The 56,518-nt window shown below is 53.4% G+C and carries 59 protein-coding genes and 7 pseudogenes (1 of these 66 cut by a window edge); 11 read left to right on the forward strand and 55 right to left on the reverse strand.

Annotated features, from left to right (window positions below; genetic code table 11):
- The 5 genes and pseudogenes from DAI21_RS23565 to DAI21_RS23015 all read right to left on the reverse strand — a co-directional run.
- A pseudogene (locus tag DAI21_RS23565) lies at positions 1 to 573 on the reverse strand (conjugative transfer relaxase/helicase TraI domain-containing protein); the annotation flags it as partial.
- Between the two features lie 41 nt (positions 574 to 614).
- Complete coding sequence (locus DAI21_RS22260) at positions 615 to 947, reverse strand: hypothetical protein (RefSeq protein ID WP_107704308.1); 333 nt, start codon at positions 945 to 947, stop codon at positions 615 to 617.
- Positions 948 to 1,142: 195 nt separating this feature from the next.
- Positions 1,143 to 1,541, reverse strand: coding sequence for a hypothetical protein (locus tag DAI21_RS23010; protein ID WP_159075450.1), 399 nt, complete (start codon positions 1,539 to 1,541; stop codon positions 1,143 to 1,145).
- Positions 1,542 to 1,623: 82 nt separating this feature from the next.
- Positions 1,624 to 1,746, reverse strand: a complete 123-nt coding sequence (locus DAI21_RS23410; protein ID WP_107704309.1) for a hypothetical protein — start codon at positions 1,744 to 1,746, stop codon at positions 1,624 to 1,626.
- 45 nt (positions 1,747 to 1,791) lie between these two features.
- A complete protein-coding gene (locus DAI21_RS23015) occupies positions 1,792 to 2,175 on the reverse strand; it encodes an AAA family ATPase (RefSeq protein ID WP_159075451.1) in 384 nt (127 codons plus the stop codon).
- Between the two features lie 33 nt (positions 2,176 to 2,208).
- On the opposite strand from DAI21_RS23015, the gene DAI21_RS23020 reads away from it, so the two are divergent.
- Positions 2,209 to 2,508 carry a hypothetical protein gene (locus tag DAI21_RS23020; protein WP_159075452.1) on the forward strand — a complete coding sequence of 100 codons (300 nt, stop codon included), beginning with the start codon at positions 2,209 to 2,211 and terminating at the stop codon, positions 2,506 to 2,508.
- A gap of 138 nt (positions 2,509 to 2,646) precedes the next feature.
- On the opposite strand, the gene mobF is transcribed toward DAI21_RS23020, so the two are convergent.
- From mobF to traW, 12 genes and pseudogenes are all read right to left on the reverse strand, one after another.
- Complete coding sequence (gene mobF, locus DAI21_RS22275; protein ID WP_159075453.1) at positions 2,647 to 4,932, reverse strand: MobF family relaxase; 2,286 nt, start codon at positions 4,930 to 4,932, stop codon at positions 2,647 to 2,649.
- Positions 4,917 to 7,096, reverse strand: a pseudogene (gene traD, locus DAI21_RS22280) (type IV conjugative transfer system coupling protein TraD). The gene mobF and the pseudogene traD overlap by 16 nt, the downstream one beginning before the upstream one ends.
- Positions 7,097 to 7,185: 89 nt before the next feature.
- Positions 7,186 to 7,872: a hypothetical protein gene (locus DAI21_RS22285; protein ID WP_107704311.1), complete on the reverse strand. Its 687-nt coding sequence runs from the start codon at positions 7,870 to 7,872 to the stop codon at positions 7,186 to 7,188.
- Positions 7,872 to 10,715, reverse strand: a complete 2,844-nt coding sequence (gene traG / locus DAI21_RS22290; RefSeq protein ID WP_107704312.1) for a conjugal transfer mating-pair stabilization protein TraG — start codon at positions 10,713 to 10,715, stop codon at positions 7,872 to 7,874. The genes DAI21_RS22285 and traG overlap by 1 nt, the downstream gene beginning before the upstream one ends.
- Positions 10,715 to 12,073, reverse strand: a complete 1,359-nt coding sequence (gene traH, locus DAI21_RS22295) for a conjugal transfer pilus assembly protein TraH (protein ID WP_370447055.1) — start codon at positions 12,071 to 12,073, stop codon at positions 10,715 to 10,717. Before traH ends, traG begins: the two co-directional genes overlap by 1 nt.
- Positions 12,066 to 12,554, reverse strand: a complete 489-nt coding sequence (locus tag DAI21_RS22300; RefSeq protein ID WP_107704314.1) for a hypothetical protein — start codon at positions 12,552 to 12,554, stop codon at positions 12,066 to 12,068. Before DAI21_RS22300 ends, traH begins: the two co-directional genes overlap by 8 nt.
- 10 nt (positions 12,555 to 12,564) lie before the next feature.
- Complete coding sequence (gene trbB / locus DAI21_RS22305; protein ID WP_107704315.1) at positions 12,565 to 13,137, reverse strand: type-F conjugative transfer system pilin assembly thiol-disulfide isomerase TrbB; 573 nt, start codon at positions 13,135 to 13,137, stop codon at positions 12,565 to 12,567.
- Between the two features lie 10 nt (positions 13,138 to 13,147).
- Positions 13,148 to 13,942: a type-F conjugative transfer system pilin assembly protein TraF gene (gene traF, locus DAI21_RS22310; protein ID WP_234419537.1), complete on the reverse strand. Its 795-nt coding sequence runs from the start codon at positions 13,940 to 13,942 to the stop codon at positions 13,148 to 13,150.
- Positions 13,939 to 15,798, reverse strand: coding sequence for a type-F conjugative transfer system mating-pair stabilization protein TraN (gene traN / locus DAI21_RS22315; protein WP_234419538.1), 1,860 nt, complete (start codon positions 15,796 to 15,798; stop codon positions 13,939 to 13,941). Before traN ends, traF begins: the two co-directional genes overlap by 4 nt.
- The gene (trbC, locus tag DAI21_RS22320) at positions 15,791 to 16,393 is read right to left on the reverse strand and encodes a type-F conjugative transfer system pilin assembly protein TrbC (RefSeq protein ID WP_107704316.1); all 603 of its coding nucleotides are present in this window, start codon (positions 16,391 to 16,393) and stop codon (positions 15,791 to 15,793) included. Before trbC ends, traN begins: the two co-directional genes overlap by 8 nt.
- A 12-nt stretch (positions 16,394 to 16,405) precedes the next feature.
- On the reverse strand, positions 16,406 to 17,365 hold the full coding sequence (traU, locus tag DAI21_RS22325) for a conjugal transfer pilus assembly protein TraU (protein ID WP_234419547.1): 960 nt from the start codon (positions 17,363 to 17,365) through the stop codon (positions 16,406 to 16,408).
- 29 nt (positions 17,366 to 17,394) lie between these two features.
- Complete coding sequence (traW, locus tag DAI21_RS22330) at positions 17,395 to 18,030, reverse strand: type-F conjugative transfer system protein TraW (RefSeq protein ID WP_107704318.1); 636 nt, start codon at positions 18,028 to 18,030, stop codon at positions 17,395 to 17,397.
- A 97-nt stretch (positions 18,031 to 18,127) separates the two neighbouring features.
- On the opposite strand from traW, the gene DAI21_RS22335 reads away from it, so the two are divergent.
- On the forward strand, positions 18,128 to 18,367 hold the full coding sequence (locus DAI21_RS22335) for a type II toxin-antitoxin system CcdA family antitoxin (RefSeq protein ID WP_107704319.1): 240 nt from the start codon (positions 18,128 to 18,130) through the stop codon (positions 18,365 to 18,367).
- A complete protein-coding gene (locus DAI21_RS22340) occupies positions 18,367 to 18,678 on the forward strand; it encodes a CcdB family protein (RefSeq protein WP_107704320.1) in 312 nt (103 codons plus the stop codon). Before DAI21_RS22335 ends, DAI21_RS22340 begins: the two co-directional genes overlap by 1 nt.
- Here the strand turns inward: DAI21_RS22340 and trbI are convergent.
- From trbI to traM, 13 genes are all read right to left on the reverse strand, one after another.
- Complete coding sequence (gene trbI / locus DAI21_RS22345) at positions 18,675 to 19,109, reverse strand: type-F conjugative transfer system protein TrbI (protein ID WP_107704403.1); 435 nt, start codon at positions 19,107 to 19,109, stop codon at positions 18,675 to 18,677. The genes DAI21_RS22340 and trbI overlap by 4 nt on opposite strands.
- A gap of 29 nt (positions 19,110 to 19,138) precedes the next feature.
- A complete protein-coding gene (gene traC / locus DAI21_RS22350; protein WP_107704321.1) occupies positions 19,139 to 21,733 on the reverse strand; it encodes a type IV secretion system protein TraC in 2,595 nt (864 codons plus the stop codon).
- Positions 21,734 to 21,741: 8 nt separating this feature from the next.
- Positions 21,742 to 22,233: a type IV conjugative transfer system lipoprotein TraV gene (gene traV / locus DAI21_RS22355; RefSeq protein WP_107704322.1), complete on the reverse strand. Its 492-nt coding sequence runs from the start codon at positions 22,231 to 22,233 to the stop codon at positions 21,742 to 21,744.
- 21 nt (positions 22,234 to 22,254) lie between these two features.
- Positions 22,255 to 22,716 carry a hypothetical protein gene (locus DAI21_RS22360; protein WP_107704323.1) on the reverse strand — a complete coding sequence of 154 codons (462 nt, stop codon included), beginning with the start codon at positions 22,714 to 22,716 and terminating at the stop codon, positions 22,255 to 22,257.
- On the reverse strand, positions 22,713 to 22,982 hold the full coding sequence (locus DAI21_RS22365) for a TraR/DksA C4-type zinc finger protein (protein ID WP_107704324.1): 270 nt from the start codon (positions 22,980 to 22,982) through the stop codon (positions 22,713 to 22,715). The genes DAI21_RS22360 and DAI21_RS22365 overlap by 4 nt, the downstream gene beginning before the upstream one ends.
- A gap of 111 nt (positions 22,983 to 23,093) precedes the next feature.
- Positions 23,094 to 24,461, reverse strand: coding sequence for an F-type conjugal transfer pilus assembly protein TraB (gene traB, locus DAI21_RS22370; protein WP_107704325.1), 1,368 nt, complete (start codon positions 24,459 to 24,461; stop codon positions 23,094 to 23,096).
- Positions 24,461 to 25,195, reverse strand: a complete 735-nt coding sequence (gene traK / locus DAI21_RS22375; RefSeq protein ID WP_107704326.1) for a type-F conjugative transfer system secretin TraK — start codon at positions 25,193 to 25,195, stop codon at positions 24,461 to 24,463. Before traK ends, traB begins: the two co-directional genes overlap by 1 nt.
- Positions 25,185 to 25,748, reverse strand: a complete 564-nt coding sequence (traE, locus tag DAI21_RS22380) for a type IV conjugative transfer system protein TraE (RefSeq protein WP_107704327.1) — start codon at positions 25,746 to 25,748, stop codon at positions 25,185 to 25,187. The genes traK and traE overlap by 11 nt, the downstream gene beginning before the upstream one ends.
- 14 nt (positions 25,749 to 25,762) lie before the next feature.
- Complete coding sequence (gene traL / locus DAI21_RS22385; RefSeq protein WP_107704404.1) at positions 25,763 to 26,068, reverse strand: type IV conjugative transfer system protein TraL; 306 nt, start codon at positions 26,066 to 26,068, stop codon at positions 25,763 to 25,765.
- 3 nt (positions 26,069 to 26,071) lie between these two features.
- Positions 26,072 to 26,413, reverse strand: coding sequence for a type IV conjugative transfer system pilin TraA (gene traA / locus DAI21_RS22390; protein WP_107704328.1), 342 nt, complete (start codon positions 26,411 to 26,413; stop codon positions 26,072 to 26,074).
- 117 nt (positions 26,414 to 26,530) lie between these two features.
- Positions 26,531 to 26,716, reverse strand: coding sequence for a TraY domain-containing protein (locus tag DAI21_RS22395; RefSeq protein ID WP_107704329.1), 186 nt, complete (start codon positions 26,714 to 26,716; stop codon positions 26,531 to 26,533).
- A gap of 218 nt (positions 26,717 to 26,934) precedes the next feature.
- Entirely contained in the window at positions 26,935 to 27,186 is a 252-nt protein-coding gene (locus DAI21_RS22400) for a hypothetical protein (RefSeq protein WP_107704330.1), read from the reverse strand.
- 400 nt (positions 27,187 to 27,586) lie between these two features.
- A complete protein-coding gene (gene traM / locus DAI21_RS22405) occupies positions 27,587 to 27,964 on the reverse strand; it encodes a conjugal transfer relaxosome DNA-binding protein TraM (RefSeq protein ID WP_107704331.1) in 378 nt (125 codons plus the stop codon).
- A 486-nt stretch (positions 27,965 to 28,450) separates the two neighbouring features.
- Between traM and DAI21_RS22410 the strand changes: the two genes are divergently transcribed.
- Positions 28,451 to 28,903 carry a transglycosylase SLT domain-containing protein gene (locus tag DAI21_RS22410; protein ID WP_107704405.1) on the forward strand — a complete coding sequence of 151 codons (453 nt, stop codon included), beginning with the start codon at positions 28,451 to 28,453 and terminating at the stop codon, positions 28,901 to 28,903.
- 44 nt (positions 28,904 to 28,947) lie between these two features.
- On the opposite strand, the gene DAI21_RS23570 is transcribed toward DAI21_RS22410, so the two are convergent.
- From DAI21_RS23570 to DAI21_RS23360, 8 genes and pseudogenes are all read right to left on the reverse strand, one after another.
- Complete coding sequence (locus tag DAI21_RS23570; protein ID WP_107704332.1) at positions 28,948 to 29,217, reverse strand: DUF5983 family protein; 270 nt, start codon at positions 29,215 to 29,217, stop codon at positions 28,948 to 28,950.
- 74 nt (positions 29,218 to 29,291) lie between these two features.
- Complete coding sequence (locus DAI21_RS22420; protein ID WP_234419539.1) at positions 29,292 to 30,056, reverse strand: antirestriction protein; 765 nt, start codon at positions 30,054 to 30,056, stop codon at positions 29,292 to 29,294.
- Between the two features lie 722 nt (positions 30,057 to 30,778).
- Positions 30,779 to 31,609, reverse strand: a complete 831-nt coding sequence (locus DAI21_RS22425) for an N-6 DNA methylase (RefSeq protein ID WP_107704333.1) — start codon at positions 31,607 to 31,609, stop codon at positions 30,779 to 30,781.
- A 44-nt stretch (positions 31,610 to 31,653) separates the two neighbouring features.
- Entirely contained in the window at positions 31,654 to 31,923 is a 270-nt protein-coding gene (locus tag DAI21_RS22430; protein WP_370447052.1) for a hypothetical protein, read from the reverse strand.
- An 82-nt stretch (positions 31,924 to 32,005) separates the two neighbouring features.
- Positions 32,006 to 32,362, reverse strand: coding sequence for a hypothetical protein (locus DAI21_RS22435; protein ID WP_107704335.1), 357 nt, complete (start codon positions 32,360 to 32,362; stop codon positions 32,006 to 32,008).
- A gap of 56 nt (positions 32,363 to 32,418) precedes the next feature.
- A complete protein-coding gene (locus DAI21_RS22440) occupies positions 32,419 to 32,817 on the reverse strand; it encodes an ammonia monooxygenase (protein WP_107704336.1) in 399 nt (132 codons plus the stop codon).
- A 712-nt stretch (positions 32,818 to 33,529) separates the two neighbouring features.
- Positions 33,530 to 33,649: a type I toxin-antitoxin system Hok family toxin gene (locus DAI21_RS22450; RefSeq protein ID WP_304598450.1), complete on the reverse strand. Its 120-nt coding sequence runs from the start codon at positions 33,647 to 33,649 to the stop codon at positions 33,530 to 33,532.
- Positions 33,597 to 33,803 (reverse strand): annotated as a pseudogene (locus DAI21_RS23360) (DUF5431 family protein); the annotation flags it as partial. The pseudogene DAI21_RS23360 and the gene DAI21_RS22450, both read right to left, overlap by 53 nt.
- A gap of 325 nt (positions 33,804 to 34,128) precedes the next feature.
- Here DAI21_RS23360 and DAI21_RS22455 point away from each other — a divergent pair.
- Entirely contained in the window at positions 34,129 to 35,679 is a 1,551-nt protein-coding gene (locus DAI21_RS22455; RefSeq protein ID WP_234419541.1) for an MFS transporter, read from the forward strand.
- A 143-nt stretch (positions 35,680 to 35,822) separates the two neighbouring features.
- On the opposite strand, the gene DAI21_RS22460 is transcribed toward DAI21_RS22455, so the two are convergent.
- From DAI21_RS22460 to DAI21_RS22520, 12 genes and pseudogenes are all read right to left on the reverse strand, one after another.
- The gene (locus DAI21_RS22460; protein ID WP_107704339.1) at positions 35,823 to 36,575 is read right to left on the reverse strand and encodes a plasmid SOS inhibition protein A; all 753 of its coding nucleotides are present in this window, start codon (positions 36,573 to 36,575) and stop codon (positions 35,823 to 35,825) included.
- Positions 36,572 to 37,012, reverse strand: a complete 441-nt coding sequence (gene psiB / locus DAI21_RS22465) for a conjugation system SOS inhibitor PsiB (protein WP_107704340.1) — start codon at positions 37,010 to 37,012, stop codon at positions 36,572 to 36,574. The genes DAI21_RS22460 and psiB overlap by 4 nt, the downstream gene beginning before the upstream one ends.
- A 42-nt stretch (positions 37,013 to 37,054) precedes the next feature.
- Complete coding sequence (locus tag DAI21_RS22470; RefSeq protein WP_107704341.1) at positions 37,055 to 39,043, reverse strand: ParB/RepB/Spo0J family partition protein; 1,989 nt, start codon at positions 39,041 to 39,043, stop codon at positions 37,055 to 37,057.
- 68 nt (positions 39,044 to 39,111) lie between these two features.
- The gene (locus DAI21_RS22475) at positions 39,112 to 39,354 is read right to left on the reverse strand and encodes a DUF905 domain-containing protein (RefSeq protein WP_370447053.1); all 243 of its coding nucleotides are present in this window, start codon (positions 39,352 to 39,354) and stop codon (positions 39,112 to 39,114) included.
- 644 nt (positions 39,355 to 39,998) lie between these two features.
- Positions 39,999 to 40,253: a DNA polymerase III subunit theta gene (locus DAI21_RS22480; RefSeq protein WP_107704409.1), complete on the reverse strand. Its 255-nt coding sequence runs from the start codon at positions 40,251 to 40,253 to the stop codon at positions 39,999 to 40,001.
- A 180-nt stretch (positions 40,254 to 40,433) separates the two neighbouring features.
- The gene (locus tag DAI21_RS22485) at positions 40,434 to 40,625 is read right to left on the reverse strand and encodes a hypothetical protein (protein ID WP_107704342.1); all 192 of its coding nucleotides are present in this window, start codon (positions 40,623 to 40,625) and stop codon (positions 40,434 to 40,436) included.
- Between the two features lie 41 nt (positions 40,626 to 40,666).
- Positions 40,667 to 41,167: an antirestriction protein ArdA gene (locus DAI21_RS22490; RefSeq protein WP_199908260.1), complete on the reverse strand. Its 501-nt coding sequence runs from the start codon at positions 41,165 to 41,167 to the stop codon at positions 40,667 to 40,669.
- A gap of 400 nt (positions 41,168 to 41,567) precedes the next feature.
- Entirely contained in the window at positions 41,568 to 42,347 is a 780-nt protein-coding gene (locus DAI21_RS22495) for a hypothetical protein (protein ID WP_107704344.1), read from the reverse strand.
- A gap of 743 nt (positions 42,348 to 43,090) precedes the next feature.
- Positions 43,091 to 43,258: pseudogene (locus DAI21_RS22505) on the reverse strand (VasL domain-containing protein); the annotation flags it as partial.
- A gap of 59 nt (positions 43,259 to 43,317) precedes the next feature.
- The gene (locus tag DAI21_RS22510; RefSeq protein ID WP_234419548.1) at positions 43,318 to 43,554 is read right to left on the reverse strand and encodes a type II toxin-antitoxin system RelE/ParE family toxin; all 237 of its coding nucleotides are present in this window, start codon (positions 43,552 to 43,554) and stop codon (positions 43,318 to 43,320) included.
- Between the two features lie 50 nt (positions 43,555 to 43,604).
- Positions 43,605 to 43,832, reverse strand: coding sequence for a type II toxin-antitoxin system RelB/DinJ family antitoxin (locus DAI21_RS22515; RefSeq protein WP_107704345.1), 228 nt, complete (start codon positions 43,830 to 43,832; stop codon positions 43,605 to 43,607).
- A gap of 178 nt (positions 43,833 to 44,010) precedes the next feature.
- On the reverse strand, positions 44,011 to 44,913 hold the full coding sequence (locus tag DAI21_RS22520; protein ID WP_107704346.1) for a LysR family transcriptional regulator: 903 nt from the start codon (positions 44,911 to 44,913) through the stop codon (positions 44,011 to 44,013).
- A 137-nt stretch (positions 44,914 to 45,050) separates the two neighbouring features.
- Here DAI21_RS22520 and DAI21_RS22525 point away from each other — a divergent pair, with 137 nt between their 5' ends.
- The 6 genes and pseudogenes from DAI21_RS22525 to DAI21_RS22545 all read left to right on the forward strand — a co-directional run bounded on the left by DAI21_RS22525 (position 45,051) and on the right by DAI21_RS22545 (position 49,616).
- Positions 45,051 to 45,797: an SDR family oxidoreductase gene (locus DAI21_RS22525; RefSeq protein WP_107704347.1), complete on the forward strand. Its 747-nt coding sequence runs from the start codon at positions 45,051 to 45,053 to the stop codon at positions 45,795 to 45,797.
- Between the two features lie 79 nt (positions 45,798 to 45,876).
- Positions 45,877 to 46,551 (forward strand): glutathione S-transferase family protein, encoded by a 675-nt coding sequence (locus DAI21_RS22530; RefSeq protein ID WP_048762623.1) that lies wholly within the window; start codon positions 45,877 to 45,879, stop codon positions 46,549 to 46,551.
- Positions 46,552 to 46,795: 244 nt separating this feature from the next.
- Positions 46,796 to 47,584 carry a phosphotransferase family protein gene (locus tag DAI21_RS22535; protein ID WP_014882898.1) on the forward strand — a complete coding sequence of 263 codons (789 nt, stop codon included), beginning with the start codon at positions 46,796 to 46,798 and terminating at the stop codon, positions 47,582 to 47,584.
- A 221-nt stretch (positions 47,585 to 47,805) separates the two neighbouring features.
- Positions 47,806 to 48,096: pseudogene (locus DAI21_RS23120) on the forward strand (SOS response-associated peptidase family protein); the annotation flags it as partial.
- Positions 48,088 to 48,345 (forward strand): annotated as a pseudogene (locus DAI21_RS23125) (S24 family peptidase); the annotation flags it as partial. The pseudogenes DAI21_RS23120 and DAI21_RS23125, both read left to right, overlap by 9 nt.
- Positions 48,345 to 49,616: a Y-family DNA polymerase gene (locus DAI21_RS22545; protein WP_107704349.1), complete on the forward strand. Its 1,272-nt coding sequence runs from the start codon at positions 48,345 to 48,347 to the stop codon at positions 49,614 to 49,616. The pseudogene DAI21_RS23125 and the gene DAI21_RS22545, both read left to right, overlap by 1 nt.
- 1,279 nt (positions 49,617 to 50,895) lie before the next feature.
- Here DAI21_RS22545 and DAI21_RS22555 read toward each other — a convergent pair.
- From DAI21_RS22555 to DAI21_RS22575, 5 genes and pseudogenes are all read right to left on the reverse strand, one after another.
- Entirely contained in the window at positions 50,896 to 51,867 is a 972-nt protein-coding gene (locus tag DAI21_RS22555; RefSeq protein WP_107704351.1) for a ParB/RepB/Spo0J family plasmid partition protein, read from the reverse strand.
- Positions 51,867 to 53,033: a plasmid-partitioning protein SopA gene (gene sopA, locus DAI21_RS22560; RefSeq protein WP_107704352.1), complete on the reverse strand. Its 1,167-nt coding sequence runs from the start codon at positions 53,031 to 53,033 to the stop codon at positions 51,867 to 51,869. The genes DAI21_RS22555 and sopA overlap by 1 nt, the downstream gene beginning before the upstream one ends.
- Before the next feature lie 675 nt (positions 53,034 to 53,708).
- A complete protein-coding gene (locus tag DAI21_RS22565; protein ID WP_370447054.1) occupies positions 53,709 to 54,581 on the reverse strand; it encodes a RepB family plasmid replication initiator protein in 873 nt (290 codons plus the stop codon).
- A 667-nt stretch (positions 54,582 to 55,248) separates the two neighbouring features.
- Positions 55,249 to 56,027 (reverse strand): annotated as a pseudogene (locus DAI21_RS22570) (site-specific integrase).
- Positions 56,028 to 56,031: 4 nt separating this feature from the next.
- Positions 56,032 to 56,518: the 3' portion of a hypothetical protein gene (locus DAI21_RS22575; RefSeq protein ID WP_107704353.1), read on the reverse strand. It continues 56 nt past the right edge of the window; 487 of the gene's 543 nt are visible here — the last part of the coding sequence; its start codon lies off the right edge, out of view — the gene reads right to left on this strand; the stop codon is at positions 56,032 to 56,034.

Here is a 56,518-nt window from a genome sequence, read left to right on the forward strand (position 1 = left end):
TCTGAAATACGGCATGGTCTGAATCTGTGTTACCCGTCACATTCCTCTCAGGGAAAAGGGGAAGCGGCTCCTCTTCCGTGACCGGTGGCACCACGGGCTCACTCTCCTCAACCCGCCCTCCCGTCAGACGCTGCGCATTCAGCAGCGACTCATCGCCTTCCAGGCGAATGATCACCCCGCTCTCCGGGTTCTCACGCGCCAGTTGCAGCGCCTGTGCAAAGTCGTCCGCCTGCAGCGTTTCGCCGTTCCGGCTGGACTGCAGACCCGCAAACCGCGCGTCTTCTGCCCCCATCAGCCGGTGCTCATCGCCCAGCTGCAGACGACGGCCCTCGTCGCTCAGGCGAATTTCCGTCAGCAGCACGCCACGCTCCTTGCCGTACTGGTTCCAGACGGCAGTGCCATGTGTGGCACAGGGTATTTCTTCCCGGGCGCAATAAAGCTGGCCATCGTCTCTCCCGCCAGCTGTGCGGTATTCAGTACCTGACGACCGAGGCCGGTTTTCTCCAGTGACACCGCGTTCTCAAGCAGCCAGCTGGCTGTACCTGCTCTAACATCACCCTGCTGATGCAGCATGTCATATGCTGTCAGGCGCTTCTCTGCACCTTCAATCCGCTTCACCCAGCCGCCGTATCGTCGGTATAGGTCTGCATATGCGTCACCGCGCGTGACAATGTCACGTACCAGGACTCCATCGAGGCCATCATCTTGCGTCCGCCCTCGATGCCGGCGAGACCGATAACGAGCTTAGCGCTGGCACCCTGAGAGCCGTTGACCGTGACGGCATAGGCCAGGTCAATATGCCGGTCGGCATCCTCTCCACAGCCGATACAGCAGTTTTTCCTGCCCGTCGCGCCCAAAGCGGATACCCCCTTCTCGGCGAACCCCGCCACCGTCCAGACATCGTTGGCCACGTAGCCCCGGTCCGTGTCGGTGCGGTTGAACAACACCTTATCCCCTCGCTGACGGCAAGCGTTCGGGTTTCATAGACGGAAATGTCCTGTGCGGTGTTCTCCTGGTGAAATCATGATTTCATGACCGTCCGGTCGCGAAAATACACAAATACCGCTCTTCGTATCGGCACCGGTGATGGTGTAGTACTGCTGGTTAAGCATTGCCGTCTTGCCGTATACTGCGCAAAACCGTCAGCCGAGCGCAGCGTATTGTCCGGTACCGCACGGGAGACAGCACGGACAGATGACGCTCTCCTGCCCGATATCACCGTCTTCCCGGCGGGCCTGGTGGATACCTTCATTATGGCGCGGCGGTCGGCGTTCAGCGGCGCACAACCAGCGTCTGCTCCTGAGCGTCACGGGTACGTCCGCGCCAGTCCGCGATAATGGCGTCAATGGCACTGGCGGGTGCATTCTTATCGTCTCCGCGGCTTCGGCAGATATCTCTTTTACCGTTCCGTCTTCAGGCTTTTCACGCTTAAACTCCATCACTGACTGCTCAGGCACCCAGGCGCCGGTCTTTCGCGGCACCATTGCCGGAGAGACGGCCTCCACACGTTCAAGGGACTCAGTGACCCTGCCGGCAATCACGCTCTCGACTGCAGGGCGCAGCTCGGGGTCTGGCGAACAATCTCCTGCATGATAGCCACGTCGGCGGCGCTGCGCTGCTGCATCAGGCGGAACGGCGTGCCGCCGCAATCGGCTGCAGCTGCGCTTCATCCCCGCTCGATACCATACGACCGTGACTGGCGGCGACAACCTGATGCAGTTCGGCCATGTCACGGTTGCCAATCATCGAGCTTTCATCGTGAGGAACAGGGTGTTGCTGAAATCGGGCTTCTCATCGCTGAGCAGCGCCTGTCGGTGTTCGCTGAGAAAGCTGGCCAGCGTCTGCGCCGGAACGCCCGCATCGCGCATCTCTTTCACGGCGCGGTGGTCGGGCCCAGGCCGATAACGAACGGGCGCTTGTCCTCCGTAGCGTACCAATCGCCCTCATCACCGCCCTATACTGGGTGGTCTTACCCACGCCCGCATAGCCCTGCACGCCCAGGAAACGGTCCTTACTTTCCAGTATCAGCTTCGTCGCCGCCGTCTGCCCCTGCGTCAGCCCCTTCAGCACACCGGCAGGCACCGCTTCCATCAGCGGTGATACAGCATCTTTCCCCTCCGCAATGGTCCGGATAATGGTTTTCTCCATCTCATACGCCACGCGCGGAACCAGCACATCGGTACCGGCGCCGACACCACTGGCAGGTGAATGAGGTCCCCGCTTTCCGTCTGGCGCTGTATTTCCGCGCTGACGTCCGCAAACGGTACGCCCGATGACAAAGCACGTGACAGCAGGTCCACGCGGGACATCTGGATTTTACCGTTCTGCGCCAGCGGCACGGCCAGGCTGACAGCCTGTTCAGCCGGCGACATCAGCTGCTCGCGTCGGGCCTCTACCGCACCGGATAAGTCTGCAGCATCAACAGAATCCATGACCCGTTCGCTCGCCAGGCGCACGACCGGACTGGCCAGCACGCGCTTCTCTGCCCGCGACCGCTCAAGGGAGTAAAGACATGAATATCGCTGCCGCTGCGCGACAGCCGGGTGAGTGAATCTGCCGTCAGCCGCTGTCCGGGCAGCAGGGCCAGCACCTGACGGTCGGCGCTCACGCTGCTGCCCACGCTCTCCACATAGTCGTGTGACAGCTTCAGCGCGCGGGAAGTGTCCAGCTCCACGCTGCGCTCGCCGGACTGCAGAACCAGTTTGCCCTCGTCGGTGACTGCACGGTATAACGCTCACCGGCTTTAATACTGCCCTTCGCTTCGCGCCCCAGGGTACGCAGCTCATCCCCCTGCGCCACATCGAGGGTTTTCGCCCTGAACAGGCTCCAGCTGCCATCCAGTTTGCTGATTTTCTGCACCAGACGCTCACCGGCCTCAGAAACCAGCACCAGGGAGTTGGTTTTGTCCGCCACGCGGTCGATGCTGTAGCGGGTCATCTCACGCTTCTCACTGCTCCACTGCTCCATCACCATGCCCGGGCGGTAGTTATCGCGCTGGCGGCGGGTTTTGCTGTCCAGCCATACCGGCTCAATAACGCTGAGCTTCGTATCCACCGCACCAATCTCACCGGCATCGCGGCGCGCTTCCCGGATGGCGTCGGTCAGCGTCTTCTGCTCCACGGGACCGTCAACCTGCGCCACCACGTCCCGGCCATTCCGCCCGGCCTCCACATACAGCCGGGCCACCTCACCGAAACGCGTCCGTTTATCCGGCTCGCTGACCAGCGTCACTTCCGGCTGCTTACCGCCGTAGAAGCGGTACTGCGGCACGTCACTCTCCTTCAGTACGGACAGGGCATTGCCGGTACCGGCGCGGTTCTGCGCGTCCATAAACACCACCTGCGCGTTCGCGGCCTGCCCTTTTTCCAGCACCAGAAGCGTCTCTTTCAGCGTCAGCTTTTCGGCCTGCTCGACAATCAGCGTGCTGTGCGCCGGAATTACCGTATCCGCGTTCAGGCCCGTGCGGTGCATCAGGCGCCCTTCCAGCAACGCATCCTGTTCCAGAAACGCACCGCTGCGCCGGTCAGAGGCCAGCACTATCACCTCACGCCCCTGCTCACGCGCCATCTGCGCCACGTCGGCGATGCGCTCACGCTGCGCAAGGGCGCCGCCCTTTCCGGACATCAGCGCCAGCGGGCTGCGGTCCTGCCCCAGCACCGAAACCGCATCGCCGGCAATATCCGTACGCGCCACGCTGCGGTCGGGAAATACTTCCGTGCGCTGCTCGCGCACCATCGTCTGCGCCAGCTGCTGCACGCTGAGTTCATTGAGGAGATGAATATCGGAGGTGAATATGCCCTTTTCACGGTCAAGGGGGATAAGGCGCTGCTGTTCGATGGCCTGATCAATACCCGCGCGCGCCTGCTCAAACACGCCAGGCAAAGACGGTAGCCGGTTAACTGTGCCGGACAGCAGCTCTGACATGGTGAACTGAACCTTTTTGTCCGACAGCGCCGAAACGGCCTCGCTCACGGCGAGGGCCACATCAGAGTCCCGTTCCGGCACCTCCGTGACTACTCCAGGTTGTCCGGCACTTACAGCGGCGTGGGCTACATAATCCTTCATATCAAAATCCCGCTTTTGCAGGCGGGTTTCCCAGCTCTTAACCAGTAGCTCCGCGTCAGCCCAGCTTTTTGGCTTACGGGTATCCAGCGCCGCCAAGTCCAGCGATTTAGCAGAAGCGTCCGGACCGGCTGCCTCCCGAATAGCCGTACTGCGGGAGGAAAACTCCTCCGTAGGGACATCCTTCAGGTCCCATAATCCATGGGGCCCCGCCTCTACCGTCTCGTAGCCCATCTGTGAAATATCATCGCGAAGAACGGTACGGTAAATATTACCAATCGCTATTTTGTTGCCATAAACGGCCTCACTGAACCCGGTTTTGAGCTTCGGGTCGCTCGCCAGTGACCGCCATTTCCCCTCTGTGAAGGTGGCATTCAGCACCAGGGCGTGCGTGTGGATTTGCGGCTCAAGATCTCTTGATGTGTCATGGTTAAACAGGGCCGCCACCATCGTTCCGGTGGAGACAGTCTCTGTCTTTCCGTTCTCCGTAAGGCGCGCCGTCACCAGACTTTCTACTTCCCGCATGGTGATTTCCACCGCGCGGTTATGTGCATCCAGCAGCTTCTTGTCACCCCCAATCAGAATGGCCATCGAGACGCCCTTTGGCGCAGAGAACGTCAGATCGTAGCCTGCCCGGTGCGTATTTTTATCACCGGACATGCGTGTCAGATCGGAGCCGTCCGGGAGTTTTCCCGCCATGACTGCATCCAGCGTGGTGGCATCCACGCGGCCTTCAAGACCGAGCTTCTCCGCCCCTTTCCCCAGCCAGCGGTCGTCCAGCGCACCGCTGACATAGTAGTTATCCTCTTTGCCGTAATACCCGGCATCGCCCTTAATCGGTGAAACAGACAACATCAGACGTACTCCCATTCTTTATCGCCGTGCTCCTGAGGGTGGTTGATATTCACCTCCTCACGACGAACCTGCTCCTGTGTGTTGCCGGTCTGCTGCGCCCACGCTTCATAGGCGGCAAAATCAATGATTTCACCGTCTTCGCTCATGCCTGCCGGCACAGGGTGTTCCTGCTCCAGCTCCTGCTGGGTTCCGCCACCCGCGCCCCCTGTCACAGCAGAGGCAGTAACGGTCGATTCATCAGACTGGCTCGCAGAGGTTGCCGCAGCAGTCACGGCCACCGCAGGCTTCACGTCAGGTACGGGGACAGCGGGTTCAGCAGGCAGGCTGGTCGCCTCTGTAACGGCCGCAGGTGTTTCACCCGGGCTGAACAGGGCATCCATCTGGCGGCGGTGTGCGTCATCGCGGGTGTCGATCTCGGTTTCGATGTCCTGATCGAGACTGGTTTTCAGATCGCGCATCAGCAGTGCCTCAGCCCGTTTTGGCATGCCCTGGTACTTCATGTTCAGGCGCACCACGGGATAGTCGCCAGGCAGCGTGACGAAGCACTCCAGATCGTTGAGCGACTGCACGTCGGAGTAGCTGACGATGTTGATACGCTCTTCATCCTTGCCAAACGAGATACCGTCACGCACCTGCTCATGACCGAAGCTGGTCTGCTCACTGAAGGTTTTGCGGCGGGTTTCACCAATATCCTCTTCCACGAACTTCGCCACCTTCGCGGACGGCGAGCGGAAGAAAAACTTGGTGTTCAGCAGGTCGAACATTCCTTCCGCCGCTTTGGGACCGTAGGTCTCTTCCAGCTGTGCATAGGACTGGAAGCCCAGCACAAAGCAGCCGCCGAACTTACGCGCTTCCGCGATGATGCGCGGCAGGGTGGGAAGCTTGTGCAGCGAGGGGAGTTCGTCATAGAAAAACCAGACACGACGCTCGCGGTTCTCCCCATCGCCAGCAGACTGGTTGCCGCGATGCTGAGCCACATTGAGATCAGCGGTTTAAGGGATTCGTGGTGCTCTTCATCTGAGGTGATAAACAGCCAGCCGTTGTTGCTCTTGTCCGCCTGCCCCTTCATCCAGTCCCGGATAGTGAATTTTTCTCGCCCCGGTTTATCGATGCCCTGCAGATAGCGCAGCGATTTCACATAGTTGGTGAGCACGCTTCGGATTGAGATGGCGGTCTTCTCGATTTTGCCGTCAACGAGCGTGGATGCCGGCGTTCCGGCCAGGTGCGCGCGCAGCTTATCGAGCGTGATGGCCAGCATGGTGCGCAGAAAGGAGTTGTAGGAACGGTCTTTGTCGCCGCGCATACGTTCGGCACCTTCAGCAAAGATGGTGCGGGCACTGCCCTGCCAGAACGGATCTTCCCCGGAACTGGAGGGTATCAGCGTGGAACTGACGTTCTCAAGCTCAGGCAGCGTGCGGCATTCCTCCCACATGTCCCAGTTGGGGCAGCGCTCGTCGAGAGCGTTGAGGACCTTGTCGCGGCTTTCATCGTAGAAGTCTTCAATGAAGGTGCAGCCCTTGTCGTAGATGATGACCAGGTCGCCGCGCTCGCGCAGGCGGCGCAGGATTTTGCGCATCAGCGTCGATTTACCGGAGCCGACGGTTCCGTGCATGGCGAAGTTCTGGATTTCCGCATCCTTCTTTAGCGCCAGGGCATCAATGCGAATATCGGACGCTTCACCGCGCTTTTTCATCAGCCGGGTCACGTCTTTCGGGTCGTCATTCAGAACGCGGCCGCCGATGACCTCATCCTCACTTTGTTTTCGCCCGGTCTGGCCGAGATACCAGTAAATAGCGAATGTTACCAAAAAGGCGACAAATAGCGTGGCACAGCCTGCAATCGCCAGTTCCTGCTTCAGCAGCTGGCCGCAATAGGTGGTATAAGCATCACTCAGTACCTGGTCGGGCGTATAACGAAATGAATCCTTGTAATACCGGATGGTGAAAACCTCTTTCGTGCCGGAGTTTTTCATGAACGGTGAAATCAGCTTTGCTGCAAAATAGATAATACCGTTCATCAGGTTCTGCAGTGAAATACGAATAAATAAAATGGCCATCATCAGCAGGGCGCTGAACATAATGACGTAATACGAAATGATATTATTTATCTGCAGGAACATTTTCAGGCGCATAAAAGACACCTGTCCACCCTGCGTTAAATCGCGTGGATTGAAGCTCATAGAAGACCTGTATAAATTCTGAATCAGAAACAACCACCAGTGTGACAGGGCTACATTGCATAGCCCTGTTTAAATTAACTCAACGAATTCTATGAATTGTTGTGGTAATCAAAATCGCTAAACTGGTTTGTGTGGTGGTCATAATTCACAAAAGATGTATCGCCGAAACCATAAACATTACCACCAACATCAATTGCATCGTTAGCCATTGGGAGTCCTGACGCAGGATTAGCCCCTGGAGAACTGTCAATAATGCTATTCGCATGATGATCGCTTTGTGGCCAGTACAGATCGTTACTCATCTGGTCATAGTTCGAATCAGCATAAGCTGCAGCCATCTGGCCATTCACATGGTTGATCTCAGCACACAAACCTGACCGTGAGACTGAGCCTCCATACTGCCATTTAGACTTGTCTGTAAACGACAGCACAAACGGGATTGCCATTATCGCATCGAGGCACACCACATAAAAAAGCAGTAAGAATATCGCATCCATTGTGCGTGAAGCTGTCAATGACATAGCAATACCGAGCGCAACAGCACATATATAGATGAAAACAATTACTATAAAACCACCTTTCCCAACAATCACAAGACTTTTTTCTTTACGTCTTCTTTTTAATACTAGCGCTAACACCAATACCACTAACTGCAAAAGAAAGAGAGGAAACATGAAATATGCATGTATATCAACATATACAACCGCAGAAAAAACAGCTGCAACCATCAAACTAATCACTCTAAAACCCAGTAAGTCGTGATTGGTAATCGCCATCAATTCTTATCCTTTTTAAATAGAGAGGGTGTATCCTCTACTGATTTATGCGGAATAAGCATATCTTTATCGAACAAACTTTGCCTTTCAGTTTCTGCAATCATCCCTTGCTCCTGCGCTTTGCTGGCATTTCCATGATTATCTTTCAGATTATCACGCCCTTTCTCAACCGTTCCTTTACTGGTATCAATATATTCGCCGTTTTCCGATATTTTTTCATCGACATCACTTAATTGCTTATTAACGCGATCCTGAGAGTCCTGCCTGATATTTGCGGCTTCCCCTTTATCACCAATAACACGGCTGTTATTGTCAAAAGTTTCCTGAACGGAAGGATTATTACCGGATGACACCCCTGGCATATTCTGCCCGATAGCGGCTTTATTTGAGCGGTACTGCTGTTCCAGCTGCGGTAAGACTCTTTCCTGCATGAACTCATGAACAAGCTGCTCACGCTCTGCGGCAACGTCCGGTGAACCGGTATCACTGAGTACAGCCTGCGCCCTGCCCGGTGCTTTCTGCGTGACATATCCGGTGAACATTTGGTCATAGTTCTGATCGAACTGAGCACGATGGTCTTTCGCGTACGTCGCCATCTCGCTGTACTCGCGCGCGCGCGTTTCACTGTTCTGCCAGGACTCAAACTCTTTGCTGGTTTCGCTGAGTGCCGCACCAAGCTGCTCGCTGAGATTATTGATGCCGGTGTCATTATGTGAAGCAGACAGCTTAGCCGCACTGGATTCAACGATATCGCGGGACTGGCGGAAGTCCTCAACCATCTGCGCATTTTTGTCATGGCTGTGGTCATGACGCTGCGAATTAGACTGGTTCGTTCCGTGAGAGGACTGTGTTGCGCCCGTAAACTCCAGTCCGGTATGCGCCTCTGCACTCGCACCCAGCCATTTTGGTGTGCCTACTGACCCTTTAACGCCTGCATTTGCCGCACCGCGACTGGATTTATCCATCAGTTCGTTATAGGCCGCAGACTTACTCAGGTTGTTTGCCTCGGCGTAGCGGTCGACAACCGACATCATCTTGCTGGCACCGCGTGTCATATTAGTCGTCTGCCCGGAATCGCCACTGCTTACCACCGAGTCGGTATGACCATGCTGCGAAGCAAACTGCTGCAGCTGGCTCCAGCTGGCCTCCTTGCCCTTCTGGTAGCCCGCCTGATGATGTGCCGACTGCGCGTACTGCTCGCGCGCACTGGCATTCCAGCCGGCAATTGTGGACTCCGCACCGCCGATATGGACCGCCAGTTTCGACATCCCCTCGCTGGTATTCATCACGATACCGAGGTCTTTCGTTCTGGTGAGAACGGCCCCGTTATCCAGCTGATGGCTGATATGGCCATCGCGGTGGCTGTAGTTGGTGTCCCACTTATTCCCCTGCACGTTGTCGGTCTGCATGTTATTGAAGGCGTACGTGCCGTCAACCGTCTGCGCGGACGACTGCGTGGCCGCGCCCTGCAGCGTCTGCCCCAGGTAGTTCCCCGCCTGCGACATCACCTGACCCAGCCCCTTCACCATACCCCATGCAATAAACGGAATGGAGATAGCCAGCCAGCCCGCCGTGGTCCCGATGTCCGAGTAGGTGTTCTGCACCTGGTCCATGGTCGAAAGCACCACCGGCGTGCCGCCGAGCTTATCCTTCAGGTAGAAGTTCATGGCGTGGTTCAGAATGGCAAACAGAACAGGCCACATCTGCAGGTAGGCAATGGTGTAGATATAGCCTCTCAGTACCTGCCATGATAAAGAGCTGACGACGGCCAGAATCACCAGGACCGGGAAGAGCGCAATCGTCATTCCCAGCAACACCGTGTGCATGATGGGCAGTGTGTGTGTCGCAATGCTGGCGCTCGTTGACTGCGACATGCGCATTTTGGCGAGCGACATCTCGCTGGAAATGTTGAGCATCCCCGCCGTGTTGCCGCTGTCCACCGCGTAGCTGTTTAATCCGTGGCGAATCCCGTTCATCACCACGTTGCGGCGGATAATCTCTGTTGAGCTGGCTGACGTGTTATGGAACCAGTTGTAGCTGTCGCTCAGCATTTCAGTAAAAATGGCGGCATTGCCATTATTTCCGCCGAACACCTGGTTTGTGAAGCCGTGCAGCCAGGAAGAGGCCTGCTTCATAAACGAGTTCGCATCCCTGCCGTTCAGGTCGCCGCTGTTGTTCTTCAGCCAGGCCGCCGCCGCTTCGCAGGTCATAAAGTTACGGTCGGCATCGTACAGACCACGAAGCGGACTCGGGTTGCTGAAGATAAGCGCATACGGGTCGTTTGCGCGCATCAGGTCGCCCATTGTGTACTTATGGTTCAGCTGGATATCCGCCACCACGCAGTTTTTCACGTAGTCTGTGAAAATACGCTGCGCCTCCGGCTCGGTGAACATGAAGTTGGTGCTGCCAACGGCCAGCGCGGCCCCGAACATCATTCCCGTTTTTGAGTAGGTCAGCGAATCCGGGCGCGCAAAGATGGTGTCATACACCTGGGTCATCCCCGCCCCGACGCGGGTCAGCAGGCTCGCCGGCACGGCAATGCCGGCTGGCACATTATCAATCTGGTAAATCGCCGACGGCTCGGACAGATCAATGACCTGCACATCCTCCTTAACGCCAATCAGAACGCTCACGACGAAGACGTAAAAAGCCGCCCACTTCATCAGCTCCATCAGGTCCTTGTTTTTGATGTACGCCAGCGCCGCCACCAGAATGGAAAACAGCGTGCCCATTGCCAGCAGATAGTCCGACGCGGAACTGTTGAAGAACATCGCCACGCCGTTGAACACGTCCTGGAACCAGCCGCCACCGGCGATGGTGTAGACCTCAATCACGTTTGCCATCAGTTAACTCTCCCGAACTGATAGTTGCCCATATACCGGTCGGTCATCTGGGAAGACACCTGCTGGCGCAGGAACTGAATTTGATTCTGGGCGCTGATAAGTGCGCTCTCTTTCACCTGCACGTCCATACGCAGCGTATTAAGGGCGTTGTTCGCATCACGCAGGCTGCTCCGTAACAGCGACATGCTTTCGCCCGGATAGTCCTTCCCTGCCAGCTGCGCGTTAACCTGCTTGAGGATGCCGTCCATGTACTGCAGGTAAATATCGCAGGCAATGTAGTCCGCCAGCTGATCGAACAGGCTGCGGGTTACGGAGAGAGAAGACTGGTCGATAATCCAGGTCAGAATGGGAATGGAGGTACTGTTGATGAACTTACGCTCTGCCTCCGTTAAAGCCGTGTCGGTGATGGCTTTATCCTGAATCTCCTCCAGCGTTTTACGCGTCATGCTGACCAGTGAACTGGACTCGGTAATCGTCAGTTTGTTAATGGATGGTGCCAGGCATTTGTTCGCGTTATCACACACGTAGACGTTCGCCGTGCCGCCGTTCATCATGGCGTTAAGCACCGCCTTGTCATTGGAAATCAGGCTCGGCAGGACACGCATGGTCCCTTTATTATCAAACGTCACCGTCCCGCTGACGCTCATGGCGAACTGCCGGAGTTCCTGGTTGTTACTCAGGGCGCTGTTTTCCATCGCCGCCCACATCAGGTTGATATCTTTCAGCACCTGGTCGGCCTCGCTGCCGGTCGCCTTATTTGTGACGCTGTCGTAGCTCCCACCGGTGGTACAGCCCTGACGCGACGCCGCCCAGTCGGAGAAGATGTTGTTCTGCCCCGCGACGGTCTGGCATACCGCCTGCTGCGACTCGCTCCACATGGACGCCAGCCCGCCGACGATACCCTGCGCCGCCTGGCAACTGGACATATTGAACTGGTTCATGTCCGAGGCCAGCTTCTGCACGTAGTCTTTGGCCGCCGCCAGCTCCGGCACGGTGGTCTTGAGCGCTATCTCGAACATGTAGCCCGGCGAGTTGGCCATGATTTGCTTCATAAAGGCGATGAACTGGTCGGCGTTGATGAACGACAGCGCCCCCAGATATACGTCGATGCCGCCGCAGCCGGAAGAGATGCTCGGCAGGCTGATGGACACCATCTGGATATTCTTCACGCCGGTGCGGCTGTAGAACGACCCGCCCGTCATATAGCGTGCGGCCTGCCCTTGCCAGGACTTTGCAGAGGTGGCGTTCGAGGAGTAGGTCATGTCGTTGAAGAAGGACTTCATATCGCTTTCGACGCTGGCGAGAACCGGCGTGGCCAGCCCCAGAAGGAAGCTGGCTGCAAGAAGGTTTTTACGCAGCATTGCTCCCCCCCGCCTTCCCTTTAAAAAGGCTGCGACCGGCACAGAAACAACGCTCATGGACTCTCTTCCCGCCAGCAATAAGCAGGCTCACCGCAAGCAATACCAGTGCGACACTGTCCAGGAATGATGTTGCAAGCTGAACGACCATGAGTGCCGTATCGTGCTTTGACACGGGTATGCACGACCATTTGATGAGCCAGGCAAACAGTATGCTGGTAAAACCAGCAATGACACCACAAAGTCCAAAAACGACAGGAACGGGTGAGCCGTCTTTAACATTCTGGTTGCTGTAAACGTATCCGGTCAGCGTCACCTCCCCAGACTCGGGGAAAGCAACAGTGATGCTGTCAGCGGTTACGTGGCTGACGGAGCAGCCCGTCGCCTCAATGTACCGAATGACATCGTCCCGACAGATATTGTCCATGCCATAAGACTTCACATAATTACGAACGGCTGCTTCAATTTTTTCACGGTTCACGGGGATATCCTTATGCTTTGGGAATGCGGCTTGAAGAAGGTTTATGACGATCGAGCGCCAGCCTGAAGACCTCATCAAGACGCGAGGCAAACGTCATCTCATCCGCGAACTGCTGCAGCAGCGGGTACGTTTCCATCGTGTGGACATTGGTCAGAAAGGTGGTCGGGGTGGCCAGCGGCAGTCCGGACTGGAAGTATTCCAGGATCACATCCGGCGTCGCTGCGAGCACATTCGTGAACGCCATATCTCCCTTACCGTCCATGCTGAACGGGAAGACCGGCAACCCCGTGCGATCGGAGAAGCCCTTCAGTACCGGATCGAACTTCTGGCTGTACTCGCAGCTGGACTGCATGAACAGCACGACCGTCCAGTCCGCCAGATTGACGGTGCGACCGTCGCTCAGGCGGTGAGGGATGGTTTTCGGTGCTGACGTGACGGGTTGTGCATCAGCAGAATCGCGGGCGGCTCTGGCAGCGGCCTTCGCCGCATCCAGCGCGCGGATTTCATCTATCGTGCTTTGTCCGGCGAACGAACAGGCCGACACGGCCAGCAGTGTGCCGGCTATCAGAATTTTTGCGTTCATAAGGGGTTACTCAGTAATCGGGTTTGAAATCGGTGAGGACGTTGACCACCTGGCGGTCGAGATCATCGTGGGCCATAAAGCCCCAGGCCAGCGGCTGCCACTGGCGCGTTTTCGGGTCCACCAGGAAGGTGGCCGGGAAGAACTTCACGTTCATGGCTTCCGCCTGACCGTTGTCCACAAAGCTGCTGGTCAGCTGCTCGCTGAGTTTGCCGTCAACGGAGACGCCGGTGACGGAGATACCCCGCTCCTCGCAGTACGTTTTGATGACGCCCGCCATCAGGCTGTCCACGGCATTCCCGCCACGGTAGAAGAACATCACACCGTAGCGTTCGGCCACGTGGCTGACCGCCAGCGTCTCCTTCTCTTTCGTCATCGACTGCTGAGCGGCAGACGTACCGTTATAGTGGCTGCGCACCAGGTTGTAGTTCAGTTCAGGGAACTGCAGCAGCGCCTTCTTGCCGCTCTGCGTGAAGCCGGTCGCCTGATTTACCCAGTACTCTTTCATCACCGCGTAGCGACGGTAGTTCTCTGGTGACGGGTAGAGAATGGCGTTATCCAGCGCCTCCTGAGTCGCCTTCTGCAGCAGGGCTTTTTGCTCAGATGCGCTCAGGGGCACAGGCTGTGGTGCCGGAGCCTGCATCGCCGGAAGCGCGTCGTCATCGTCATCGATATCCGCCGGGTCCTTGTACCAGTGCCAGCCCTCTTCCAGCGCGTGACGGGGACTGATAGCCACATCCGGAGATGCCGCTACGCCCGTGGCAGTGGTGATACCGAGCGCGAGGGTCAGAAGCCGTAAACGCATCATTTACCCGCCTCCGCCATTTTGTCGGCAATCATCTGCTTCGCTTTTTCCAGCAGTTCGCTGTCTTCCGGAATGGTGGTGCCGTCCTCCAGGTCGCTGTAGAAGTTCGCAAAGTTCAGCGTGTCGAAATTAATGGACTGCAGCTCATCGATGGTGATGCCGCGACAGTTGGGGGAAGACGCGCTCCCGAAGCCAATACCAAGCTGCCCCTTACGGCCCTGGTCCTGCACAATCTGGGCAAGCTTACTGTCAAACTGACAGTAGCTCTCTTTCTTCTCAAGGCACACACCCAGCGCCTTGTGCGCACAGTACGTACCGATTTTAACCGTGAGCTTCTTCGACTTGGCCTGACCCAGCGCCTTCTCCTCCGAGCTGCAGCTGGCCAGCCCGACGTCGTTACCCCAGCCGGAGTCCTTGCAGCAGTTGCTGAACCCGGCCATCGCCTTGCGACAGCTCTGCGACGAGCCGGTGAACGCGCGTACGTCGGCTTCATTAAACTCCGCGATGTCTTCCCCTGCCGATGCAACTGCGGCCAGCGTGGACACCGCTTTGGCGAACATATTGTTGGTCCCGGTCTCGCCCTGCGCACAGCTGCCGTCGGTGCAGAAGAACTCGCCGCCACACATCATGCCGGTCCCGGAGACTTTGTTTTCACAGGAGAAGGTGGCCATCTCGGACAGGCAGACACCCGCCAGCGATTCAAGGCAGGTTGTACCGTTGACAGTGCAGGCGCTGTTGCTCATGTATTCACTGCAGGTGCCGTTATCGGCCTCCTGAGAGACATAGGTGTCCTGATACTGCCAGCAGGCGCTGTAGACGCTGTGCTCTTTACCGTTCACCACAACGGTTTTGTTGCCGCCCTCTTCGGTACAGACGCTGCCCTGCAGCACTTCTTCCTGCTTGTCAAACGGGCAGGATTCCGACCAGACCACTTCCGGCACCCACTCTTTGCCCGTCACGCGCATCTGCAGGACAATGGTCATGTTCGCTTTGGTCCCGCCTTTCAGCCAGTCAACGGTCTTTTTGGCATATTCACGACATCGTCCCTGATTTGCGGGCAGGCAGGCACCGGAGATTAATGAGCCAGACGGAGAGGCCCCGCCTTCCGTCAGGCTGGCCCCCACGGCGCCGGGTAACGTCATGGTGTGCGTCTTCCCCAGCAGAGTTTTAGCTATCCCCCAGAAATTAAAGTCATAAAGATTTGCCGAATCATTAACGTTGAAGGTATAGGTCGCACTCAGGACAGTGCCCGTTGCAGGCGCCTTAAATGTGAACGTCAGCCCCTTATTGCCATCATAAACAGGCGTGAAGTCGCTGTTCGGTACCGTATAGGTTTCTGTGACCAGCGTGTCTTTCCAGCTCCCCCCGATGGTTGCCGTGCGGGTACAGTACAGTCGCGCCGCAGGCGAACGATTACACTGGTGCGTGCTGATTTCTGTGAACGTCGCATTCTGCTCCTGGCAGTCATCGAATGACGGGTCAATAACGTTTTCCGCATTGTCCTGCATGTCTGTGCCAGCCGTAATAAACGGCGCGTCGAGCGAAGGCTTGTTATCCACTGGCGTGTTGAGGATGGACTCAGTGATGGCCTGCCCGACTTCTGACGTGTTCAGTTCATTCATACCCGGGCTGGTCAGGTCAATGCCCGGAGACGTCACCCCGCCGTAGTAGCCCGTTTCGGGTGGGCTGGCGGTATAGCCCGGAATGGTCTCTTCCGGCCTGAAGTTTTTAATCGCATCCGTGCCGGTGCCCTGCTGGCCTTTTCCGAACGACATACCTTCACTGAACGCATCCGCTGCGGCATAGCCTGCAAATACAAGAGTCATTCCCGCCATAACATTCATCCATGGTTTAGCCATGGGCAACCTCCCTGTTCAGCACGCTTTCCGCGAATCCCGCACAGTCACCGCTTTCAGCGACCTTTTTCAGCGCCTCGCGCAGGGTGATGTCGCCCTGTACGCGGTCAGTCGTTGTGCCACATTTCACAACAAGAGTCGGTACCGAGGTAATGCCGTAACGCCGAAACGAGACCGGGTCAATCTGCATGCCGCCCGTATTGGTCTCTTTGACCAGCTGCGCGATACGCGTACCCGTCTGGCGCATATCGCCGTTGACCATGCCCCGGAGCGATACCGTCACGCCCAGGCCTGCCGCATCTTTCACCCGATCGCGCAGGTCCTCTTCCGGCATCGAGAACGAGACAAACATCATGACAACAGGCGCGCTGTCGTCCGGCTTCGCCTGCTGCTGTCGCTTCATCGAGGCGATATAGTCCGCATCCTGTCCGGACAGCGCCGGTGGTCGGGCAAAATCAGGCGCACTGAGCACGAGGTGGCGCTCGCGGTCCATCTGCAGCATGTCGTTGAAAAAGGCTTTGTTATCGCCTCCGGCATCGGCAAATGCCGACACCGAACCGGCCAGCGCGATGGCCGGAAGCAGGGAAAGTAGCTTCATTAGAATGGTCCTTCAGAGGAAAACGCAGTTCCGTTTACGCCAGAACAGGTAGCCGAAGTTACGGCGATCGTTAGGTAGGTTACGTCCGGTCTCCCAGCGCATGACGCTGCGGCCAACCGGATGACACTGGCCCGCGTCAGGATATTTGTTCACCATCTGATAGCGCCAGCGCTCTTTCGGGATAATCGGGGACGGATATTCAAAGCAGACAGCCGTATCCACCCCGATGGAGTTCATAATCAGGCCCTCACGGTGCAGTTTGAACGCCATACGTTCGGCGACCAGCAGCGTGGACTGCAACGGGCTGTACTCGTTGGAGGTGTAACCTGTAAACGGATACATGCTGCCCTGAGAGCCGGCACACCAGAACAGAACATCCAGTGGTTTATGCACCAGACTGGCAGCAGCGTCTGCAGCGCAGGCGGCCTGTGCTATCGGATTATTGAACAGCACCGCTTCCGGGTTGATGATGACGCTGAGACTGCTGTCGTTCCACATCGGGTCAAGCTCGGACAGGTAGGCAATATCCAGATCCCCCCCCTGAAGACAACCAGCAGACGTAATAATGTTCAGCCAGTACGTCAGCGGGTATTTGTACCAGTGAACATGATAGAACGCCCCAGGTTCATCACCATCTTCCTGCGTACCCTTACCGGTTCCGACACTGCCCACGCCCAGGTTAAAACCACCCAGATTCACCATGCAGTAGGGCGAGCGGGTCACATCCGCGAGCGCCATCGGCTCCCAGTAGCCCATCGCCATCCCCACGCGATAGAACACGCCCATGGGGCATATCTGAATAGGGCTGGACGGATTCACGGTGTCAGGCTGTGCGCCGGATGCGACCGCCACACTGCCGATGGTCACAGGGAAAATGCACTCCCAGCAGATATCGGTGATCGGATTAACAAAATTACCCTCACATTCGAGAGCGTTCGCTGATACAGATGAAGACCAGAGCAGCCCCGACATTGCCAGACACAAAACAGAAAACAGCTTTTTCATCGCTGCTCCTCCAGAGCAAAGGTATCGACGCGTAACGAACGCTTGTCTTCACCCAGCGTGACGCGCGCAGGAACTGCATTAAGTTCAAAACGCCGCGACATTGTTCCTTTCTGATCAAAGAAAATGCGCTCACCCAGCGCTTTTGTGGCTTCCCGGATATCCCCGTTGACCAGAATGACGCGGTACACCACCGTGTCCGGCTTCTGGCGCTTTATCCAGGCCAGATGGTCGGGGTTATCACCGTCAATGAAATAGAGCGTCTGGTTAAACGGAACTGTGTCCAGCGGGTTCACCACGTCGCCCTTGTGCGCAAAGATGCGCCCCTGATGGTCAGCCAGATCTTCTGCGACCGTCATCGACGGATTGATATAGTGGGTGCGGTTTTCCCGTGCAATCGTCAGCCCCGCAACCGGATCGGGCCGCAGGGACTTTTCGATGACCTGCTTCTTATACGCCTCCTGCTGCGTATCCAGCTCGCCACTGTCTTTCATGGCCTGCAGACGGGTATTGATGGTGGTGAGCATGTCCTGTTCAGCGATGGGGTAAAGCTCCCCCCAGGTTCCGAGGTCCTCTGATAAAACCTGGAAACTGGCAATCAACGCGAGCAAAAACAAAGTGCCTCTGGCTGGCATTTGGACTCCTTTTCATCTTAATTTGCATTACATCGCCAGATATCACACCATTAGTGTGTAAAAATGAACACACTTCCGTTGTCACTCAGGAGGAATCATGCAACGTCAGCTATCAACAGCAAAGAAAAGAACAAACGTCACAATCAATGCAGGCCTGTTTGATGAAGCAAAAGAAAGCGGGATAAACCTTTCAGCATTACTTGAAGCAGCACTTCAGGAGAAACTGAAACAATCCCGAAGAGAACGCTATCTGAAGGAAAACCAGGCTGCTTTTGCCTCACACAATGCTTTTATCGAAAAAGCTGGACTGTTTTCTGACGACGAGGGTGTTATTTAATGGCTCAGTTCGATATTTATCGGAACAAAGGGAAAGGACGGGAGCACTATCCCTATTTTATGGTACTTCAGCACGATCTCTTCGATGAACTGAATACCCGGATCGTCGTCCCGCTGACCCCGAAAGCAAACCTGCTCCCGACTAGTGGGATACATCCAGGGGTGAATATTTCAGGGAAGAACTTCACTATTCTGACGGACCTGATGACCAGCATTGACAGCAAACGGCTGGATACTGAGCCAGTAGCAACAGCCAGCCATTTACACAGTGAAATTGTGAACGCACTGGATCTGCTTATTACCGGCATCTAATCCACCAGGTTCGCCATGCGCTGGCTGATGTCGCCCTGAATTTCAGCAGTGATATCCGGCATGCCTGATACAACCGCTGGTTTCACCAGAATCAGGGCGGAATGACGCGCCTGATAGTCTGTCAGGGCCTGATTCAGCGAGTAGGTAAATCGGCTGGTCAGCAGCTCCAGTTCCCCCTCTTTCAGCTCGCGTTCGGAGGCCTGTTCGGTAAACTGGTCAATGGTGGTCTTCATGTCGAAGGACACGATGGCCGGGGCGCGCCATGAGATCATGGCGGACGTCAGGGCAGCGTTCAGCGCGGTGACGGCCAGTATCACCAGTCCCAGATTACGCAGGCACTGGCGTTTCGCCTTCTGGCGACGCGTCAGCGGAGGTTTTACAGTACTGGCACCCTGATTTGTCTGTTCTGCGCTTAACGCGTTATTTTCCATCTCATTATCCTTTTGACTGATAACGTCACTCATGCCGCCATCTCCCAGTTTTCAAGTTCCTGCATCTCTTCAGGGAAGTTGCGCCAGGCGAGTTCGTACACGGCATCGTGAATGCCCACTCCCTCCGCCCGCCGCTGCTGGATGAACTCAAAATCCTTGCCCTGCGAGCTGAACATGGCCCGACTGAGCGGATCGACGAACAGGCGGTGGAAGCTGCAGGTGTCGTTGATGCGCAGCATGAAGGAACTGAACCACTGACGCTTGGCGTCACCAAACTTGCTGATGATGTCGCGCTCCATCTCGCTGAACTGGTTGGGACGCTTCTGGTTGTAAGCCTTGAACTCGGAGGCGTCCTGCTTGAGGATCACCTTGAACGAGGAGTTACCCCAGGCGGCCTTTGCCGCTGCAGAGGCTTCATCCGCGTCAAAGTCTTTGATGTTCTGACTGATGGTGATAAAGGCCCCCATATGGCGGCGCACGGTGCGATAGCCGGTCTCGATAAACTGGCCGACCTTGTCGTTTTTGAAGTTGAGCAGCTTCCAGCCCTCATCGATGGTGCAGCACTTCTTCATGCTGCGCGGCGTGCGGTACATCTTGTCTTCAATGTAAATGATGAGCGAGAACATCACGGCGATGAGCAGGTCTGGCTTGTCGTCCAGGTCGCCCAGCTCCAGCACCACAAAACGCGCATCATCGCTGAGTGACGGTTCATCACTGTTGAAGTACTCACCGTAAACACCGCCCTTGCAGTATTTGCCCAGCAGGGTAATGACCTCATCCAGGCGGCTGGCGATGGTGGCAGCGTTCTCGCTCATCGCTTTTTCACGTGCCCCACGCAACTGAACGACGACATCATCAATACGTGCCTTGTTTTGCTTCTCGTCATACGCGCGCTTCACCGCGCCCAGAAGCAGCTCCATATGGACTTCATCGAGGTTGCCGTTGGGGCTGGCCAGTACCGCCAGCTGGTCGCGGATACGTTCGGCGGAGGTGTTGATATCGCTGATGTTGGCAAACGGGTTGAACTTGAGGTTGGAGCCCTTGAGGTACACCCCGCCCACGTTCTCGCAGAAGGACTTGTAGCCGTCCCCCATATCAAATACCCAGCCAATCCCGCCGGACTCCAGCACGCTGCGCAGGATCGGCTGCACCAGGTTGGTCTTGCCCGCGCCGGAGGTGCCGCTCACCGCCATGTTGTAATTGGTGTTCCCCATCCCGTCACCGTAGATATCCAGGAACGCCAGCTGGTTGCGGTACGACGGCGTCAGCAGCCCGCCCGGACACAGGCGGTTATCTGCCACCACTGGCGCCAGATTCACGACCTGGCAACTTTCAGCGCGGCAGGTCGCCCCGCCCATCTTGATGTCATCCCACAGGTCTTCGGCATGGATAAACGGCAGCATGGCCATCCAGTTGCGGAACTGCATATAGTCCGGCGAAATCAGCTCGATGCCGTTCTTCTTGAAGGTATTAATCACCTGCTGCTCGCAAACCAGCGCCGCCTCGTCTTCGTCCGGGCAGAACGCCGTGACGTTGAAGTAGTAGCGCACCAGACAGGTTTCATTGCTGTTCAGGCGCTCACGGATCTCTTTCCACTCCTTCGCCTGTTTGGTCACGGCGGGGAACATCTTCGCGTAGGCGGAGTTAGCCTTCTTGTCCCTGTCCATGTACTTGCGGGTCGCTTCCCCCTGCGAGGCAGTCTGCTCTTCCGCCTCCATCACGAAGGTGATCACAAACGGACTGGAGATGCTCAGGTCCGGATGCAGCAGGTTAGCGAGGTTGTCGCCCCCCATCCACAGCAGGAAAATGTCCGGGTTATGCTCCATCATGAAGTTCATGGCGCGCGTCGAGGTCACATCTTTCGTCCCCGGCGTGCCCAGGTTAATCAGCACATGGTCCGGCCTCACCTGCAGATCCATCGACTGCTCAACGCAGCGCTGATGGAACTCATCGTACTCTCCCACCTTCACCGGCTTCGCATACAGCTGATCGTGACGATGGTTAATCATCGAACTGACCAGGTTAACCAGCCCCTGCGGATCGGCGGGCTGCGTGGAGATTTTTGCCGCATCAAGGGAGGCGCGCAGCACCTTCATGGTGTGGGTGATTTCGGTCATCACCGACGCACTGTTTTTCTTCGCCTTTACTGCGTAGGAGATATACAGGCGATAATCACGCAGGGTCAGCGGCAGGCGGGGCGGATTGTTGAACGACAGCTGCGCGGCGCGCTGATAGTAGGCGCGGGTGATGTGGTTAAACTTCTCCGCATGCTCCCCTTCCCAGCGAAACTGCGACAGGCCTTCGTCCATCTGCTCCCCAATGACCTTGGACGCCACCAGGTGAAACGCGATGGGGGTTTTGCGCGGCAGCTTGCTCTTCACCATGTCTTCCAGCACCTGCACAATCTGCTCGTTAGCCCCGATAAGCGGCGTCGCTTCCAGCAGAAAGCCGACCGTCTTGCGGTTCACGAACAGGCCGGACTCCTTGTCGTAGTCGCGGTAGGGCAGCACGCTGGTCAGCTGCGGGAAGTCCATGCTGGCCAGACTCTGCTGCATCTGCGCCGCCCCGTCTTTCTCTTTCGCAGCAGACGCCAGCTTGCCCAGAATGTTAAATATCTCTTTCATCACGGGCCTCAGTTAATTCGTGCAGGCATAACCCACGCCGGACCGCTGGTCACAAACGAGATTCGACCGGGCTGATGAAAGGCATCGCTGCTGTCAATCCAGGGAGCCACCCAGACCGTGGCAATCTGTTCACCCGCCCGCTGCGCGCGAACCGTGCCGGCAGACGCTGTCTGGTTATCGTGGGGTAACGCGGAATACACCTGAGCAGACGACGTCGATCTGATGGCCGGAGGCGTAGTCGTGGGTACCGACTGCGCGGGCACATTATGCGAGGACACGACCGGCACGGTACGCGGCAGTTCAGCCGGGGAACGCACTGCGCCCGCAGCCGGCTTTCCCGGCGCGTCGCTGCCGGTTTTATCCCGTGCCAGCTGGTTGGCCTGGCTCATCGTCATACAGCGGTCGGACGTGGTGGCATCGCAGTCAAAGTCGCTTTTGACACCCGCGCAGCCGGTTAACATAAGGACACCTGCTACGGCAGGCAGAATGAGCATTTTCATTGATTTAGTTCCTTCAGAAAGTCAGGCCGGAAAGGCCGTGGGCACACTCTTTTTCTCAAGCAGTTGCTGGATGAGCATCATTTCCTGAGTAGCGCAGTGCGCCAGGGCCTCTTCGGGGTATGGATGGGCCAGAATGGCCGGGTCACGATAAATTTCCATGTAGCCACCGACAGGAATATCCACTGACTCAATCAGCGCCTGCATCCAGTCCATCCGGTTTGCCGGTCGGGTCGAGTAGCGCAGAACCAGCCCGACCGCTGCGAGCGTAGAGCCCAGACAGACCAGCAGGGGAGCGCTGACGGCGATGCAGGTAAGCCCGGCAAATGTCCCGCACTGCAGAGCCAGCCGCTGGCGGGGCAACGGCATGTTCCGGTGATTGGAGTGATACAACACCTCAGCACGTACACGCTCAAGCTCACGACGAAATGCCATCAGTTCACCATGGCCATACGACTCGATATGACGCACCAGAGACGCTTTCATTGACCGGCTCCACCGCTGAATCCGGCAAAACGTCTTGTCAGGCTGAATCCCTGGCACTTAAGCCCCTTCTCACGCGCAGACTGGCAGTCCACGCAGGTGATGACGCCCGGTAGTGCCTGACGACGCTCCTCCGGGATAGTGTTGCCGCACCCGCATTCCCGGGCGCTTTCTTGCTGACTCTGCGTCGCTGATGACAGCAGTGCCTGCTCCTGAAGGTCGTTTAGAAGCGCCATGCGCTCCTGCATGTTGTCCAGTACATCCGACATACTCTCTTCCTTCTGATACGTCCGGACACGCTACCGCCCATCCCTTTCACGTCTTTCAGGGCACCGACAGCTCCGGATTGTGATGGCTGCACTCGCAGCCTGAGTTAAGGGTTACTCCACCGCGTCGCCCGGTACGGGCGCGACAGCATCCCCCAGCTGGAAATCACCGAGGTTTTTAAGCATTTCACTGGTCGAGGACTGCAGGGTGGGCTGACGCGGGGCCACAGGCTGTGGAGGCTGCTGTGCAGAAGTGCGCTTTGCCTTCTTCGCCGTCAGCTCCTGCACGCTTTCCAGCTGGAAGCCGTCCTGGAACACAAGCGTCACTTCATTCCCGGCGCCAATCGGGATCACAGGGTGATACTGCTCGGCACGTTTGATGTAGTAATCAGAGAGGGTTTTGGCAGCGGAGCCGGTTCCTCCGCCGACGCCCGAACCGATGATGTCAGCCGCACTCGGGCTGGCCGTCGCCCCGACTCCCACGGACGTGGAGGAGGCACTTTCGATCCCCTTCCCGATACCGTCGATAAAGCCCGAAGTACCGGCATACAGCAGGATCTGGCCGTTGCGCATGACGACCTCACCCTTGATACCGTTCTTGCCCATAAAGCCGACGTGACCGGCAATCTTCTGGTCGATGGTGTCTTCGCCTATCTCGCAGCTGATCGAACGGGTACGCACCTCTGCGCGCTCGCTGGAGACATCGCCGTAGGCTTCGAGCGTGACAAAGCACCCTCTGAGGTCATACTCCCTGTCGTTTGGCATCTGCACCTTGCCGGTCAGACGGATTTGCATCGGGACGGTGTTTTTATTGCCGGTGACGGATGCATTGGCATCCGCCCCTTCAATAACGATGGCTTCAGCAAAGCTGCCCGAGTGAATCCATGGGAACTTCGGTTTAGTGACCAAATCTGCAGGGTTATCAAAGGCAGTAATGTCCAGCGCGCCCTCGCGTACCACAGGCGCATAGACCGGAGGTGCAGGCTGTGTGCCGCCGCCGGCAGGCCAGAAGGACGTCGGCGGGGGTACGGTACCGCTTCCGCCTGACTGACTGCCAGCAGGCGTTCCTCCCGGAAACGGTTCGCCGTTGATGCCTGTCACGGATGTTTTGCCGTACTCTTCAAGCTGGGTCTGAAGCAGCTTATTGTCCCCCTCCAGCTCCCCGATACGCGCCTGGCTACTTTTGAGGTCTTTCGACAGGGTCTGCATCTCAGCGCGGAGGCCTTTCAGCTCTTTCTGGGTCTGTTTATTGAGGTTCTGCGCTTCAGTGATGGCGGACTTCTGCACTTTCCCGTCAAAGGTATGGTTCACCACGCCGGTCATGTCCGGCGCGGGCTCGCGCGGTGCTGCGACCGCCTTCGTTTTTTTTGCGTTCATAGTGGACAGGTACCATGCGCCCGCGCCGCTTGCTCCCATCCCCAGCGCAATGGCCACCAGGAGCGCCACCTGCTTCTTACGTACCGCTTTATTCACGTTGGCCATCAGGGTTGCCCCTCCGCATCACGGATGATAAAGACCCGCAGCGTGGCACCCGCCATCAGCGTGCTGGCCTGGCTGTCAAACATCACCGAGCGCACACCGCGTTTCCAGAAGTCCTGTTCACGCAGGGCGACGCCGTAGCTGTGAGGGTTGGTGATACGTACGCGGTCAATGCGCAGGGCATGACCCGTCCACGCCTGCTCGGCGGAGGCCTGGAGGCGGGACGGAACGGTAATACCGGCAACATCGGGTTTAACCGGTGTGTAGCCGTCAGGCAGGGCTGACTTCATGGCCTGGTTGTTCAGCGACAGCAGCAGTGATTCGTACGGCTGTGCAGTTTCCCAGGCTTTTGCCTCGGGCGTGCTGACCGGCATATCACCCAGCAGGCGGTAGACCTTCCCCTGCCCTTTTACCGGCGTGGCTGCCACAGGGAAGGTCTGCCCCTTGCGGGTTTCCACGTAAAACGTGAAGGGCTTGTCCGTGACAGCCGTGAAGACCACCGCACCGGATGAGGTCAGATGCTTCTCCGTCAGCGTGCCTGCTGGTCCGGAAATAGCCGATACCACATCGCCCGGGATGTGGATCATGTTGGGGTTGGTGGAGCTGACGGACAGCGTGAACTGCCCTTTCTGCGGAAGAGTCAGCGTGCCTGCCGGTAGCGCACTGGCACTGGCCTGTGCAGGCAGCGCCACGCTCAGTGCGGCGGCGACAAATACCGCCATCAGGTTACTTTTCATTATTGACCTCCACGAATCGGGCAATGCGGGTCAGCCCGTTGTGGTATTCCAGGTCAAGACGGAACGCCTTAATTTCCGTTTCAGGCCGCGCGGTCCCGATCCAGGTTTTCAGTACGCCGCGAATGTCAACGCGACCGTCTGCCGGATAGACCGTGATATCGGTCTGGTAGAACGCGGAGTTAACGCTGTTGTCCTTAATTCGCTTTGACTCATCGTCCAGCACGCTGGTGAAGTCCTGAAGGGTTTCCGTTTTGACGTAGGAGAGAAGGAACGCGTGGTTCATGTCCACAGTTTCCGGGGACACGTTAAGGCGCAGGGCCAGAAATGACAGGGTCATCATGCGCAGGTAGTCCGCATCAGCCTGATTTTCTGAAACTGAAAACGGGGCGTTGTACTGCATGGGGGTCACAATCACCGGACGCTTGTGAACAAGGTCGATATTCGTGAATGCAAGGCGCGCCACGGACACAGCCAGAATAAAGATGAGAAGAATAAGACCGCCGATAATGAGGGACACCAGTCGGGTGGTGTTATTACGGGCCGTAATGTGCATAGAAGTCCCTGCCGCTATTTAATCCATTTCCGGTAACTCGAATCAGGAATAAGTTTGTAAACGACGCGCAGCAGTTCGATGGGTAAATACCAGTAGCACCAGTTATATAACCACTTGCTGCTCTTTCCGCGCTTCGCTGTTCGAATTAACTGCCACAACACGACGGCAACAACCATGCCGAACATGTAGCTCTTGTTGAGCATTAAAATCCCGCCGAAAACTGCGGCGGGAATAAATTCATCAAGAGGCAGACCCAGAATACGGGTCTGCTCTGACAGAGTTTTCGGGAAACGGTATTTATCGAAATGGTTTCCCTCCATCATTTAACTCACGAAGGAGAAACCGACGGTGGTGAAAATAATCACAACCGCAAGCCCTAACAGAACCATCAGGTTCTTGGTTTTAATGTACATCCCGATGCTGACAATAATTTCAGCGATGATGACGCACATCATAACCAGTGAATCCTGGCCGAAGGTCGAAACTACATCGTCTTTACCTGTTGCCAGTAAATCGGTGCCTGCGGCATTAGCAATAGATGGCGCAGCTGCCATAATTGCCAGTAATGCAAGAGACGCTTTATGACGACGATACGTTTCTTTCAGATAACCCCATGCCTTATTTGAAGACGCAGAAATCCCTTTGGTCATTGAAGCCAATTTCATGATAATTCCTCTTTGACAGATTTTAAATTTTCAAAAGCGGCAGACAATAAAGTAAGTCATACCGACACAGGATCATCTGCAGGATGATCCTGTAGCAGCTAACTTATAACACTTAGATTAAAAATCCTGAGGTAATACATCAACTATAGATAAATGATGATCAATCCTAGCTGATGCTTCGCGTTCTTTACTGCGCTTAGCTTTAGATGCGCTAACTTTTAATCTTTCAAGCGTTTCATGATCCACATATACCCGGAGAACCATCCCTCTTTTTTTATTCTCACAAACAGTAAGCCTACGCATTCGATCATTCCTTTTGTTTGAGGCTTATAGGCTACTAAGGCCATTCTGAGCATTCAAGACTTTGAAGAAAAATTATTACCAATTGTTTTTAAAAGAATTTACTTGAAAAAAACGAAAATACGGCAACCCTAGATTGATGTAAATCAATGAAAATGTAACAGTAATTGAACAAAAAAAGAGCGCCGTAGCGCTCTTTTATAGTTTGGCCAAATAAGATATTAGAGTGGGAAGTACTTCAATCTACGGTTTAAGTAGACAACTCTGACGTGCTCAACAGACTCACACTCAAAGACATCACTGCACTCTTTTAACATCCTTGCTACTGCTTGTCTGCTGATGCCTTTACGCACAGCAATGTCTTTTTTTGTATATCCTGATGAATAATCCTCCATAATCTCGAAGTGTACTGGAGGAATCTCAGGAAAAAGCTTGCTTGTATTACCACTGTATGTAGGATCGACGTTAGCCATCGTAACCTCTCTTCTAAATGGGTTTAGGTTATTGGTGGTCAGCGGTAGTCTGGGTTGCCGCCCTTTCTACCGCGACTTTTTAGATATCATATTTCATAATTTAATAATCCCTTTAAGTTAACTCTCCTTTCAGTTTGACTTATGCTGACTTCATTATACTTAACAAGACATTAATTACTATATTTTAAAACGCAATTTCACCTGCTTTTACAATATCAATCAACCAAAATTTGACGGTAATCAACCCATCCATTTTCGAACATTAAAAACATCAACAACAACTAAACGAACCATTCAAAACCTGCATTCTTAATTCCTAAAACTTTATGCATCAGAAAATTTTTCGTTAAAACATTTATTGTCGTTTCATTAATGAATATCAGAATAAAATAACACAGACTCATTCAGATTCGTCTTCAATCTGCGGGTAAAAGCGCTCCAGTTCTGTTGCAGCATGATCGCGAATACGTAGTTTCATGTGCGCCAGTTCTTCCTGCGATAAATTACCTTTCACTGCAAGCTTAAGCAGCTCATTAGATATGCTGTTGGTTTTAACCATGTATTCCAGCATGGTGCGGTTAAACTCCGCCTGATTAAACCCTCCCTGACCCCTCTCAAGCTGAATGCAGTAAACACGAATACCCAGTTCAATAAGCATCGATGCCGTACTGGAAATACTGGCATCCTGCATGGACGCTCCTCCCTGCCGCTTCTCCTCAACAATATCGTTAATCTTATCAAGCGCAGCATTATTGACGTAAACCTGAATCTTAGGCATCTGAAACTCCTTTATTGACGTTTATTAAGTGATTTCTGGAAATATCTCAAAAAATAAAACTGTGAGAGTAGACATAGATTCCTGGTTTCTGATGATGGAGTCGTGATGCAGGTCAAAGGGATTCCATTTTTTTCAATTTTCGGATTCGACTCCCGACCCCACTCCATTTAAGTAACTGACTGAAAACAAAGAGTCACTCACGACTACAGGGCGACCATTTCCGGAGTCAATGACGAATGGGCGTGGATTCCCTCTGAATAAAAAACGGCAAAAACAGAGTGCTCAAAACGTGTATAAGTGAATGAAGTTAAAGGCACATCATGCAAGGCGAAGGCTTGCGACGGGTGTGGGGTTTTCCGGGCTAAAGAGCAGGCTTGAGGTAATTGCGGTCCTCTGTCGGCTAGGGGTATTCCGGGTAGATCTGTTTTTGAGTAACATGGCTGAAATGCGAATTTTCGGGTAAAAGAGGGAATATCAGGGATGAACATCAGGTCGGTTTTACTGCTGGTATCAGTGCTCCCGTTCGGGGTTATGGCTGACTGTTATGAACTGGCGGGACGGGATTATAAAATAGAACCTGACCTGCTGCGTGCAGTTTCATTTCGTGAATCTTCATGGCGTGATAATGCGCTGAACTATGTCTCGCCGGACAGTTACGCAATAGGCAGAATGCAGATCCATTCTCAGAACTTTAATCACCTGTCGCAGTTCGGGATTACACCGGAGCACTTAAAGAATGATGTATGCATGAATATCTACACCGGTGCGTACTACCTCGCTATTGCATTCAAACGCTGGGGTTACTCATGGCGGGCCGTGGGGGCGTACAATGCCGGATTCAAAAACGACACGGAGCAGGAAGAGAAGCGGATGAAATATGCCGGGGAAGTCAGGGAGATTTATGAGGGGATAAAAGTTAAACGAGAGGAAGAAAAATAGCCTGGCTGACATTTCAGTCCAGGCTGTCGCGTCAGTTGGAATCATCAGTCGAAGGTATCTTCTCCCGCTACCGGATTTGCATCACAGTCAAAATGAATATAGTTCGCTTTATGTTTACGCTGCATGTGAAACACAAACTTTCTGAGTGACTTTGACAGACCAGCACGCTTCATTTTCAATAAAGGATATGACACGCCACCGATATCAAGGATGTTACCGTAAGTCGTATCAAATACCCACGGATAACTTTCACCCCAGGAGGTGATATCCTTCAGCGTGAAAGTGTCCTGTTTTCCATATGGTCGGTAGCGCAAAAAATCAGTTTCATCAGCATTGTTGTTGTCCTTCCTGAACAGAAATTAACGCCACCGAAGCGGCGTCTCAGAATTTAATTAATGGCGCGATAAATTAAATGCGCCTCGGGGTGTTTGATGATGCTGATATAATCCTTTAGTGCATCCTGACGTTCGACAAGGAGCTGACAGGTGCGCGCATACTTCTCACCCATTTCAGACGCTTTCCATGAAACTACATTCAGGATCATCAGCGTTGCAATTATTCCTGCTGCATCAGCGCTGACGTCTGCTTCGAAATAATTACCCGGCACGCACATTTTGTATGTACCGTCAAACTCAGGGGCCATATATCCGGTCGTTTTCAATCTGGCATGGGTATGAGGTGCAATTTTACCCTGTGCACCTTCCGTTATAACATAATAATTCCAGTACCCGCCATCATAATCTGAGTGCTGACTCAGCCAGTTCATCACCATGCTTTCCCCGAGTGGGGTAAAAAACAGTTCAGTGATATAACGCATTCGGTTTTCATCCGGAACAATAAGGCGAAATTCCGGCGTATTAATCCGTGATTCACCGGACAGCACACAGGCAAATTCACCGGTTTCAGTTTGTACAGCCAGAGGCCAGCCTTTTACCATCCAGACCGTTACCGATGAATTATCAGTATCGCAGGACAGACTAAAAGCTTCCGCATCTTCAGGAAGTCTGAAATATTCTGGTTGAGCCTGATTTTCAGCGCAGGCGAGGATGTAGCAGACCAGATCATGAAATTGCTCAGACGTTATGATTTTCTTTTTTTCATCCCATCTTTTGGCAGATTCAGTAGCGGCGGTTTTATTGTTCTGCGTGTGCATTCTGTATTTCTCCCTCTCTGGTTAATATCCATCTTTCGACGAGTTCGTTGCGACAGGGACAAAGGCGCAACGGCAGACTGGCGAAATACAAGGGCGACGACGGAAAGTTTTTGCCTGCAAAAAGTTTATGGCGGCGTGCATTTCCCCCTTCGTATTTAGCCTGGCCGGTGCGACAAAACGTCCCTTCGCGGAGAACCGTCAGAAGCAAGTATTCCCGGAGCTGATGAGTATGGACACGTCCGGAACGCAAAGCGCCGGGAGGCGAATTGCGGTTCCGGCCCGAAGAGCTGCGGCAGGTTTATCGCCGTAGCGGTGAACGCGGCGGCGTCAGCCGGCTGCAGGTGTTGACCCTAGCCATCAGACCGTAGCGTTAGCCCGAAACCGCTTGCGGGTTCGGCGGAGCCTGTCAGGTGCGCAGCAGCTGGCTGGCGCAGTCGGGCTGACGACCCGGCCGTAACGGACGGGGAGCCGAAGGTGGCCATGGTTCTGGCCCTTCAGGTCTTTCCCGCCAGAACACACCGCAGAAGCAGGAGCACCGTAAAGAACAGGAGTAAAAACACCAGACAGAGGATAACCAGCACGCAGCAGTGACAGAGAAGAACAGACAGGAAACACAGAACGACAGAGGGCGGCGCGTCAGCGCGGCCCTGTTCGTTCGCCCCGCAGTGGCGTGGGTTTTTCGCGGCGCAAAAGGCAGGGTGATCCCCTGCCCTCCCGTCCGGTTACGCCGCCTCCGTCATGCCACGCATAAATTCGCGCATGGTCCGGAAACGCCGCTGATCGTCCTGTCGTTTCTCAAAGTTATTGATGTAATAAACAGGGGTATAACGCACCCTGCTACATTCCAGCGTTAGCGCATTTCCCGTGACCACTTCCGCAGGGATACCCAGCAAAGAAAGCTGTATAAACGCCATATCCGCCACGATCGGGTCGATATCGATGCAATGGCCATACATCTGCTCAGACGGGTTATAACCGGCCTCCAGAAGCATCTCAGCGTACGCAACGATCATCCCCGCCGCGCCGCAGGCCGGATCGCTGACGGCGACAAACCCTTCACGTCGTATCGTCTGCTCAACGTCCGGCAAGACCAGCTTCGCCAGTAACAACTGGACATGATAGGGGGTGAAGTACTGCCCGTTCCTGTCGTCGCCCAGCTCCAGTTCCATAAAGATGGCGCCGAGAAAATCATGGAATTTCGCCTCCAGTGCGCAGACCATCAGGACGAAAAGCTCATGCAAATTTTTGATATCGCTCACGCCGTACTTCGCGGAAATCTCGCGGCTGCTCTCGATGTTCTCCGGTGTCCTGATACGCGCCAGATCAAGCTCACTGGCTGCAAGCGTTATGAAGTCGCGGAACACATCCCAGCGGCGCAGGTTGCGGGCGGTGTCCTTAAACACGCGGATAAACTGCCGCCGCGCCTCATCAATGGTTAACCGCTGGCGGGCAGGTATCGGACTTTGTGCAGGAATTACGGCAGGCCGCTGCGGCGCGTGGGGTTCTGACGCTTTCGCCTGATCAAAGAAGCTGGCAAAACTCAGTTGTGACATGGTTCTTCCTCTGAAATTCCGCCCCGTCAGGGGCGGCTCCGTTATCAGTTACACGCGCGCTTAAGTTCCAGCGTGCGCAACACATGCCCCCACTCACTCCCGCGCATGGCAGGAATACGCACTGAGCGCCCTTTTTTACGACAGTGCGCGATATGACGGCCCAGCGCCCGCATTTCCGGACTGAGTGCATCAGAGGCGATATCATCGCGCTTAATGCGTACCTGCTTTTTCACGGGCACGTTTTCTGCCTCAAGCATCTGGACATACAGCGCCGTCGGTGTAACAATCGACACTTCACTGAAGTGATTCATCATTGATTCCTTTTAGTTGAAGCCAGATTCGTTGTTTCTCAGGCGCGGAATCTGGCAAGAGAGAGCAGACGAAAGTCTGCTTTTTTCATTTCTGGCCTGTGGTTTTCGGGCTGAATACCTCCTTAACTTTCTTCACAATGTCGGCGTGGTTCGTGTTGCAGTAGTCGCGCATCCGGAAATAACGACGACCGCAGCGCGCATAAATTTCGGTGACGTTCCCGCAGTACATTTCCGCGAGCATGAAGGTTTCCGTGTCCTGCGCGGTATCGTGTCGCCAGTTCATCGGGTACATCAGCCCCGCCGCTTCGTGAAACTTCACCACATCGATTTCGACGGGGGCAGACACGCTGGCTTTCTCGCGGCTCAGCCAGTAAGCGCGCTCGGCTTCACAGGTCGCGTTCATGCCTAAAATGGCAGATGATTCAGTCAGATGTAAGTGCATGGTTTTCTCCTTTGGTTGTCGGTGGCGGCAACCCCTGCCGCCGTGGGTCATACTGATTAACAGGCATCCATTCGGATCATGGTGCCCTCAAAAGCCATACAGTCTTTCAGGCTCTTGTTCGCATACGTCCACGCCGCGAAGCCCGTCTCACCGTACAGACGCACCGCGCAGGCTTTGGCCTCTAACCACGGCTGGACGATATGAAACGACATAATCGGTTTGTCACGCATCCAGTCGAGCACACCTTCGTTCCAGACGTTTTTGCTCATGGCGCAGAGGATGTTGCAGACCTCTTCCGCTTCGTCGTCTTCTGACAGTTGCAGATTCCATACCTGGCAAAGCTCAAGCAGGTAAGAACGCTGCTCAGCAATGACACAGGCCAGACGGGCTTTTGGGTCTGTACCCCATCTTCCGGTAGATTCTGAAGCGGCGGTTTTGACGTTTTGTGTGTGCATTCTGGTTTTCTCCTTGTCTGGTGATGTTTCCATCTCCCGGTGAGTTCTTCGCGGCAAGGGCAAAGTAGCGACGGCGGACGGAAGGCACTCAAGGGGCGGCGACGAAAAGTTTTTCGGGCTTCATCCGGAAAAAGTTTTGGGCGACGTGCATTTCACCCCTTGATGACGGCCGGACGACGGTGCTACGAAAACGCCCTCCGCGCAGAACCCACGGGAGGTGGTTCGCCGGAGGGCGGGAGGATGCACACGCGCCGGAACGGGAATCGACGAAGGAGAATCGCGGTCCGGACAGAAGAGCAGATGCGGTTTTATCGCAGTTGCGGTGAAGGCGGCCTGACCGGAACGGTCGGAGCAAGCCGTGGTGTAGGTGTTGCGTCAGGGATTAAACCCGAAGGGCAGAGACAGCCTGGCTGGCTCTGTGCGAAGCATGACAGCCCGCCCGGACGCCCGACAAAGCACTCTCTTCACGCCTGCCGATGATGACCATAAAACGTCTACGCAACAATCACCCAATACAGGCAACAGGCAACAGGCAACAGGCAACAGGCAACAGGCAACAGGCAGGGACAACTTACAGAAACAAATTGCAGACTGCATACGGAAAAAGGGGCTGCCAGCGAACTGACAACCCCTTCATAAAGGCGCTTGCGGTAATGACCAGACAACAAAAGAGTTCCCTGAAAAGGCGGGGATATTCCCCGCCTCCAGTTTGCTACTTACCGGATTCGTAGGCTAGCACAGCAGCGACCTCCCGGTTTCCGTCCTTCAGCCGGATTTCGCAGAGCGATTTCCGGGTCAGGAAAGTGAATATCAACAGTGTTAAACACACGATTAATACGCACCAGATAACGGTACTTCGCGGCAGTTTCATCGCTTACTTCTCCTTGCCTTTCGGCAGGTAAGCGGCTAATCTCTGATGTGTCTAGTATCAAGATTGAGCCTCGGGTTAATTGAAAAATTACTCGGGGCTTTTCTCTTTTTGCCACACAACACGGTAACAAACCAACCAAACGTTATGAGGCAAAAAGCCTCAAGCGCCGTTGCGGATAATAGCGGATATTGAGCATCAGCAACAGGTTGCATTATTGCCACCTGCTGAAAATCGGATAACAGAAAGGCAGCGCGTATGCGCTGCCTTTTGCCTTTTCTAAACCATCGTACTGCAACCCACGTGATTCACCTCACAGAATTCCCGAGTTGTTCCCTTCTCTGAAGAGATATGTGAGCAGGTTCAAAAACAGCGGCCTCCATAAAAAATCATAATTCACAAATTTTTTATAAAACGGTGTTTTATTTTTAAGGGGTGGTACTGTGACAATTGTAAGGACGATACAGCTTAAGCATCAGCTTGCTTACGGTGGGGGAAATCTGCTGGGTAGCGGCGCACTGGCGATTGCAGGTATCTGGCTACTGTATTTCTACACAACTTTCTGCGGACTGACACTCCTGCAGGCCTCTGCAATTTTTTCTATCGCCAGCATTGTCGATGCGATCAGCAATCCTTTAATGGGGTATATTTCAGATAATTTTGGCAAGACAAGACTTGGTAAACGCTTCGGTCGCCGTCGCTTCTTTATTTTGCTGGGTATACCGCTGATGATGGTTTACCCGCTTCTCTGGGTGGAAGGTTTTGGATTCTGGTATTACCTGTCAACCTATATTCTTTTTGAACTGATATATACGTCTGTCATGGTGCCGTATGAAACTTTGGCGACTGAAATGACCGATGATTTTGCAGTTCGCTCAAAATTAACAGGCTATAAGGCTATCTTCGGTAAAGGTGCTAACTTCCTTGCGGCGTTCATTCCAGGACAGTTCATCCTGATTTACGGAAAAGATTCAGCCACTCCGTTCTTTTTTACGGCACTGACGTATGGACTGATTTTAATCCTTGCGGTAGGCGTGCTGTACTGGTTCACGTGGGAGAGAGAAACAGAGGATACTCACACCAATGCCTGCACAAAAACTTCTCTACCCCAGAAAATGGCCGAATTGACAGTCGATATGTGGTCCACCTTTCATCTTAAGGTGTTCAGAAAGCATCTCGGAATGTATCTGTTTGGTTTCGGTGCGGAATGGCTTTTTGCATCCATATTTACATACTTCATTATATTTGTTCTTCAATATGACCCCACTATGGTCTCCGGGCTGAGCAGCCTAAACTCTGTTCTGCAACTGTTTTCAACCGCTATTTTTATCGCTATCTGCGTGAAACAGGGGTTCAGTAAACCCTACATTATTGCTCTTTCAATCGTCATATTCTCCGTATGCTGCTATTTCGCGCTTCACCTGATGCAGGTTCCGCAACAGTACGCCACAGCTGCAATTTTGGCTATCACGGTGATTTTTGGTATCGGGACCGGCGGCGTTTATTACATTCCCTGGACGGTATACACATTTCTTGCAGATATCGATGAGGCCTTCACTGGTCGTAGACGTGAAGGTATTTACGCAGGAACAATGACGTTCTCAGGCAAACTCGTGCGTTCTGGAATTGTCTTCACGATGGGCGTTATTTTAAGTTTCTTCGGTTTTCAATCCGGGGCGCATACTCAACCAGAAAGCGCCGTAACAGCCATTGCACTGGTCTTCGTTATTGGGGTTCTTGCGCTTGCCTTTGGCGGAATTTATTTCAGCAGACAAATGATGTTGAACCGGAAAACGCATCTGATTGTTCTTGCAGAAGTTGCCCGTATCAAAGCTGGCGGGAAAATTGATGATATCGCATCTGATGTACGGGAAGTAATGGAAGAGTTGACTGGCTATCCGTACGAACAGTGCTGGGGCAACAGTGCTGTATGCAAGAGGCTTTTTGACTCTGCAAAACCGGAAAAAACGGTTACGCCATCAGTCGCATCCTGATAAGTCTGGGCAACACAAAGTGTTGCCTTTTTTTAGCTCGTTAGAGGAGTTATCAATATCCTGGGAGCACCGTATTGACAGCACGGTATTTCAGGAAGCTGCAGAGGTTCCTGCGTCGCTGCGGTACAATTTTGCCTTTAGGTTCAGGGGTAGATTTCGCGTGCGTCATGGTAATTATTCTGATTAACCAGCTTGTTTGGTACCATCCAGCGCTCAAGTTGCACCACCGCGGCATGAGCCTCTCGCGCCAGCTTCGCAGCTTCATACGTGACGTACCAGAACGGTTCACCAGCGCACACCCCACGGTCAAGCGAGGCCAGTGACGGGAACCGGTCACTCCAGCGCCAGAACATGGATTCCAGTTCGTATTCATGCAGACCTGTACCGGACCATCTCGAACTCCAGCTGCTCACCGTCTGAGGGGTATGGAAGGCCAGTTCGATCTCAGCCTGCCCCGCCATCGCCTGGTAAGTGCGTTCACGCTGGCACAGCTCTTTACGGCGCTGGCGGGAGTATTTTTCGTCCAGCAACTCATTCTGGCGGCGCACACGCTCATTCTGCTGAAAGCGTACTTCCGGAAACAGATGCTGACCGGCGCCCGCAGGCAGGGGAAGATAACAGCAGACGCCCCGGCTCTCGATCAGCGTATCGATGGCATTCAGCCAGCTGTCCTTACTGCCGCGCAGTTCCTGCGCAGTAAGCACCGGCGCGAAGTAATTTAGCTCCCTGACCGTAATACGCTTGCAGCCCCTGAAATAGCGGAAAAATGCCCTGGCGTACGGGTATGCAGCCAGATGCGCGCCGCGTGCGAGTTTCTTCTCGACCTCGCCAATCGCCTGCATCGCGGCGCGTCGCTCAGGACGTTGCGGCACCAGGGAGAGAGATATCGGGATCATAAGACCACCTCCTCAAGGAGAAACGCTGCCGTTCCGCGCACGGTATACTCCATCTGGCAGATACTGCCCGCCACCGTCAGCAGCATGTTGAATCGTTCGGGGGCGAACTTCTCCACCCGCATAACTTCACGGACAAAACTGCCATCTGCAGACACCAGTACAGCCAGCCACTCCGCGCAGACCTCACCAGGACTGCAGACGCACAGATGGAACTGCTCATCGGGGGCGGTAAAACGGATTTGCACGGGGAACAGCCCCCCGAACTCGCAGCGGTACTCGGCATTGACCTGCCAGCCTGTCGGGACATTGAGGAAGTGCATCACCGCCGTGGACAGCACTTGGCGCTCGTCATCGCCCCGTTCCCGCCACGCTTCGAACTCACAGGGGAACATATCGGTCAGTTCGGTGCGGATGCTGCTTTTTACGATAGGGTTCATGGGTATCTCCTTATTGCCGCCCCGCAGGGCGGCTCTCCGTTATCAGGCGGCGTGTGCCGTGGTGGCGTTGTCAGTGGTGCATTCGTCGGCAGGAGCTTCCGCTACAGGCGCAGGACCTTTCAGCCATGCCGGAACCCAGCGGTTCTCTTTCATGAAATGCTCCGCATGTCCGGCTGCATCGGCCTTCTTCATCTTTTCCGCATCCCCTGCCGCGCCCGTCAGGCCAGCCTCTTTCAGTGCGGCCACAATCTGCGGATGCTTCAGACTGCCGAAGTAGTTCTCTTTCGTCGGATGCCACCAGTCGCGCAGGTGGAAGCCCAGCGCCGTTTCCAGCGTATCGAGCGGACTTCGGGAGGTATGCCCCATGTCACGGGTCTGCACACCATCCACGGAACAGGCGGTACAGAATGCCATCAGCGACATCAGGAGATTGCCGTCGAGGCCAAAGAAGGTAGTGAAATCCTTCTCCCATCCGGCGGGTAACAGCGCCTGTAAACGGGCTTTCTCTTTCATCAGGACATCGAATGCTGCACCTTCTTTTCCGGACGGGGCATTTTCAGTCAGGGTACTGTGAGACACCGTCAGGCTGATACGAAACGGGTGGGTCGTTGTCAGACAACCGGAGAACACGCAGGTACAGAGTCGCCAGACCATCAGCGCCACCGCTTTTTCAGGCTGCAGCATCAGGTCAGCCTGAACCGCCAGCGTACGTTCGGAGGTCATTTTGGTTAGCAGCGGTACGCTGATCCCTTCTGCGGCATCTGGCGTACAGGAGGAATACACTGACGGCTCATTGGCTTGCTTCTCGTCCTCCGGCATATCTGCCACAAGGCGAATCCCACGCTGAACGAGCGCCCTGCCCTCATACAGGCTCACCACCACGCCGGCATTCGCCTTCATCTCGTCCGTCCATGAGTTGATTTCGCCCGTCAGCTCCAGCGCCGCAATTTCGTCTTCAATGGCATCCGATTCCTCACATGCGGCATAGTATTCATCGTACTGCTCGTGAAGCTCGTTAAGACGCTCCTGCTCATGTAGGGTGTAGACAGGATCAGGCACATCGGGCATGACGTATTCGCGCGCGTCTTCACCGTGGTGCCAGATACGGGCAGCCCGACCCTGCGCCCATTTCCAGCCCTCATTCTGCTGAACCTCCTGCGCGATACTCTCCAGCTTCTCCTGCACCAGACGGTCAACCAGCACACGGTCTGCCGTACCTTCGCCCTCTTCCTGGCTGAACAGGTCTTCACGGACATAGCCCCCTGCCGCCTCGTAGACTTCGCGTCCGATAAAGACAAACTGCGGGGCGGTGATACGCACTTCGGTGTCCGTGACGGCGTTTTTCAGCAGATGGGCGGGCGCGCTGCTGTAGCTGGCTTTCACACCTTCGTAAATTTCTACCTGACGGGTCTGGTCGTCTTCGAGACACAGCGCCTGACACTGCTCAACGCTCAGCTTATCGGTCGCCAGCAGTTCCATCAGAGACGGAGCCAGATTTGCGAGCTTCAGCATCCGCTGCACGTGGCGCGAGCCGTAGCCCAGCCCGTCACCTATTTGCGCGGGAGTTTTACCTTCGGCTGCCAGTCGCCCGAAGTGGGCAATCTGCTCGGCGGGGTGCATCGCGGCGCGCTGGTCGTTCTCGATAAAGGAGGCCAGCTTTGCCAGTTCGGCGGACACGCGCTTGACCGTCACCGGATGGTCGGCGCGGAGGCGGCCTTCTTTCGCAAGCCACAGCATGGCGCTCAGACGGCGACCACCTGCCGCCACGCCGGATTTACCGTCGTCCATGTCATGCACAATCAGGTTCTGCAGCAGCCCTGCTGAGGCGATGGTTTCAGCCAGTGTGCGGACGCTGTCCACGGAATACGGGATGGTGCGAACGTTAAACGGGGATTTAACGAGATCGGACAGCGGAACGATTTCGGTCTGCGCCGCATCGATAGCCGCCTGAAATGCCGCCATTTCGGTTTTGGTGGGTTTCTTTACGCTGGTTTTTTTAGGTGCTTTTGCTTTAACATCGGTTACTGACATAGTTAATACCTCTCTGATATTGATGGTTGTCCGGCCCTGCGGAGTTCGCGCTCCGGCAGGGCAACTGCTTACTGCGCGTTACGGATACCGTATCGTTCGATGTAACGATTGAGCCACTGCCCTGCGCTCGCTTCAAAATTCCACGCTCGCCAGACCATCTCACCGTCACGACGAACCACCAGGCGAAAGTGCGACCCCTGATCGTCTTCGATGGCCACGTTTTCATACTGTGCCGCCACCGCATCGGCCTGTTCACGGGTGAAAGTGTCATCAGGCAGCGTCGCCACCTCCTTCTCAATTGTCCTGCTCACTACGAACCTCCTTTCTGAACGGGGTCTGGTCTTTAAAACCACATCATCCGTTGAGTTTCCGGAGCCGCGGTTTTGACGTTTTGCGGGAACCTGCTGGTATTTCCCGGATGAATGCACTTCACCCGTTTGAGACCCTTCGCCGCAGGAGCGTAAACATCGCTGGCAGACGCAGCTGTCCGGGGTGAGCGGGAAATTTATTCCGGTCTAATGGAGTGAAGCGTAATGGCCGGGGGAAATTTATTGCGAAAGGCCGTGCCGTCCCTGGATTGCCAGGAGGACTGTGGTGTTATCAGCTCCCGGCAGGAGGGCCGTAAACGGAGAAAAGGCACACGGCGAGAGATGGGCAGGGACCCGCCGCAATGACGGAAAGCCGCGCGCGGCGAAACGGCGTTGCCCTCTACATGGCATCGATGCAGTTGGTGTTATCGATGACATGCGAGAAGCGCAGGAAACGGCGCGACAGAGTGGCGCAGCCGGAACGGCTGCTGCAAGCGATGATGTGTTGCGTCATGGGATGGACATCCGCTGCCCCGAAGGGGCCGGGCAGAGACAGTGTGATGGCTCTGTGCGAAGCATGACAGCCCGCCCGGACGCCAAAACCAGCCAGCCAGCCAGTATTTAGTTAGGATCGTTTTATACTGGAACTATTTTTTGTTGGCTTCAGCCATTTCAATATACCGGGGGTCACTACTGCCCGGCAGCTGCATGCTGAGCTGGCGATAATGACGCACCCGCTCCATAAAATACTCCCTGAGATGCTCTGGCTGTTCTCTGGCCACGACTTCAGGCACGACCGGCATATTCATACGCTCTTTATAAGCAACAGCAGAAGCAACCAGGTCTACAGCGACTTTGTCCTGGTCTTCTTTTGAAAGTTTCGCAATATTATCGTCACTCACGCGCGCCTTCTTACCCAATCAAATCCTGACATTAAGCTTACTCGCATCCGCATAGACAGGCTACAGACAACACAGGCGGGCGGGGATTGCACCGCAGGTGCAATGCAGTCCGCCGGCAGGCAGAATGCCTGCCAGGGTTTTCGCGCGGGCAGACAGGCGGCTTAACCGCCTGCCGGAGTATCACAACGGCTTACCGCCCTGCAGGATGAAGTGCCCGCCGATGTAAACAGAACACTGGCAGGTCATGTAATAGCAGATTTCATCGACCACCTGCGCTGTCGTCAGTTCCCGCTGACCGGAATCACGGCGGCGCGCGTTAATAAGTTTTTTGTACTGACGCAGGATGTCACGGGTCTGTGGATCGAGTTTCATGTTGCTCTCCTTAGCGGCAGGGGTTTCCCTGCCCGTCAAAATCAGTTGTTAAACACGTAGCCATCGACGAACACCAGACCGCCGGTGAACAGGTCGCGCGCATAGGCTTCGTAGTCAAAATAACAGCGCAGCCATTCAGGGACGGAAGACAGTAAATCGTGTTCGAGCACATACTCGTATGCGTAGTCCTCCTCGCTCTGCGCTTCCCCCAGGCAGGCATCATCAAAGGAGGCGTAATCGCTCAGGCCCGTATATTCAGCCCAGGCGATAAATGCCGCGTCCCTGCCCTCCTCCTTTGCCTGCCTGTAAGCCGCAATAAAATCCCAGTCCACGGAGGATTCAGAGGCGAACTGAGAAGGAATGCCCTCCCAGTCCTGGAACATCAGCTCCGGATCGTGCTCGTTTGCATGCAGCGCGTGGCAGGCCTCGATAAAATCCTCTTTTGAGTCGAAGTCGGTCAGATCAAACCATTTGCCGAAGATGCTGCCGCAGTTGTATTTGTGGTATGTGCCAACGTATACAGCGGGGGTGGTAGTGCTCACAGAAAATCCTCCATAGTCGATGTCGTCTGAGTTACGGCTTACGCCGTGCCGACACGACAGCCCGACGAAAAGCGGAGAATGCAACGGGCGCCACTGGAGGCCGCAGCGCAGAAAAACAGACGAGACGGACTGGACGGTTATCGAGCGAATACTGAGCGAGAGAACGACGGGAAGAACGGCGAGAGACATAAAAAAATCACTGCGACCGGGCGAGGATGGCGGCGAAGCGACCCCTTGCAGTCGCAGCGGTCGGGCTAGAGTAGAGGCACGGCGTTAGCCGCAGGCTGCACGAACGTAATTCATCGCGTGGCCGTAACACCGTGAAGGTCGCGCCGGTATAGCGGAGCGTGCGACACCCTTTTTGCATACCAGACAGACGGGGCTAAACGCCCCGCCACGCCTACACTGAAGGCCTGATACCGGACATAGCCACCATCATGGCATCAATCTCGCTTCTGGCCTCTGTGACAACCTCACGCAGCCATTCGCGCTCAAACCAGCGGCGAACGGGCAATCCAGGCTGATTCCACGCGTACGGGACATGAAGCCTCCCCAGCACCATTCCACGACTCTCCAGGCTGACTTCCAGCGACCGGTAGGTGGTGTTCTCATCGAGGATCGCAGCCAGCAGACGATCAAGGGCTTCGTTGTCCCAGCAGTCACCGTCATCAAAGGGTTCAACCTCCGTGACGGTAAGTCTGAAGTTCCTCGTCTGGCGCGAGAAAATCGGTTCACTTCCGGATGGACTGAAGGCTTCCAGCACGCGATATCCGGCGGCGGCCACGCAGCTGCACACGTTATTGATTTCAGCACGCAGGGCTTTCAGCAGGCTGACGACGTGACGTTCATACATCCCTTCAGGGCAGTCATGGTATTCCATCGAGATCGTACCATTGTGAGCATGGTGATTACCCAGGGAATTGCGGTACAGCGTGACACTCATATCACTGCCTGCAATCAGTTCACGTAACGTCTGCATTGCGCCATCATCCATCAGGCCACGCAGGGCGATTTCGGGCAACAGCAGGACAAGTTCGTTTGCGGACAGACGTCCGTAGAACGCCACGCCGTCCCCCTGCGAGTAACTCAGGTTAGTCTGAATATCCATCTCAGCTGGCCAGCCGCGCGCGACGAGTGTGTTGCGGGTATGACGATGAATAAAGCGATATGCGTTGCTCATGGGTGTTCTCCCTGTTCTGATGCGGCACCAGTTGCGCCGTGCCGACACAACAGCCTGGCGGTCAGCGTCAGAGACAAGGGCGAAACCGGAAGCCGCAGCGCAGCCGTAAAGCGGGCTGAATGCGCCGTTTTACGGTGAGAACGGGTGAGGATTGATAGCGACAGCGATCCCTTTTCTCTGGCGCAGCCAGGCTAACGTGAAGGCACGGCGTTGATACCTTGCCGCGCTACCGGTGCGGCAACAAAGGCGGAGTTTACGACGTCCATAGATCGGTGTGTCGAAGTGGGGCCTTGAAAACCAAAGTGGGCTGAAGCGTGAAGATAAATAATTGTATAGCGTCAGGTGGCTCAAAGAGGGAGATATGACTGTTTTCACTGACCTGAGGTAGCTAATGGCCCACAAAACATATTCGCTAAGCTATACAGAATCACTGAAAGTCGCAAAAGTGCCCACTTCGACACACCACCAGTGAGGTTATGGACGAAACATGTAAACAAATGGATTGTGAGCTGCTGGAATTTGGCGGGAGGACGGCCATGTACATTTGATGGTCGCCGTTCACCCGAAAGTGGCGGTGAGTAACCTGGTGAATCAATAAACGTTAGGGGCCTTAGTGGGGTCTTATCCTGTTCAAGGATAAATGAGGCCCCAAAAACAACCTTAAATGCGCGTCAGGTCGAGACTGCAAAGTCCAGAGATAAAGACTATAAGCTCGCTGATAGCGGAGGGATCTATCTCAGGGTCTGCTCTTCAGCCGGTATGGCCTGATTAAATGACTGCATGATGGAAAATACTACAGATTTCAGCTCACGGACCATCATGCATTTCCCTTTCTACTCATCCAGCCCATTCAGGCGGTCACCCTGTTGCTGCAAGTTGATCATTCCCTGATGCCAGTCCTTCAGATTTTCTGTGTCAACACAAAGCAGAATTGGCACCTTCACTGCGAGACAGAGATGTCTGCTTTGTTTCAGAGAATGCGTTGGACCGCCTCGCTATAAACTTCCGAGCGTTCTCTTTTCCCAACTGAAATCTCGAAGACTACAACCTTTTCGTCTATGACCTGATATACAAGATGATAGCCTGAAGATCGGAGCTTAATCTTGTAGCAGTCAGGCATATCACGAAGCTTGTTCGCTTCAATTCGGGGTGACTCAAGCACTTCAGCCAGCTTCTTTTTCAACTGTTCACGTACCGTCGAGCCCAGCTTTCGCCATTCCTTTAGTGCCCGCTAGTCAAAATCCAGCAAATACGTCATCAGAGATCATCTAGCGTCATACGTACTGGCTTAGGATTACTAAGCCGTTCCACGAGTTCAGCATCTTCGTCACTCAGGAGTGTCTGTTTGAACGGCAAGCGTTCATTGTCAGCGATATATTCAAGCATGAGACGCAGCGCTTCAGAGGGAGTAACACCCATTTTTTCATGCGCAGCGTAAGAACGCGCTTTAAGTTCATCGTCAATACGCAGGTTAATGCTACCCATGTCTTACACTCCTTGTGATTACAAGTGTCGCACTACAACATACTTAGGGCAGTCACGAAGGAAATCAGAAAACGAGTCGTAAGAAGGGTGATCACCGTCCGCTTCGTGCCAGGAGCAGACATTGCTAGCTCTACACTGCATTAATTATTGGGGAACATGTCAGTTCGTTATCTCAGGCTCATTTCATTGAGTTCTGAACTTTGAAGCCGGGATTTTTTTCAAAAATCTCAGCAACAAAATCCATGAACACAATCGCCCGTTTTGGCAAAAGTCGATTAGCAACATAAACGGCCTGAATGGGAACTGGCGATGCAGTGTAATCAGTCAGTAATAATTGTAAATTGCCACTTTTCAGTCCCTCCTCGAACAGCCATTCCGGGCCCTGTGCGATCCCAATCCCTGCATTGACAAATTTCTGTACTGCTTCGGGTGAATTGACCCTGAGCCGACCAGAAACAGGAACATTGATATCCTGAAATCTCCAGGTAGCTCCTGTTGTCAGCAAGGTATAGATCAAACAATCATGTTTTTTTAAATCCTCTGGGGTATCAGGGGTTCCGTGTTTAGCTAAGTACTTGTTACTGGCAACACAGACTCGCTCAAACATGCCAAGTCTGCGGGCACGCATAGCACTGTCCTCCAGGTGTCCAATGCGGATTGCCAGCTCAGCCCCTTCATCCACGAGATTGATATAGCGGTCATTAATCTGTAGATCGAGTATCAGCTCAGGGTAGCGTTCTAAAAAATCGGGGATGTGCGGGACTAAGAATGTGTGAGCCAATGCTGTGGGGCAGGCAACGCGTAATAGCCCTGTGGGTGTAACATTTTCTCTGAAAGAAGACTCTGACTCTTCGACAGCTTCCAGAATACGTCTTGCTTCCAAATAATAACGTTCTCCTTCAGGAGTCAGGGAAAGCTTGCGGGTTGTTCTGTGAAGTAATCTGGTCTGCAAATGCTCTTCGAGGGTTGCAACATGACGACTCACGTTCGGTTGCCCTAAGCCTAAAACCCTACCGGCTGCGGAAAAGCTGCCTGTTTCAGCGGTACGGACAAAGCATGTCATCAAAAGTAATCTATCCATCCTGAAACCCATTTATGCTTTTAATGCATGAAACATATTTAGAAATGCAATCTTATCACTATCTGAGCATGAGCATACAGTGGCTATCAAATAGGTCATTCGCCGATCAGTAGTTAAAACTAACAGGAGATAGTTATATGGCTAGATTACAAGGTAAACGCGCACTGATCACGGGTGGAACAAGTGGTATTGGTCTTGAAACAGCGAAGCTGTTTGTTGCAGAAGGTGCACGCGTAATTGTTACGGGTGTTAACCCTGATTCTGTCGCAAAGGCAAAAGTAGAACTGGGTAATGACGTGTTAGTCGTGAGTGCTGATTCCGCTGATGTGAACGCGCAGAAAGCGCTGGCTCAGACAGTTCAGGAACACTTTGGACAACTGGATATCGCTTTCCTGAATGCGGGTATATCAATGTATATGCCAATTGAGGTATGGACAGAGGAGCAGTTCGACCGCATTTATGATATCAACGTTAAAGGTCCTTACTTCCTGATGCAGGCGCTGCTGCCAGTGTTCGCGAGCTCTGCATCAGTGGTATTTAATACCTCTATTAATGCTCACACGGGACCCGTGAACTCTTCAGTTTATGGCTCCACCAAAGCAGCATTACTGAACATGTCGAAAACGCTTTCCAACGAGTTACTTTCTCGTGGGATCCGTATCAACGCAGTGAGCCCTGGCCCTGTTGATACTCCGCTTTACGATAAGGCGGGGATCCCAGTGGAATATCATGATCAAGTGATGAAAGATATCGTTGCAACCATCCCTGCCGGTCGTTTTGGTAAGCCTCAGGAAGTTGCACAAGCGGTTCTTTACTTTGCATCTGATGCGTCTGCCTGGACTGTGGGTTCAGAAATCATCATCGACGGCGGCGTTTCAATCTAAGCCACCAAAATAAGATTTACAATTCATCAAGCCCGCCATCTTTTACAGCGGCGGGCTATCCTTTTATCTGGAGGTTGAGATGTCTACCTGTGACCTGACACTTATTAGCCACCCACTATGTCCCTTTGTGCAGCGTTCAGCGATTGTTCTTCTTGAGAAAAATGTGCCATTTGAACGCGTAAATGTAGATTTATCGGCGAAGCCTGACTGGTTTCTTGCTCTGTCACCCACTGGCAAGGTGCCGATGCTGAAAGTGCGTCAGTCAAAGGGTGAAGATGCCATTATTTTCGAGAGCATGGTGATCTGCGAGTACCTTAATGAAACGCAAGACGGTGATTCGATGTATGCTGACGATGCATTAGTAAGAGCCAGACAGCGCGCATGGATCGAATTCTCTACATCAATGCTTGGAAATGCATGGCAATTTTTGAATGCGACTGATCAGGCCATTGCAGGCAGCAAACGCGCGGTGTTCCGTGAGCAGCTTGAACGTATTGAATCTGAATTGAGCCTGGGGCCTTATTTCTCTGGTGCCGAATTCAGTATGGTTGATGCGGTCTACGCTCCTGTTTTCCGTTACTTCTCCATTATCGATGCATCAGTCTCTGAGGCGATTTTTGAGGGGCTTCCGCATGTTTGCGCATGGAAAGCTGCACTTGCGAAAAGGGAAAGCGTAAAAGCCGCTGTATCATCAGATTATGCAGAACTTTTCCAAAATCATCTTCGTCAGCATTCTGCAATTCTCGCTGCCTGAAGATATTAACTGGGAAACCGTGACCTGCTCCCCGCTGATTCACACAGAACGCTGTTAGTAATATCCGCAGATCGCTCACAGCAGACCTGATGGCTACGCAGCTTGTCCGTTGCGTGCCAGGAGCGGACGTTGCCATACGCGCAAATTAGGAATGGTGCTTTATAACTTCATCCGCACCACTACCTATTTGCATTACACTTAATAAACAAGAACAACCAATCCGCTAATTTTGGAGGGATAGTGCATGTCTGCCATGGATTTATCCAAAATGGGCACTGCCAGAGTGGCTCTGAATACCAGTGATTGTGATCATATAGTTATAGAGAAGTGGCCTGTCAGCGAAGTTGAGTGGGCCTTTTATAAATACGTGGCAACAGAGCTTAATCAGGCAGAGGTTGCAACTCCTAAGCTCTTGTCTGCTGATGCAGCCTTACGCCAATTAAGTATGGAGTATATTCCTTACTCGGTTGAACAAGCCAATGTGGCAAATGATTATGCCATAGCTATGCTGGGCCGCCTGCATCGTTATCCTGCGCATTCTGAATGGCTTTATCACACTCATACATGGACAGAAAAAGCGTTAGAAAACTCTCTCGTGCTTTTGGCGTTACCAGAAAAAAGTGCACAGCAGCTACGACGATTTCAGCAATGTAGTAATGAGTTATTTGGCTACCAAAGCCTGGTTTCAGGCGACAGCAACGCAGGCAACTGGGGAATGAGAGAAAACGGTGATTTAGTTCTTTTTGACTGGGAAAGATTTGGCAAAGGGAGTCCTGCTATCGACCTAGCTCCCCTTATAAAGGGAATGGGGAAAAAACAAATGTTTATGGCCCTTTCAGAACGCTATTGCGAGCTATCCTCCCACAAAAATATCATAGATCTGGCCAGAGAAATTGCTATAGCCAAAGCCTGGATTGTCACGGAAGTGATTACCCTACTTCAAAAGCGGCAAAAGGCTGCATTTCCCATTTATCTAAACTGGTATAGAGAGCATCTTCCAGACTGGTTAGACAACGTCAAAAAAATGTTATGAAGAATGAATTTAAAAAAATGCACTTTACCGGAATGTCCTATCCTCGCTCATAGCGGCCCCTGACCTACCCACGCATAAGATAGTTGCTTGCATTCGAAGCGGCCAGGCTAAAGTAGCGGCACGGCGCTAACACACGATGGCAGGAACCTGAAATACGGCCTATGTTCTGAACAGAAGAGCACAGAGATTTCGCATGCGAAATCTACACCGGAGAAACAACAATGTGCGGACGGTTTACGCAGTACAACACCCGCGAGGAGTACCTGGCTTTTCTCGGAGAAGAAGCAGAGCGGGACATTCCGTATGATCCGCAATCCGTCGGGCGCTACAACGTTGCACCCGGGACCCGCGTATTGCTGCTGAGTGAACGCAGCTCTCAACTGAAACTCGATCCGGTTCACTGGGGGTATGCTCCGGAGTGGTGGCACAAACCCGCACTCATTAACGCCAGAAGTGAGACAGCGGCTGGTAGCCGGATGTTCAGGCCACTCTGGGAGCACGGTCGGGCCATTGGTGATTCGATGAAAGACATGGGCCTGCACTCCGGTGATTTGATGGTCGTCGACAAGGCCGAAAAACCCATGCAGGGAGATATTGTTATCGCGGAAACAGATGGTGAGTTCACAGTAAAACGTCTGCAGATTAAGCCCCGTATTGCCCTGCTGCCGATGAACGCTGCCTACCCCACGCTTTATCCGGAAGAACTGCAGATATTCGGCGTTGTGATGGCATTCATACATAAGACCCGGAGTACAAACTGATGTTTGCGCTCGCTGACGTAAATTCATTCTATGCCAGCTGCGAGAAAGTGTTTCGTCCAGACCTGCGTAAGATGCCCGTTGTGGTGCTCAGTAACAACGATGGTTGTGTGATCGCGCGAAGTGCCGAAGCGAAACGGCTGGGCATAAAAATGGGCGTTCCCTGGTTCCAGTTAAAGACGGCACAATTCCTGGAGCCGGTCATTACGTTCTCCAGCAATTATGAGCTTTACGCCAGCATGAGTAATCGGGTCATGGCACATCTGGAAGAACTGGCCCCACGCGTGGAGCAATACAGCATTGATGAGATGTTCCTGGATATCTGCGGCATAGACAGCTACACCGACTTTGAAGACTTTGGCTGGCAGTTGCGCGAGCACGTGCACTCCGGAACGGGGCTGACCATTTGTGTCGGAATGGGGCCGACTAAAACGCTGGCTAAAAGCGCTCAATGGGCGTCAAAAGAGTGGCCACAGTTCGGCGGAGTGCTTGCCCTGACTCCACAAAATCCAAAACGAACGGAGAAATTGCTCTCACTACAGCCGGTGGAAGAAATCTGGGGAATTGGCCGCAGGATATCCAGAAAACTGGGCACAATGGGTATCATTACAGCACTGCAGCTGGCGCGCGCTAACCCTGTATTTATCAGGAAAAATTTCAACGTTGTGCTGGAGAGGACCGTCCGGGAACTCAACGGAGAAAGCTGTATTTCTCTGGAGGAAGCGCCCCCGCCGAAACAGCAGATTGTCTGCAGCAGATCCTTTGGGGAGCGAGTCACGACTTATGAAGCTATGCGGCAGGCGGTCTGTCAGTACGCTGAGCGTGCAGCTGAAAAGCTGCGGGGTGAAAGGCAGTTCTGCAGGCATATTGCCGTGTTTGTGAAAACGTCACCGTTCGCTGTGAATGAACCGTATTACGGGAATGTGGCCAGTGAGAAGCTACAGACACCCACTCAGGATACTCGTGACATTATTGCCGCAGCCGTCAGGGCACTTGACCGGATCTGGGTGAATGGACACCGCTATGCAAAGGCAGGCTGTATGTTAAATGACTTCACGCCTACGGGTGTTTCACAGCTTAACCTGTTCGATAATACTCAGCCCCGAAGAAACAGCAATCAACTAATGAAAGTCGTGGACGGTATTAATCATTCTGGGATGGGTAAAGTATGGTTTGCAGGCAGAGGTATAGCCCCGGACTGGCAGATGAAACGAGCGATGCTTAGCCCTGCATATACAACCCGATGGGCTGATTTGCCAATCGCAAGGCTGTAGATTCAAAACTAGTGAGTTGAGTCGACCTCGGTTTTTTTTCTGATCGAAGATGCTTACATGATCAGATTCATTTCTCATCCCCTCATATCGCACCAGGCTTTATATTGAGATGGTTAATTACCTCATTTATACATACACGCTTTCTTCGCATTCGAGCCTGTTAGCAGCCTTAAATCTGATGAAGTTATCCACAGAAAACGGGCGACTATATTAAGCAGTAATTTGCGAAGGTAGACGCGAATCCATTTGATTCTGAGCAAGGCCTGACTTTGGGGCTTGCCTGTAAATTTCAAGATGCTTTTGACATCATACGTTTTCTTCATAAGTAATAGCACGTTGTTCACTAGGCTCATTCATATGAATACGAAAACCCATCTAATCACGGCTCAGAAGTGTCTGGATTTCCCTTGCTATTGAGTCCAGGGTAAGCGGACAATTTCTTGCGGATGGCTTTGCTCTCTCTGTACGGACAGGGAAATTATAGTGTAATCAGCACCCGGCAGACGGTACGTAAACATAGAAAAGGTACACGTAGAAAAATGGGCAGATACGCCTCAATGTCTGTTCTGCTGTTGCAATTGTGGCATTGATGGAAGCTCGGACGCCTGATCTTATCCACCAATCACCGGGGTATTTGGGACCACGGTCCCAGTTGAATGGTTGGGACCACGGCCCCAGTTGAGTGGTGGGACCACGGTCTCAGTTGAGTGATTGGGACCACGGTCCCAGTTGAGTGGTTGGGACCACGGTCCCAGTTGAGTGGTTGGGACCACGGTCCCAGTTGAGTGGTTGGGACCACGGTCCCAGTTGAGTGGTTGGGACCACGGTCCCAGTTGAGTGGTTGGGACCACGGTCCCAGTTGAGTGGTTGGGACCACGGTCCCAGTTGAGTGGTTGGGACCACGGTCCCAGTTGAGTGGTTGGGACCACGGTCCCAGTTGAGTGGTTGGGACCACGGTCCCAGTTGAGTGGTTGGGACCACGGTCCCAGTTGAGTGGTTGGGACCACGGTCCCAGTTGAGTGGTTGGGACCACGGTCCCAGTTGAGTGGTTGGGACCACGGTCCCAGTTGAGTGGTTGGGACCACGGTCCCAGTTGAGTGGTTGGGACCACGGTCCCAGTTGAGTGGTTGGGACCACGGTCCCAGTTGAGTGGTTGGGACCACGGTCCCAGTTGAGTGGTTGGGACCACGGTCCCAGTTGAGTGGTTGGGACCACGGTCCCAGTTGAGTGGTTGGGACCACGGTCCTATTCTGATGGGAGAAAAAAGTAAAAATTAGAGTTAGCGGATATCTGATTTTTCTAACTGTTCTAAAATTTCTTCCATTCTTTCAATGTAATGCTCAGGGATCTTAGAACGGTCCAGGCTAAATACAACTTTATTACCTTTATATTGAGCCATTGCACCCGGAACAAATTCGCGTTTTACGGGAACGATAGAAGAGGTAGCAGCTTTAGAAGCTTTGAGAACATCCCTTAATGACTGAATGATTTCATCAGTGTCAAATACAATCCCACTTTGACGCTTCTCTGATAATTCAGAAATTTTACTAAGGAGAGCAGCTTCATTGTCGCTAAAAAGGCGACTTAAATTATCCCCGGCACGAGCAGATAGCTCGCCAGGATGAGAGAAGAGGGCAATCAATTCACGGGGCAATTTAGATGTGCAAATGCATCTTGTAATAATCTTCCTCGATATATGCTCTGCATCAGCCAAAGCAGAAATATTTCCTTTAAATTCATTTTCTAAACGGAAGGCGTAACGCTTGCCTCTTTCATATGCGCTTGTAGGACGATAATCGTTGCCTAACTTGCACAACGAGTCCATTTGCTCGTCGTCAAGGTCTCCCACGAGAATACGATATTCACTTGATGTAAGTATGGCCGTCATACGACGACGACTTCCATCAGCTACTTCAATATAATCAGCTACTTTTCTGCCGAAAGCTGGGTTTTGCTGGCCAGTAAGCAGGAATGAAGGGATCAGGTCATCAAGTGATTCCTCTGTAAGAAATTCTTGATCACGTTCATTCCCAATCCAGACAGAAGTCGACTTTTCAACCTGATTGCCTGGGATGGTCTCGAGGGTAAATTTAACCTCGCGACCACATACAGGAAGGGTGATGGTGTTGCCCTTTGCCATAGCACCGACCCTTGCAATTAGTGAGTCAACCATAGGTGCGGCTGGCACAGCGGTTGGAGTTACTGTTGCCTGTACTGGAGAAGATTTAGGGATAATTGGTGCACGTTTCATTATCGAATCTCCCAACGCGGTTTGATCAACCGATCAAAGATCTCGTTACAAACAGGTTCCCAAATCGAGAGCGCATTGCGCCATGCTCCAGTTGAAGAGCGCTGATCGATAGCTTGCTCGAAAACAGTACGCATCCGTATTTGACCTTTCCCAACCTCGTCTGTCTCGCGAACAACATTTTTGAGAACCATACTTCCCCAGGCATCTCGAATCTGTTCTTCCATCCATGGAGACTGTGATCCATTATTATTACTGTATTTTGTAAGAAGGATTCTGACATCAGGCTCAAAACCTTGTAAGTCGACGTTCTTCAAAAGGTCGCGTAGCATGTCAAAAAATTGCAGTGCTGAAGTGTAATCAAAGAGTTCCGCAGGGGTAGGGACGATCAAAACATCAGCCGCACACACCACGTTAATCGTTCCGATGCCAAGGTTCGGTGCGCTATCAATTACAATAACATCGTAATCCTGGGCAACGGTTTCGATTGCGAGACGAAGCATCATATGAGGTTCTGTAGGCAATTTGCCTTCGTCATAATGACTCATAAGTTCTGTTTCGATACGGTGTAGCGCCAGGCAGGACGGAATAATATCGAGCCCCGGCCAACATGTTGGCTTTATTGCGTATGAGGCATCATCACGTTCGCCCAGATAGAAAGGGAGTAGAGTATCTTCTGCATGGATGTGTAAATCAGGAACCCATCCATGGTACATAGATGCAGTTCCTTGTGGATCGTTACCTTCAATAAGAAGAACTCTCAGCCCTTTCAAAGCGAGATCTTGAGCCAGGTGGACTGATACAGAAGTTTTATAAACTCCACCTTTATGGGCCGCTACACCAATAACTGGTGGTACACTCTCATTTGGCCTGCGAAGTCGAGTACCAAAAACATCACGCATGTGGTTAATCTGTTCGATTGTATAACCCACTCGCTGTTCTACACGGCCACGCATCTCCATATCTGGATGGGGGAGGCGACCCGCTTTTTCTGCATCTCGAATAGCCTGTGATGAAACACCGATAAGATCAGCCGCCTCACCAACACGCCAACGACGCGTGATTTTCCTTGCCTCTGGGCTGTCATCATTAAACTGAGCAATAGCAATAGCTTTTGTCATTTCATGGCCAGCTGCTATGCATTGATCAAGAGTATCCATTAATCCCATTGTAAATTCCTTATCATTAACTTTGCATCATTATATTAAATCTTGGAAAAACTCGCAAAGCAACACTAAACATGCAAACTGAATCAAAATTTGCAAAGTTGCTCAAAAAACGAAAGGTTACGTATATGCATTATGCAAGCGATAAGGGATGAATAAAATAATGATTAACCGTAAGTAGAGAACTTCAGGGATGGGAAAGAAAGGCGTGGTGACTTACCTCAAATGAGAAGGGAGTTGAAGTGGGAAGGGGGATGTAATTCAAAAGTGAGCTATAGAGGGAAACTGCGCAGCAAAGCATAAGGAGGAGAATAGAAAAAGGGAGCTAAGGAGGGAGGAGATATCGGATTAAAGCAGAAAAGGGAGCTATAGAGGGAAGGTATATGGCAGTGATTAAAGAAGTTGTGAACAAACCGTAGTAAAAGGGAGCTGCTACGGGATTCATGTAAATGGATTGGGAAAGGGCCGCCGATGGAGTCTAAAAAGTGAACTGAACCACGACCGAACGGGAGTTGTAGCGGGTAAGAAGGGAGTTGAGTTGTAGAATCGACAACGCTAGATCATGCAAATCATCCCGCCACAGGTCACATAGTATAGAAAGCGCATGCTCGAGTGCTATTTCCCGTTTCAGCTCCCTTTCGAAAAGCGCCGCTTCCCTCCACAGGTCACTTTTGCCCGCTACAAATCACCTGGTTTCAGAGCCGGATTGCGGCTCAGGACGCGTACCATAGTCTCACGGCCTTCTTTTTTAAGGAGATAATCTAGATATCCAATACCTTTCAGTTTCTCCAGAGCGGCACGAATTACTTTATTCTGGTCGCTGATACGGTTAGTGAGCATCAATCGAGCCCGCAGTCGGGTAAATGAAATATCAGCAGGTCTCTCAGGTAAGCTTGCTAAATAGGTATACAACGCCTGGGCTGCTTCTTGTCGCGGTAATGCATTAAGGGGCTTTTTACGTAAAAGGGTCAGATAATCTGCCCGGTACAGCTCCCATAATTTGCTGTCGGCTTCCAGTTCGATGGTGTCCTCATCTGCATTAAAGCGCCCGGTTTTGAGTAACCCAGTGACATAGGCACCTCTAGAACCAATGGTACTAAGGGTTATAGTCTTACCGCGTATACGAGTAAGTGAGTCACGGATGTTGGCACGAAGCCTGGAGTCTAATCGCTTAGAAGGGATCTGGCAGAGGTTTGCAAATTCATGAAATGAAAGCGTGATAGCATTGCTGGCAAGGCCATACTTTGAAAAAGCATGGATAATCCCCATCCAAACCTTCAAATCGGTAGACAAATTGAGCCTGGGCCCAGTAATCATGATTTTCGTGTAGCCTTCCGACTTCGATAGCTCAAGAGAAGACAGTATTTCGCTGGCATCGATGGCATCACCTGCATCACCGCTTTTGTTCGCAGGAACGAAGATCCCCAGGCGCATTAGTGCAGCTGGTTGAACACTAGAATTGCTCGTTACTGTTAATGATTTTCCCTGTCCCTCTTCAGAATCAGGGATGGCATCAGGAAAGAAGTATGTGTTTTTATTAGGGTTTTCCAAGTTATCCACCTTGTGAAGAAATGATCCTATAGCAAAGAGGTTTTTCCCGCTATAGCTCCCTATGTTTCCCACTGTACCTCCCTTTCTTCCCGCTGCAAATCACTTTATGCCCCCATCAACTCCCTTTTGTCCCACTGCAACTCCCTTTTGTCCCGCTTTAACTCCCTTTTATCCCGCTACAGCTCCCCTGAACCTTCATCTAAGCCAGACGTGGCGCGGCTTACAGCGATCGGGGATCTGTTTGGTTCTATATGGTTCTGTTTGGATCCGAATAGGATCTATTCTGGATCTTACATATTGGATCTATCAAATGTATATGTGGATAACTCTGAGCAGTAAATGAATTCAATTCATAACATTATTGGATGATCCGCCCTTAGGAACCGGATTATCCCCCCTTCTTACTACTACCACTAACCAGCTGATCAACTATCATCTGGTCAAACCTTGACGTCATTCGATTTACAAAACATAAATGCGAAAGATAAGCAGCTTGCTGTGAAGCTTTCGCATTTGAACAAACGTAGTGCGTTAGGTATTGCATGACGTCTAAAAAAACTGCGATAAATTTACCAACCTCGTCTGTAAATGACAGTATGGGTTTGCCAGACAAATCCTCATCTTTCCATATTAGGGAATATTGACTTATAACCACTTTAGAGGCCCTTTAACCAATACCTTTGAGCATAGCCACCGCCTCAGCCCCCGACATCAGGAACTGCACCCGGTGACGGGCAGCAACATCGAGCGCAAACACCTTGGTGTAAACCTCAGTTAAGCTGCTCGACTTGGCCCCATCAAACTCTGCAGCACTTTCCGCGGTATGCCGGCATACAGCATATGCATCGCGTAGGAGTGCCGGAAGGTGTGCGGGGTCACCGGAATCGAGAGCGTCACACCGTCGGCGGTCGCGCTATCTACCGACTCGCTTAACCAAGTGCGGACCGTGCGGTCGGTGATCTCCCAGATGCGGGCCTTCTCCGTACGGCCGGTGCGTTTGTTACGGCGCTCAAGCGGAACTTTCAGGGTGGCCACCATCATCTCCAGCTGGCTGACGTACTGATTATCGGAAAGCGGAACCAGCCGGTGAGTCTGGCTGCCGGCAGGTGCGCTACCTGCTGTTCTGGCTGCTTTCTCCGTTTGCTGTTTGAGGGTGGCCAGCTGCACGAAGGGGTAGGGTGGCGCCAGGGAAAAATCAGCCCGTGTTAGGGCCAGCGCTTCGTTAATCCGGGCACCGGTATTCCAGAGGGTGGACAGAAGCATTTTGCGGTGCAGATCCGGGACATAGTGGAGCAGGGCGCTGACTACCGGCGCCACCAGGTATTTAGGCAGTTCGTCCTGGACCAGGGCCATCTGCCTCAGTGCCAGCGCTGCGGGATAGTCTATGGCTAGGGGCATCTGCGTGGCGACAAACTGAGGATAATGAGCAGGGAGATGTTGGGTCATGTCGTTACCCGTGAATAGGATTTTCCTGGTGGCAGTAAACCGGAGGTTCACCCGGGTTGCGTGTGATGTAGTCCGGGAAATCCGTGATCTCAGTCTGGCTGTAGGGAGCAAAGATCTCTCCGGTTGCAAAACGACTCTGGAATCCCTCGAGAAGAGTCTTCTCCACTTCGGGACCTGACCCTGGCATCGAGACGCTCAGGCTGGCCGGATCGATACGGGAGTGCAGGCCGTTCTTGTCGCTGCGCTGACTCATCCTGTACGCCAGCATCATCCCATCGCTGCTACCTTCGGGGATCCAGGTGACGGCGATGTCATAAGTGGTGAGACCTTTTGTCTGGCTGACTATCGTTCCCCGGGCCGTCATGGCCGTGGGAGGCTGACCGTTTCCGTCACCAGGTATATCAGATTTGCAAACAACAATACTGCCCGGCGGATAGGCTGCATCCAGACGCTGCATTTCTTCATAGGTTGCGGCACTGGCCAGGGAGGTC

It is taken from the genome of Lelliottia sp. WB101 (genome assembly GCF_003051885.1).
In the GTDB taxonomy this organism is placed as follows: domain Bacteria; phylum Pseudomonadota; class Gammaproteobacteria; order Enterobacterales; family Enterobacteriaceae; genus Enterobacter; species Enterobacter nimipressuralis.

Excerpts from the sequence above, each read along its gene's own strand:
- trbI (WP_107704403.1), bottom strand. The coding sequence starts at position 19,109 with ATGGAAAATAACGCGTTAAGCGCAGAACAGACAAATCAGGGTGCCAGT.
- DAI21_RS22515 (WP_107704345.1), bottom strand. The coding sequence starts at position 43,832 with ATGGGTAGCATTAACCTGCGTATTGACGATGAACTTAAAGCGCGTTCT.
- DAI21_RS22420 (WP_234419539.1), bottom strand. The coding sequence starts at position 30,056 with ATGCACACGCAGAACAATAAAACCGCCGCTACTGAATCTGCCAAAAGA.
- traU (WP_234419547.1), bottom strand. The coding sequence starts at position 17,365 with ATGTCGGGGCTGCTCTGGTCTTCATCTGTATCAGCGAACGCTCTCGAA.
- DAI21_RS22395 (WP_107704329.1), bottom strand. The coding sequence starts at position 26,716 with ATGCGTAGGCTTACTGTTTGTGAGAATAAAAAAAGAGGGATGGTTCTC.
- traL (WP_107704404.1), bottom strand. The coding sequence starts at position 26,068 with ATGGAGGGAAACCATTTCGATAAATACCGTTTCCCGAAAACTCTGTCA.
- traW (WP_107704318.1), bottom strand. The coding sequence starts at position 18,030 with ATGCCAGCCAGAGGCACTTTGTTTTTGCTCGCGTTGATTGCCAGTTTC.
- DAI21_RS22360 (WP_107704323.1), bottom strand. The coding sequence starts at position 22,716 with ATGAAAGCGTCTCTGGTGCGTCATATCGAGTCGTATGGCCATGGTGAA.
- trbB (WP_107704315.1), bottom strand. The coding sequence starts at position 13,137 with ATGAACGCAAAAATTCTGATAGCCGGCACACTGCTGGCCGTGTCGGCC.
- traV (WP_107704322.1), bottom strand. The coding sequence starts at position 22,233 with ATGAAAATGCTCATTCTGCCTGCCGTAGCAGGTGTCCTTATGTTAACC.
- traB (WP_107704325.1), bottom strand. The coding sequence starts at position 24,461 with ATGGCCAACGTGAATAAAGCGGTACGTAAGAAGCAGGTGGCGCTCCTG.
- DAI21_RS22460 (WP_107704339.1), bottom strand. The coding sequence starts at position 36,575 with ATGATCCCGATATCTCTCTCCCTGGTGCCGCAACGTCCTGAGCGACGC.
- psiB (WP_107704340.1), bottom strand. The coding sequence starts at position 37,012 with ATGAACCCTATCGTAAAAAGCAGCATCCGCACCGAACTGACCGATATG.
- DAI21_RS22485 (WP_107704342.1), bottom strand. The coding sequence starts at position 40,625 with ATGAAACTCGATCCACAGACCCGTGACATCCTGCGTCAGTACAAAAAA.
- mobF (WP_159075453.1), bottom strand. The coding sequence starts at position 4,932 with ATGGGAGTACGTCTGATGTTGTCTGTTTCACCGATTAAGGGCGATGCC.
- trbC (WP_107704316.1), bottom strand. The coding sequence starts at position 16,393 with ATGAAGCTACTTTCCCTGCTTCCGGCCATCGCGCTGGCCGGTTCGGTG.
- DAI21_RS22335 (WP_107704319.1), top strand. The coding sequence starts at position 18,128 with ATGCAACGTCAGCTATCAACAGCAAAGAAAAGAACAAACGTCACAATC.
- DAI21_RS22440 (WP_107704336.1), bottom strand. The coding sequence starts at position 32,817 with ATGCACACACAAAACGTCAAAACCGCCGCTTCAGAATCTACCGGAAGA.
- DAI21_RS22470 (WP_107704341.1), bottom strand. The coding sequence starts at position 39,043 with ATGTCAGTAACCGATGTTAAAGCAAAAGCACCTAAAAAAACCAGCGTA.
- DAI21_RS22555 (WP_107704351.1), bottom strand. The coding sequence starts at position 51,867 with ATGAAACGTGCACCAATTATCCCTAAATCTTCTCCAGTACAGGCAACA.
- DAI21_RS22530 (WP_048762623.1), top strand. The coding sequence starts at position 45,877 with ATGTCTACCTGTGACCTGACACTTATTAGCCACCCACTATGTCCCTTT.
- DAI21_RS22400 (WP_107704330.1), bottom strand. The coding sequence starts at position 27,186 with ATGGCTAACGTCGATCCTACATACAGTGGTAATACAAGCAAGCTTTTT.
- traE (WP_107704327.1), bottom strand. The coding sequence starts at position 25,748 with ATGCACATTACGGCCCGTAATAACACCACCCGACTGGTGTCCCTCATT.
- traK (WP_107704326.1), bottom strand. The coding sequence starts at position 25,195 with ATGAAAAGTAACCTGATGGCGGTATTTGTCGCCGCCGCACTGAGCGTG.
- DAI21_RS22285 (WP_107704311.1), bottom strand. The coding sequence starts at position 7,872 with ATGGCGATTACCAATCACGACTTACTGGGTTTTAGAGTGATTAGTTTG.
- DAI21_RS23410 (WP_107704309.1), bottom strand. The coding sequence starts at position 1,746 with ATGATTGGCAACCGTGACATGGCCGAACTGCATCAGGTTGTCGCCGCC.
- DAI21_RS22435 (WP_107704335.1), bottom strand. The coding sequence starts at position 32,362 with ATGCACTTACATCTGACTGAATCATCTGCCATTTTAGGCATGAACGCG.
- DAI21_RS22340 (WP_107704320.1), top strand. The coding sequence starts at position 18,367 with ATGGCTCAGTTCGATATTTATCGGAACAAAGGGAAAGGACGGGAGCAC.
- DAI21_RS22520 (WP_107704346.1), bottom strand. The coding sequence starts at position 44,913 with ATGGATAGATTACTTTTGATGACATGCTTTGTCCGTACCGCTGAAACA.
- sopA (WP_107704352.1), bottom strand. The coding sequence starts at position 53,033 with ATGGGATTAATGGATACTCTTGATCAATGCATAGCAGCTGGCCATGAA.
- traG (WP_107704312.1), bottom strand. The coding sequence starts at position 10,715 with ATGGCAAACGTGATTGAGGTCTACACCATCGCCGGTGGCGGCTGGTTC.
- DAI21_RS23020 (WP_159075452.1), top strand. The coding sequence starts at position 2,209 with ATGAGGTCCCCGCTTTCCGTCTGGCGCTGTATTTCCGCGCTGACGTCC.
- DAI21_RS22365 (WP_107704324.1), bottom strand. The coding sequence starts at position 22,982 with ATGTCGGATGTACTGGACAACATGCAGGAGCGCATGGCGCTTCTAAAC.
- DAI21_RS22535 (WP_014882898.1), top strand. The coding sequence starts at position 46,796 with ATGTCTGCCATGGATTTATCCAAAATGGGCACTGCCAGAGTGGCTCTG.
- traF (WP_234419537.1), bottom strand. The coding sequence starts at position 13,942 with ATGATGCGTTTACGGCTTCTGACCCTCGCGCTCGGTATCACCACTGCC.
- traC (WP_107704321.1), bottom strand. The coding sequence starts at position 21,733 with ATGAAAGAGATATTTAACATTCTGGGCAAGCTGGCGTCTGCTGCGAAA.
- DAI21_RS22525 (WP_107704347.1), top strand. The coding sequence starts at position 45,051 with ATGGCTAGATTACAAGGTAAACGCGCACTGATCACGGGTGGAACAAGT.
- DAI21_RS22430 (WP_370447052.1), bottom strand. The coding sequence starts at position 31,923 with ATGATGAATCACTTCAGTGAAGTGTCGATTGTTACACCGACGGCGCTG.
- DAI21_RS22425 (WP_107704333.1), bottom strand. The coding sequence starts at position 31,609 with ATGTCACAACTGAGTTTTGCCAGCTTCTTTGATCAGGCGAAAGCGTCA.
- DAI21_RS22545 (WP_107704349.1), top strand. The coding sequence starts at position 48,345 with ATGTTTGCGCTCGCTGACGTAAATTCATTCTATGCCAGCTGCGAGAAA.
- DAI21_RS22495 (WP_107704344.1), bottom strand. The coding sequence starts at position 42,347 with ATGAGCAACGCATATCGCTTTATTCATCGTCATACCCGCAACACACTC.
- traM (WP_107704331.1), bottom strand. The coding sequence starts at position 27,964 with ATGCCTAAGATTCAGGTTTACGTCAATAATGCTGCGCTTGATAAGATT.
- traA (WP_107704328.1), bottom strand. The coding sequence starts at position 26,413 with ATGAAATTGGCTTCAATGACCAAAGGGATTTCTGCGTCTTCAAATAAG.
- traN (WP_234419538.1), bottom strand. The coding sequence starts at position 15,798 with ATGGCTAAACCATGGATGAATGTTATGGCGGGAATGACTCTTGTATTT.